Source organism: Streptomyces spinosisporus (genome assembly GCF_022698145.1).
GTDB lineage: Bacteria > Actinomycetota > Actinomycetes > Streptomycetales > Streptomycetaceae > Streptomyces > Streptomyces spinosisporus.
Window position 1 is genome coordinate 743,902 of sequence record NZ_JALDAX010000001.1, and the last position, 57,671, is coordinate 801,572.

Genomic DNA, 57,671 nt, shown 5'->3' on the forward strand with positions numbered 1-57,671 from the left:
CGCCGCGGCCACTCCGCGCCTGGAGATCTATCCGCGCGATCTGCCGTTGGTACGGGCGTTGCGGCTTACGCAGGCGGGGCTCGTGCGCCCGGTCCAGGGGATGCCGGAAGGCCTGCAGCCCGGCCTGACGGTCGAGACCGTGCACGAGCGGGTCCGCGCGCGCTTCCCGGAGATGGTCGTCCCCGACGGGCACGGCGGCACGAGCCACGAACTGCCGACCGGCGGCCCGCTCACCAAGGCGTTGCGCGACGCCGGCTTCGAGCTGTCGCTGAGCATGCACGAACGCGACGGCGTACTGCGCTACCTCTCGACGCGGGTCGACGATGCGTCCAGCTACCTCACCACGGGAGCGTGGCGGCAGTCGACGCGTACGGGGGCGGTGACGCGGTACGCGGACGACCCTCAACTCGCGGGCGCGGTACGGGCGGAGGAGCGGTTGCTCGCGTCGGCGCGTCGGGACGGCTACCGGGTGCTCACTGTCGGGCACCGCTCGGTGCGGCAAGCGGTGGCCGGGCTGGGCGCCGAACGGCTCGGCGCCCAGGCGGTGTCGGTGACGGAGCTGTTTTTGGAGGCCCTGCACGCGCAGGTCACCCCCGGCACCAAGCCCACCTGGGAGACCCTGCTCAAGGCGGACGCCGCCGAGCCGGGCTCGAAGGGTGCGGTGCGGTTCGCGGAGTACGTGCGGACCGCGTGGGGCGTCGTGGAGCCGAAGGTCGCGGAGCTGCTGCGCGACGGTGGCGGCGGGGCCGGTCCCGCCGGTCCTGTACTGCTGACGGAGGCCGGGGTGTTCGCGCGGTACGACGCGCTGGGCGTCCTGGACCGGCTGGCGTCGCTGGCGCGGCGGGGCGGGCGGGGCCTGTGGCTCCTGGTCCCGCAGAGCGACCCCACGCGCGAGCCCCGGCTCGGGCAGGTGGCGGTGCCGTACCAGGCCGGCCTGGGGGAATGGATTCAGCTTCCGGACACGTGGGTGGGCAACGCCCATCGGGGGTCCGGTGAGGTAGTGGCTAGCGCCAGTGGTGTCGAGGGAGACGTCAAGTGATCGACCGCAAGGCTCTGTTGGACGACCTGAAGCAACAGGTCAAGGCGGTTGAGGCGGACCTCGGGCGACAGGTCAAGGCGTTGCCGGACGTGGGTGCGCGGCTGCGCGCCGAGTACGACCAGGCGCGCAAGCTCGGGCGTACGGCGGCGACGTGGACGTCCTGGCTGGACGAGCGGGTCACGCAGGTCGCGGTCGCGTGGGTGCTGGGGACCGTGTTCGTACGGTTCTGCGAGGACAACCGGCTGATCCCGGAGCCGTACCTGACGGGCCCGGACGCCGACCGTCGGGAGCTGGCGGAGTCGCGGTACGAGGCGTACGTGGACTCGGACGAGGACCCGACGTATCGGGGCTGGCTGGAGAAGGCGTTCGAGGAGCTGGGGCAGGGGCAGGCGGGGCGGCTGCTCTTTGATAAGCGGCACAACCCGCTGTACCAGGTGCCGCTGTCGCATGACGGTGCGCGGGAACTGGTCGAGTTCTGGCGGGGGCGGGACGAGTCGGGTGTTCTCGTCCACGACTTCACCGACCCGCTGAACGAGGACGGTACGGAGGGGTGGGACACGCGGTTCCTGGGGGATCTGTACCAGGACTTGAGCGAGGCGGCGCGCAAGACGTATGCGCTGCTGCAGACCCCGGAGTTCGTGGAGGAGTTCATCCTCGACCGCACGATGAACCCGGCGGTGCGGGAGTTCGGCTACGAGGACCTGAAGATGATCGACCCTACATGTGGGTCGGGGCACTTTGTCCTGGGGGCGTTCCGGCGGCTCGTGCGGTTGTGGGCGGCAGGGCAGCCGGGGCGGGACGTGCACGAGCGGGTAAGGGCTGCGCTGGACTCTGTCCACGGGGTGGATATCAACCCGTTTGCGGTGGCTATTGCTCGGTTCCGGTTGTTGGTGGCGGCTATGGCGGCTAGTGGGGTGCGGACGCTGGGGGAGACGGCGAAGTTTGAGTGGCCGATCCACTTGGCAGTGGGGGACTCGCTCATCAAGGCTCGGCAATTGGAATTGGTGCTAGCGCTAGACGGTGAAGAAAAGGTAGCAAGTGACCCGCTGGCCTCCTTCGCATACCTCACGGAAGATGTGCAGGAAGAACCTCAAATCCTTGAGGAGGGTCGGTACCACCTCGTTGTGGGGAATCCCCCCTATGTCACGGTTAAGGATAAAAAGCTCAATGAGCTTTACCGTGAGCTGTACAGTGCTTGTTCAGGCACTTATGCGCTTTCCGTTCCGTTCGCCCAGCGATTCTTCGAGCTTGCTAAAAGAGGGGGAGCGGATGGGTTCGGTTATGGTTTTGTTGGGCAGATCACGGCAAGTTCCTTCATGAAGCGAGAATTCGGGACTAGGCTAATCGAAGAGTATTTTGCCCGTAACGTCGAGCTCACTGAGGTGATTGACACATCGGGTGCCTATATTCCCGGACACGGAACACCAACTGTGATTCTGGTTGGGAAGCGCCGGGCGGGTCGCATGCGTTCCGCAACTGTTCGGGCTGTCCGCGGGATTCAGGGAGAGCCCTCTGCCCCTCGGATCGGGCGAGAGGGTTTGGTCTGGAGTGCCATTGTCAGGCAGGTCGATCAGCCGGGCACGGTGAGCAGGTGGGTTGCTGTCGAGGACCTAGATCGTGAACACTATTTTGGTAAGCATCCGTGGGTTCTGTCAGATGGCGGAATCGAAGTCATGGGGCAAATGGCCAAGGCTGGCGACCGCTCACTTAAGTCCATTATTGAGCCGCCTATTGGGCGTGCTATTCGAGCTGGGGCGGACGAGGCGTACCTTCGCCCTTCCCGTAGAACTTATAGGACGGTTACTGGTCCAGAAGGCCTCCGACCTCTGATGGTTGGCGAAGTGGTGCGAGACTGGGACGCTAATCCGACCGAATCAATCTGGTACCCTTATGCTCCAAATATTGACACGCGGTCTCTAGAAGTAGATTTGTGGCCACTTCGACGAGTTCTAGAAGCCCGTCGTACCTTCCAAGGTGACATGGCTGCAGCTGGCCTGCGGTGGTGGGATTATATGCAGTACACGGCTTCTGCGTATCGTACTCCGCTTTCCATTTCGTTCTCCTTCGTTGCTACACATAATCACTTCGTGCTGGATCGGGGGGGCCGGGTATTTAATCGGTCTGCGCCAGTCATCAAGCTTGCTACCGACGCTACCGAGAAAGATTATCTGCGTGTTGTCGGAATCCTAAACTCATCTTCTGCGTGTTTTTGGCTAAAGCAAGTTAGTCATAATATGGGGAGTACGGTTGACTCTAAGGGGGCTCGCCAAAGCACCCTTCCATTCGAAGATTTTTTTCAGTTCAATGGGACACCAATGGCGGAATTTCCGGTCCCTGCCGAGTTGCCGAGCGGGTTGGCTGCCGCCATTGACACACTAGCTCAACGACTTACGTCAGTCGGTCCGAGTGTCATGCTGACTGAGCGCACTCCAACATCTGCGGAGCTCAGGGAATGTAGGAGTCGGTGGGAATCCGTTCGCGCCCAAATGATCACTCTCCAAGAGGAACTCGATTGGCAGGTCTACTCGCTCTACAATCTGCACTCCGAAGACCTCCGCGTATCCGAGGACCCCGACGACCCCAATATCCCCGAACTCGCCCTCGGTGAGCGTGCCTTCGAGATTGTGCTCGCGCGCCGCGTGGCCGCAGGCGAGGCCAGTGATGAGTGGTTCAAGCGGCATGGGTCCACGCCCATCACGGAGATCCCCGCTCACTGGCCCGCCCCCTACCGGGAGATCGTCCAGAAGCGGATTGACGCCATCGAGTCGAACCGGGCCATCGGCATGGTCGAGCGGCCCGAGTACAAGCGGCGTTGGGCAAGCGAGGGTTGGGACGCGCTGCAAGAGAAGGCCCTGCGGGCCTGGCTGCTTGACCGGATGGAGAACCGCGACCTCTGGTTCGACCAGAACGGGCAGCCCACCATCCTCACCCTGGCCCGCCTCACCGACGCGCTCTCCCGTGACGAAGACTTCGTGTCCGTCGCCAAGCTCTACGCGCCCCGCAAGGACTTTGCCAAGGTCGTCGCCGAGCTGATCACCGACGAGCACGTGCCCTTCCTCCCGGCCCTGCGCTACAAGCCCTCCGGGCTCAAAAAGCGTGCCGACTGGGAAGAGGTGTGGGACCTCCAGCGCGAGGAGGACGCCGCCCCCGATGAGCCAGCCAAGCGGAAGATTCGGGACTCCATCCCCGTGCCGCCGAAGTACACCTCGGCTGACTTCCTCCGCCCGTCCTATTGGCGAGCGCGCGGCAAGCTCGACGTGCCCAAGGAGCGGTTCATCTCCTACGGGCAGAGCAACGCCGCCACCCCCGAGTTGTACGGCTGGGCCGGCTGGGACCACCGGGAGCAGGCGCAGGCGCTCGCCACGTACTTCACCAACACCGCGCTATCCACCGAGGAGATCACGCCGTTCCTCGCTGGCCTGTTGGAACTCCAGCCGTGGCTGTACCAATGGCACAACGAGTTCGACATGCTCTACAGCGGCTCCCCGGCCGACTTCTTCGCCGGTTACCGCCAGCAGATGCAGGGCGAGCACGGGCTCACAGACGACGACCTCCGTGGCTGGCGTCCTCCGGCCGCGACGCGGGGTCGTCGCGCAGCAGTGAAGCAGTAGACAGGAGTAGGTCGACATCCGTCGGTGCGGGGGCCACCCGGGGCGTGTGCGGGTGGCTTTCGGTCGGCGCGCGCAGTTCGGCCCAGACGGTCTTGCCAGGGGCGGCCGGGCGAGGGGTGACGCCCCAGTCGTCCGCGAGCGCGTCTACGAGGAGCAGGCCGCGACCGGACTCGGATACCGAGTCGGGAGTTCGGGGAGTGCACGGAGGCCGCCTCTCGGCACGGGTGTCGGTCACCTCGATGCGGAACACGCCCTCAGTCAGAGTGAGTTGGATGTGGAAGTCCCGGCCGGGGACATGGCCGTGGCGTACCGCGTTGGCGGTAAGTTCTGCCGTGATGAGGGTGAGCGCTTCGTTCACGGGAGCCGCGTAGGGGTGACCCCAGTCGTTCAGGCGGTGCGAGACGAGCCGGCGGGCGAGGCGGGCGCCGCGGGGGGTCGAAGTGAAGCGCATGGCGAACGCGTGTTCAGGTGCGGGGCGCTGCGGCATATGCCCGTTCGGGGGAGTTGCTGACTTCATGCGGTCAACCGTCGCGGACTCTGCGTAGCGTTGAACAGGAGCAACGCGCTGACGGGCGTGGGCTGTACGCGGGCGCGGTGCGCTTGTACGCGGTATTGGGTGTGACCGGTTTCAGAGCGCCGCGTTGGGCGGGCTGAGACCGGTGGCTGTGAGGGTCGTACGGGAGGAGCTGCGGCGTGGACGACGAGGTTCAGCAGCCGGAGTGCGAGGCCGGGACGGGCATGTTGTGCGTCTTCGGGCGGCAGTTGAAGCTGTTCCGGGAGCGGGCAGGGATGGACCGTATGCGGTTCGGCTCGCTGACCGGGTACTCGGCCTCGACCATCGCGTCGTTCGAGCAGGGGAGGCGCATTCCTCCGCCGAAGTTCATCGACCAGGCGGATGAAGTGCTTGAAGCGGGTGGGGTGTTGGGCGCGAGTAAGGAGGAGGTAGCTCGGGCTCAGTATCCGGCGTTCTTTCGGGATGCGGCCAAGCTGGAGGCCGAGGCGGTCGAGCTTTATGTGTACGAAACCCATGTGGTCAACGGCCTCTTGCAGACAGAGGAGTACACGCGGGCTCTGCTAGGGATGCGGCGCCCACTGCTGGACGAGGTAACCATCGAGCAGCGGACTGCAGCGCGGCTCGCACGGCAGGAGATCTTCGACAGATGGCCCGCCCCCTTGCTTAGCTTCGTTATGGAGGAGTCGGTTGTACGGCGGCCGCTCGGCGGTCAGCAAGTGTGGCGCGGACAGCTTGAGCAGCTGTTGTTGCTCGGGCAGAAGCGGAACGTCGAACTTCAGGTGATGCCACTCGCCCGCGAAGACAATGCTGGCGTTGATGGCGCGTTCACCTTGCTGATGCCAAGGCAGGGACAGCAGGTCGGCTACATGGAGGCTCAAGGCCGGAGCACACTGGTCACCGAGCGGGAGGCAGTCCATGCGCTGTCCGCGCGCTATGGGATCATCCGAGCGCAGGCTCTCACTCCGAGTGAGTCCCTGGCCTTCATCGAGAAGCTGTTGGGAGAGAGATGAACGCTGAAGCAAAGCGCGGTCCGGCGCCTGCACTTGTCTGGGTGAAGAGCAGCTACAGCGGCGCTGAGGGTGGGCAGTGTGTTGAAGTGGCTGCCTGCCCCGACACCGTCCACGTCCGCGACTCCAAAGACACAACCCGTGCCGCCCTGGCCGTAGACCCCACGGCGTGGACCACGTTCGTAGAGTTCGCGGCACTCTGACAACGACAAGACGGAGGCCTCGGCACGCGTAGCGCTCGCGCTTGCCGGGGCCTCCGCATATGTGCTGCACCTGTGAGGTGACCTGCACTTAGTGGGCACAACATGCACGCAAGTGCGCGGAGTTACTGTAAGTTCCTGCTATGAACGAGGGCAAAGCGACCGAGAACCCCGAGTCCCGCTTCTCCGTGGCGTTGGTGAGCGCGGCAAGGCTTCCCGGCGTCCGTATCCACAGGGAGGCGTACCTCCGGAAGGCGCTGGCACGCTATTGCTCCGAGGATGAGATCCGCGTAGCGGTGGAACAGACTCCCGCGGCAGCGGGCATCTCGCTCGACGTGTTGGACAAGGTGGCCAACGACTCCATCCGCTACGAGACCGCGAAGGTCAGCGCGCTCTCGGCTGCCGCCGGACTACCGGGTTTCATGGCCCTCCCCGCGACCGTACCCGCCGACTTGGCGCAGTACTTCAGCCACATGCTGCGGATCGCGCAGAAACTCGCCTACCTCTACAGCTGGCCCGACCTGTTCTCCGACGACGGCGACAGCGTCGACGACGCGACGATGGGAGTGCTGACGCTGTTCTTCGGCGTGATGTTCGGTGCTCAGTCGGCGAACGCCGCCGTGGGGAAGGTCGCCGAGATGATGGCGAAGCAGGTCGCCAAGAAGCTGCCCCAGAAGGCGCTCACCAAGGGCGTCAGCTACCCCGTGGTGAAGAAGGTCGCGGCCTATATCGGTGCCGAGATGACGAAGCAGACCTTCGCGAAGAGCGTGTCGAAGGCCATCCCGGTCGTCGGGGCCGCCATCTCCGGCACGCTCACCTTCGCCACGTACCGGCCCATGGCGAAGCGCTTGAAGAAGCACCTCGCCGACTCGGAACTCGCGAGGCCGATGCCCCGGGTTGTGGTGGTGGAGGCCGAAGAGGTCTACGAGCCTTCCGTCGTCGCACCGGCGGAGAACCCCGCTCCGGACGAAACCGCCGTCGCGGCTGAGGGTTCTCCGTCCGCGTAGCTCACTCGCTGCAAGGCTGCACTGCTCTGGCCGCAGGCCCGTATGCCGTCAGTGCGGGGCGCGGGCCCGCACGATGAGCGTGCCCACGTTCTCGGGGTCCGGTGCCTCCAGCACCCGGGCGTCGATGTCCACGAATCCGTGTCGCTCAAGGATCTCGGTCCAGTCCTCCGGTGTGTAGGCCCAGCGGTAGATCCACAGCCGGCGGCCTTTGAAACCGGCCCCGTACATGCCCTGGACGCCGTAAGAGCCGGGTACTGCGGGGGCGTTGGAGAAGGCGAGCACTCCTCGGGGAGCGAGGCACTGGCGGACGAGCGGAAGCAGGCGTTCGGGGTCGGTGAACCACAGCGCGCCCCACACGCTGTAGATGGCATCGAACCGCTCTTCGTCGTCGGCGGCGGCCCCGAGGTACTGGCACACCTCACCTTGTTCGAAGCAGGCGCCGGAGATGTGCCCGTACCGCTCACGGGCCCGCTCGCACTGCACACCGGAGATGTCGACTCCGGTGGCCCGCACGCCCTTGCGGGCCAGGTATGCCACGTTACGGCCGCGCCCGAAGCCGAGTTCGAGGGTCGTGTCAGGCTGCTCCAACAGCTCCTCGCCGGGGCCGTGACCGTCGTACTGGGTCCAGCCGAACGTAAGCGGTTCGGCCGGTTCCTCGTCCTTCACCCCCTCCCCGTACCGGTTCCAGTAGGTCTCGAGGTCGTGGCTCATGGCGCGTTGGTCCCCATCTGGCAGCGGTACGACGGACGTCCCGGCTGGGATGGGGGTGACGGTAGTGGTCACGGCGGACGGATTTCTGCTGGATCTCCGGAGTTTCAGTCATACGGGAGGAGGCCGGCTCCGCGGTGCGGGGCCGGCCTCCTGTGATGTTCGGCTTACGGAGGTCCGTGGGTTCCCGGGTCAGTGGCAGTTGCTGCCGGGGGCGCAGGGCGAGCACTGGAGCGCGTCCTTCTCCCACAGAGGCCAGTCGATCGCGAAGCCGTTGCTCTCGATGACGTGGGCGGTGCGCATGACGGTGCCATCGTTCTTGCGCTCGATCTCAGGGACGTGGTGGAGGAACCAACCGTCGAAGTTCCTGGCGCAGAAGTCGGCGTAGTTGCGGGTGTCGAGGATGAAGGCGTGGACACCCATGTCCACCAGGTAGCCGCAGCCGATCTCCAGGCCCTGGCCCCACTTCTCCATGGCAGTGATGAGGTAGGCGATGGCCTGACCGAAGATGCGCTCCGCCGTCACGGTGTCGAACGGGTTGTCGCGGACCAGGAGCTTGATCTCCCGGTCCCACACCTCCGGGGAGACGAACGAACGCGGGTCCCGGACCTCGGTCCTGCGAGTGGTGGTGGTTGTCATGGTGGTGCTCCCTTCGTGGTGGGTGTGCCGTGGTCGGGTGTGCCTGTTCCGCTCCACCACGGAAGCCTCTGGCCGGAGCTCGGGGAAGCGGCCCGGCGCAGTGCGCACGTCTTGTGCGTGATGCGCAAGCGCTGTGCGTGCGCCCTGCCGGTGACAGGCCGTCAGAGCTACGGTGGGTGGCACCGCGGGGGGACCGGGGGAGAGCCGAATGGGCACTGGTGTGGGGACACGAATCGACACCGTGACCGCCGCCGCGGATCTCGGCGCGGTCATCCGCGCCGCGCGTGCCGCCGTACGGATGACTCAGGTCCAACTCGGGCGGCAGTGCGGGTATTCGGCGTCGGCGGTGAGCCGTATCGAGTCGAACAAGTTGGTGCCGCCGCGCGACACGCTGCTGCGCCTGGCCGCCGCGCTCGGTGTCGAGCCCGCAGCGCTGGGACTGGTGCCTCACCCGGGCGAGTTACGCGCGGGACATGATGCGTCGAGGGCGGCTCCCGCGGGAAGGGTGGCCGTTAGGGTGCTGGGAAACGCAGACCCTGACCGCCAGGAGGACGAGCCGGTGCGACGCAGGCAGTTACTCGCGGGAGCAGTCGGCCTAGGGGCCGCCGTGGCCACCGGGCAGGGGCGGGCCGTCGCGAGCAGCAGGGCGTCGGACCCCGCGGGTCTACTGGAAGCCGCTCTCTTCCAACCGCAGCCGGCGGAGCCTATGTCACCGGCCCGCTTGCAACGCTCTCTCAGCGGCGCCCGCCGGGATTTCAGGGCGGCCCGTTACGCGGTGCTGGGCGAGAAGCTGGGCCGGCTGATCGCCGTCGGCGAAGCCACGCGCGAAGTCACGACCGGCGCTGCTCGAGAGCAGACCCATACGGTGGTGGCGCGTTCGTACGTGCTGGCCAGTGAGTTGGCGGTCAAGGTGAACTCGGATGTCGCGTGGGCCAGCGCCGACCGCGCGTTGAACGCCGCGCGGGAGAGCGGCCGGCCCGCGCCGCTGGGTGAGGCCGTAAGGGTCCTGGCGATCGCGATGCGCCGGTCCGGTCGCGCCGGGTCGGCTGTGCATCTTCTCGCCCGCACGGCGGCCGAGCTGGGCGCTGAGAACTCCGTACAGGCCCACGCCGTACGCGCATCCCTGCTCTTGACCGGCGCCTACTCGGCCGCGCAGGCAGGTGACCGGGCCACGGCACTCGACCTGGCCGGAGAGGCCGAGGAGGCCGCCGCCCGACTCGGCGCCGACCCCCGTGCCGAGCTCTACACGGTGGAGGCCACCCCGGAGCAGGTGGCTCTCTACCGGATCGGCATCCACAACGTCCTGGGCACGCCGGACGAAGGCGTGGCCTACGCCCGGAGCATTTCGCCGACTGTGTTTCCCACCGCCGAGCGGCGGGCTCGGTATTGGACGGACGTCGCCCGCATGTGGGCACAGATCGGCGACCACCACCGCACCTACACGGCCTTGCGCGCGGTCGACCAGGCCGCGCCCGAGGAGGCTCGCCGACCCTCTGTACAGGCGCTCACCGCCGACCTTCTGTACACCTCCGCCAGTCTGCCCAAACTGCGGGAGTTCGCGGCCCGTACCGGCGCGCGGTGAACTCGCGGCATCCTCAGCGCGTACGGGCCGCAGCGTACGTACAAGGGAGGCTGCGGTGGGCAAGGTGATGTTCAGGTCGTAGCGGATTCCGACCGAGAGTGTCTTCGCGTCCTGATTCGCGCTCCAAGGGATGGCCGTCATTGGTTCTGCACCCACCAGACGATGGCCGCGACTCCGGCAGTCCCGAGCGCCGTGCACGCTCCCCGCACAAGACTGAAGAGCGCGGTCCGACCCAGGTGCCTCACTGTGTGAATCTGTCGTTCGGGCTTGCTCACGTCTGCCCCCTCAGGTCGCAGTGGGCCTTGTGCGCCGCTGCATGACCTCATTGACGGGGCTGAGGCCGTTCGGCGCCAGGGATCTCGGAGCACGTCAGACTTCCGGTGTGAGACGGTGGGTTCACGTCCGAGTCGGAAGTTCCGAGTCGGATACGACAGTGCGCCTGGGGGAGCCACGTGACATCGCCGATCTTGGACAAGTTTGCGGAGCTCTGGGAAACGACGCGCGTTCGTATGGCCGCCTCCGGCGACCGGCTGACCCTGGATCGCGTGCAAGCCGCAACGGGGGTGCCGAAGGCCACTCTGAGCGATTGGCGACGAGGGCATCACGCCCCGAGAGAGATGGACGATCTGATCAAGGTCGTTCGCGTGCTGAGTGGCTGGGCTGACCTGCCGGCTCCTGATTTCCGCGAATGGTCGCAACTTGTCGAGCAGTCTCGAATCCCCAAGGCAGTCCAGCAATCGCGCCAGGCTTACTTATCGGAACGCGAATCCTTCATGCTGCCTTCGATGGTAGCCATCATGGACCCTCTGGCATCCGCCTTCGAGGCGCAGGATGTTGAAATCGACGCCATCTGTGTGACGGGGCATGCGCTTGCGTTGGGTATCGCTCGACCTGTTCAGGATATTCATGCGGGAAGGCTGCGGCCGCGCCAGATCAAGGTTCGGATACTAACGGCAAATAGCGACGTAAGCCCTCAGCTTCCTGCCCCTCGCCATGAGGAGGATGCTGAGAGGGTTCGTCAACTGCGGCTACGCGACCGCAACGTCTACGTGAACACCCTGCATAGTACTCTTGCGTCGCTACGTGAAACGCACGGAATTGAAGTTCATTGGGAATTCCGGGGAGTTTCCTTCACTCCGCTGACGGAGCTGGTCCTGCTGAATGGTAGCGAGGCTCTCTTCTCGTACTGCCAGATTTCGCCTCGTACTCTCACTGATGTGAAGGGTGACCCTGTAGAAGTGTATGACGCTGTGGCCTCCCAGGGCTTGGTGAAGCGTTTCAACGTCGCAGGCCCATACCATGCGGGCAGAGATTTCGTCGAAGATTCTTACCGCTGGTTCAACTCGATCTGGGAAACGATCTCCACCGAGGGCTTCACGCCCTGACGGGTGCACGGGGGTATACAGCACAGGGTGGGGCGGAGTACCGATGTATGGTGCTATGCGCAGGCCACAGGGGTGATCGTTCAGTGCGAGGGGGACATGAAGTGCAAGCGCCGCGAGCCCGCCTCCCTTGACTTGGCCGATGCCGTGAACGTCGTTCTCGCCCGGCGTCCGTACTTCCGGGTCCTCTCCTATGACCCGGACCCGTGACCGGCTTCGGGCAGTGAGTGGCACACGCGCACCACATCAAGCACGAACCACAGCACCGAACACTGTCAGGGAGAGCGAGACCCGCAATGGCGCAGCCGCCCCTCCTCCGCGATGTCATCGACATCAAGGAGTCCATCTCCACCTCGGACTTCGTGCTGTCGCTCGCCGAGGCGACGACACCCGAGGGCGCCGAACACGCGCTCAAGGACTATGTCGTCACCGAGCGGCTGCTGGAGAACTTCGACGAGGCGCTGGCCCTCATCAAATCCGCGCTGGACGGACACCGTTCCAAGGCGGCGTATCTTCACGGCTCGTTCGGTTCCGGTAAGTCGCACTTCATGGCTGTGCTGTACGCGCTGCTCAGCGGCAACCCGGCCGCCCGCGCGCGTACCGAGTTCGACCCGGTGCTGACCAGGCACGAGTGGCTGACCACGGACGGCAAGAAATTCCTGCTCGTCCCGTACCACATGCTCGGCGCGAAGGCCCTGGAGCAGCGCGTGCTCGGCGGGTACGTCGCGCACGTCAAGAAGCTGCGGCCGGACGCCCCGACCCCGCAGGTCTACCGAACCGACTCGCTCTTCGCCGACATCCGCGCCATGCGCGCGGGCATGGGCGACGAGGCCGTCATCCGCGGGCTCGGCGGCAGCGACGCCGACGACGGAGAAGAGGACGAGTGGGGCGAGGGCTTCTCTTGGACCCCGCAGCTGCTCGACACCGCGCTCGCCGCCGAGGAGAACCACGAGGCCGGCACCCCGCTCGACCTCCGCAACCCCTCCACCCCGGCCGAACTGCGCGCCAAACTGGTCAACGACGCCAGCACCACCCTCCTGCCCGGCTTCGCCAAGAACGCCGCCGAGGACGAGCACGGCTTCATCTCCCTGGACGCCGGACTGTCCGTCATCGCCGAGCACGCAAAGTCGCTCGGCTACGACGGGCTGATCCTCTTCATGGACGAGCTGATCCTCTGGCTCGCCACCCTCATCCACGACCAGAAGTTCGTGGCCCGCGAGGCCAGCAAGATCACGAACTTCGTCGAGGGCGGCGACGCCCGCCGCGCCATCCCCATCGTGTCGTTCATCGCGCGCCAGCGCGACCTGCGCGAACTCGTCGGCGAGGAGGTCTCCGGCGCCGCCGAGTCCTCCATCCAGGACACCCTGAACCTCGCCTCCGGCCGGTTCGACAAGATCACCCTGGAGGACCGCAACCTCCCGCAGATCGCCCACGCCCGCCTCCTCAAGGCCAAGGACGCCGAGGCGGAGCGGCTCGTCGACGAGGCCTTCGAGCAGACCAAGCGGGTCGGCACCCAGGTGTGGGACACCCTGCTCGGCTCGGAGAAGGGCACGACCGGCGCGGACGCGGAGTCGTTCCGGCTGACGTACCCGTTCTCGCCGGCGTTCATGGACACCCTCGTCCACATCTCGTCCGCGCTGCAGCGCTCCCGTACCGGTCTGAAGCTGATGGGCCAGCTCCTCGCCGACCACCGGGGCGAGCTCCGGCTCGGCCAGCTCATCCCGGTCGGCGACCTCTACCCGGTGATCGCGGAGGGCGGAGACAAGCCGTTCACCGACAGCCTGAAAGTCGTCTTCGAAGCCGCCGACAAGCTCTACAAGACCAAGCTCCGGCCGTATCTGCTCAGTTCGCACGACGTCACCGAGGACGACGTCGAGCAGTACGTCAACCGGCCCGAGTCCATCACCGATCCACAGCGGGCCAACCGCTGCCGCGTGTTCGTCGGCGACAACCGGCTCGTGTGCACCCTGCTGCTGTCCGCGCTCGCGCCCAGCGTGCCCGCCCTCGCCGAGCTGACCATCCGGCGGCTCGGTGCGCTCAACCACGGGTCGGTCCTCGCACCGATCCCGGGCGCCGAGGTCGGCATCATCAAGAACAAGGTCGCCGAGTGGGCGGCCCGGTTCCCCGAGATCAAGGAGACCGGCACCGACGCCAACCCGGGCGTACGGCTCGAACTCTCCGGCGTCGACGTGGACTCCGTCATCGCCAACGCCCAGGTCAACGACAATCCCGGCAACCGGGCAGCGCTCGCACGCCGCCTGCTGTCGGAGGAACTGGGCGTCGAGCACGGCCAGTTGAGCGACCAGCTCGGCTTCACCTGGCGCGGCACCGCCCGCAGCGCCGAGATCGTCTTCGGCAACGTCGCCGACGAGGACGAACTGCCCGACCACGACCTGATGCCGCAGCAGGACGGCCACTGGCGCATCGCCATAGACCTTCCCTTCGACGAGGGCGAGTACGGGCCCCGCGAGGACGCCAACCGGATGCAGCGTCTGCGCGAGCGCCAGCAGGGCGAACGGTCCCGTACCGTCGCCTGGCTGCCCGCGCATCTGTCCGCACAGCGCTTCCAGGACTTCCGGCGCCTCGTCGTCATCGACAAGGCCCTCGCCGACGAGCACCGCTTCGACACCCAGTACGCCGGCCACCTCAACGCCGACAACCGCAGCCGCGCCAAGGGCCTCCTCGAAACCCAGCGCGAGGCCCTGCTCAAGCAGGTCAAGGGCGCCTTCAAGCAGGCGTACGGGCTCGCGCAGAAGCAGGTCGCCGATGTCGTACCCGACTTCGACGACCACCTCGTCGCCCTACCGGATGTCGACGGCCTCACCCTGTCCTTCGGGCAGAGCCTGTTCGACGGCATCCGGCATGTCGCGGGCAAGCTGCTCGCCCACCAGTACCCGGCACATCCCGACCTCGATCCCGACGCCACCGGCACGCCCGTCAAGTCCGCCGACACGAAGAGGGTGTTCACGCACGTCCGCGCCGCGGCCGAGGCACGAGACGGGCGGGTGGAGATCCCGGCCGCCGACCGCAAGCTCATGCAGCGGATCGCGGGACCCCTGCGCCTCGGTCAGCAGAAGGAGGCGTACTTCGAGCTGTCCCGCTACTGGGCCGACCACTTCCGCCAACTCGCCAGCGCCCAGGGCTTCACCGGAGACCTGTCCCTGATCACCCTGACCGACTGGACGGACAAGCCCCAACCGCGCGGCCTGCCCGACTTCCTCGCCCGGCTCGTCGTCGCCGCCTTCGCCGAGATGGACGACCGGGTGTGGGTGCGCGGCGGCACGGTACTGGACCCGGCACCCGAACTGTCCGCCATCAAGGACCATGACGCGCTGCGCAGCCAGCCGCTGCCCGCCGAGTCCGACTGGGACGTTGCGCGCGGGCGCTTCGAGACGATCTTCGGGCAGAAGGCGCCCGCTCTGCGGCGGGGCCGGATGGTCAACCAGTTCGCCCGCCAGATCATCGAGTCAGCGCGCACCCATCGGGACCACGCGGCGGACCTGGTGCACCAGTTGGAGACCCACGCCACCTTCCTCGGCCTCGACCAGACCGCCGACACAGGCCGGCTCGCTCTCGCCCGCCGTTCCCTGCAACTGCTGGACGCGCTCACGGCGGAGGCGGGCAAGGGCGCGGCCGGGGCGAAGAAGACTGTCGAGGCTTTGGCCTCCTTCGACCTGGGTGAGACCAGCGCCGACCGCTACGGCACCTCCATCAAGCAGGCGCGCAGCGTCGCGGAGGCCGTCGCCTCAGCGCCCTGGGACACTCTCGGACTCGCCGCCGGACTCGGCCCCGAGGGCGAGGCACTGCTCGATTCGCTGCGCAACGTGGCCCGCGACGACCAGCGCACCGCGGATCTCCGTGACGCGCTCACCCGCACTCAGCGCGAGGTCGTCGCCCTGGTGAGGCGCAGCCAGTCCGCCGCCACCCCGCCGCCTCCCGTCGCGCCCCGGCCCACGGCCGACGACCTGTCCCTGAACACGGCGACCAGCGACCCGCGCATCCCCTATGTGCCGCAGGAGACTCCCGAGGCGGTTTCCTCGGGCGGCGGCACCGGGCGGACGTCCGGCGGGCGCCGTACGACCGTGGCACGGGCCGCTGCCGACCTGCAGACGGAACTGTCAGAACTCGCCGCCCGCCATCCCGACGCGACCATCGAGATCACCTGGAAGGTCGTCGAATGACGGACACCGTCGCCGCCGCACCGGGAGCCGTACGGCTGAACACCGCGACCGTCACCCAGTACCTCTCCTCGCAGACCTCCCTCGCCGCCTCCCTGGCGGGGGAGGGCAGGCGCCGCGCCGTACTGCTGCGGTCCACGCCCCAGTGGGACGGACCGGCCGAATCCGCGTGGGGCGAGGGCCGCACGGCCAGTGTCGCGGCGGCTCCCTCACCGCTCGCCGTCCACGAACTCGTCCTCGACCATCTGGCGGGTCGGCGCCCCGGCCCCGCTGTTCTGGTCGTCCTCACCGATCGCGAACAGAACGAACTCGACCCGGCGATCCTCGCCCGCGTCCACAAGCTGCGCATCGACACGGTCGACAGCTGGAACGTCGTACGAGAAGCGTTCGGCGCCCGGGAGATCGACCCGCGCCTCAGGGACGTCAATTGGGCCGCCGAAGCCCTGCTCGACGCCACCCCGCCCGGCGGCTGGCCGCCGGTGCCCGGCGGCTGGCTGTCCCGTCAGTACGCCCTGACGGCGCTCGCCCAGCGTCGCCTGCGCCTCGGCCGCTACGACACCGAGGGCGGCACACAGCGCCCCGGCGACGACCGGCTCGACGCGCAGACCCTGCTGCATTGGACGACCAGGCCGGGCGCCCCCGAGCGCCTGTCGGGGCTGCGTGGTCCCGAGCGTGCCGGACTGTCCGCCTTCCTCGCCGAAGAGGACCAGGCCGGTCTCGCCGGACGTGCCGTGCTCGCTCTCGTCGACGCCGAGCGCGGCTCGGACGCCGCTGCCTTCGGCCTCGTCTGCGCTGCCCTCTGGCAGCACGCGGAGCCCGCCCCCGAGACGTATCAGGCGCGGGGCCGGGCCGAACGCTACTTCGGCGAGCAGCCTCCCGCCGCCGGCGAACAACTCGACGCCCTGGTCAGCGTGTTCGGCCGCTTGGCCGAGGAATACGTGACCGTGCTGCTGGCAGCCGGGCACCGCAACGGCGGCGCCGATGCCGACCAGGCCCGCGAGGCACGCCGCACCACCGGCATCGTGCTCGACCGGGCGGCCGTGCTGGGTCGCCAGTTCGGCGCGCAGGCAGCCGTCGCGGCGAGCCCCGTTCTGCGCGGCGGCCTGGAGGCCCGGTTCACCGCCGTCGGACAGGCTCTCGTGGCGGGCGCCACGCCCGCGGTCGCCGACGCCGTACGACGTCTGGCGGACCACCGGCTCGCCGGCGATCCCGAGGAGTCCGCCCGTATCGAACGCGCTCGCATGGGGCAGCGCCTCGCCCGTTGGCTGGCCACCGAGCCGCCCACCGATGCCGCCACCGTGGCCGAGGCCATCCAGCGGCATGTCTCCGAGACCGGCTGGGTCGATCTCGCCTTGGAGCACATCGAGGCCGGCGGCGACCCGGACCCCGTCCTCAAGGCCGCGTACGACACGCTCGGCGCGCGTGTCAGGGATCGGCGGCAGCGCATCGACGCGTCCTTCGGACGCGCACTCGCCGCCTGGACCGAAGCCGGCACGCAGCCTGGCGCCATGCTCACCGTCGAGACCTTCCTCAGCCGCGTCGTCGGACCGGTGGTGCGGCGCGGGGAGGAGCGGCGGATACTGCTGCTCGTGCTCGACGGGATGAGCGCGGCCATAGCGAACGAACTGGGCGAGGAACTGCGCCGTTCCTGGGCGGAGTTCGACCCCCTGCCGGAAGGCGGCCCCGTCCGCAGGGCGATGGCCGCGGCCCTGCCCACCGTGACGGCCGTGTCCCGCACCTCGCTGTTCGCGGGCACCCTGATGAAGGGCAGCCAAGCCGACGAGAAGCGGCTCTTTCCTGCGCTGAAGCTCTGGGGTGGTGCCGCGGCCGCCGTGTTCCACAAGGACGACCTGCGAACCGAGGCGGCGGGCGACACCTTCGGCTCCGCACTTACGGAAGCACTCAGCGACAGCAGAACCCATGTCGCCGTCGTCCTCAACGCCATCGATGACCGCCTCGCCAAGGAGCAGAAGCTCGGCGACGGAGCATGGCGGGTCGACGACGTGCCCGGCCTGCGCGACCTGCTGCGGGTGGCCGCGGCCCAGGGCATGGCCGTCGTCATCACCAGCGACCACGGTCACGTCGTCGACCGTCACGGCACAAAGGCCGACGCCGCCACCGAACCCGCGTCCGCGCGCCACCGCGCGCCCGGCGGCTTTTTGGGCGAACGGGAGATCGTGCTTTCTGGGCCGCGCGTGGTGTGGCCTGAACCCGGCGCGTCCGTCGTCGCGCTCTGGGACGCCGACTCCCGCTACACCGCACTCAAGGCCGGCTACCACGGCGGGGCGTCCCTCGCCGAGTTCACGATCCCGGTGCTGGCCTTCCTGCCGTTCGGGGCTGAACCGCCCAAGGGCTGGCGGGAGTTGGGGGACCAGCGGCCGGTCTGGTGGGCCCCGGAGGAGGCGGGGAGGCCCGTTCCGGACGAGCGCGTGGCTCAGACGGCCGACGCGGCCACGAGGAAGGCGCCCGCCAAATCCCGGAAGAAGCAACCTGATCCCGGGACGCTTCCTGAGGCACTCTTCGACGTGACGCTGACGGCCCAGGAAGACGACGCACTTCTCACCCCCACCGTCGTCTCGCGGGCCGAGACGCTCGTGACGGCGCTGCTCGCGTCGGACACGTACCAAGCGCAGCTCGACGGTCTGGCCCGCAAGCCGCAGCAGGAGCAGGTCCACAAGGCCCTCGCCGCCCTGCTCGACGCCGGCGGCACCCTGCCGGTGACGGCGCTCGCCCAGCGTGCGGGCATGCCCACCACACGCGGCGACGGCTTCGCGGCGGTACTGCGGCAGCTCCTCAACTACGACGGAGTACAGGTGCTGGAGACTCTGCCGGACGGGCGTACCCTGCGGCTCCACGAGGCCTTGCTGCGCGAGCAGTTCGCCCTGGGCACGGGCTGACGGCTTCCGGGGTGCCCTGGGCGTTCTGCCCATAGGCACCCCGGACGCCGCAATCTCAGGCCACGAACGCCCGCAGCAGCTTCGCGAAGGTCGTGAGCTCGTCGAGCATGTCCTGCGGGAGCGGCTTCTCGTCGAAGTGGGCGATCCGATTGCGGATGTCCTTGACTCGCTTCAGCCGGCCGATGAACTGTTCCCTGGGCATGTTCGGCCACTTCAGGGCTTGCCAGTTGGCGTCGGCCCGTTCGGCCAGCGAGGTTTTCGTCTGGTCGCCGTCCAGCAGCCTCAGATAGTCGCCGAACATCAGGTCCGACACCTGGCCGGTGCGGTGCTCCGGCTTCTTGTTCGTCTGGACCGCTTTGACGGTCTCCGTGTCCAGTGCCGCGCCCAGGCAGCGGCGCAGCAGCGACTCGATCTCGCCCACGATGAAGAACGGGCGCGCCGCCCCCTCGAAGCGTTCCGTGACGTCTGCGGCCGTGATGACGCCCGAGAGGCAGCCGTCGTCACCGCGGACGAGCAGGTAACCGTGTTCGCGGATGACCGGGAGGGCGGCGAAGAACTCCTGGCGGGCGTCGGCGACGGGCAGAGAGTCCTTCTCCATTGCGTTATCGAGGGTGGCCTCTTTGCCCGCCTCGTACATCTTGGCCACGGACCCCCAGGTGACGACTCCGTGAATCTGCGCCATGCCGGTGGTCACCGGCACTTGGGAGAGGTTCTTCGTGCGCATGAGGAAGGTCGTCTGAGACAGGGGCGTGCCAGGGCCCACGGACACCAGTCCGCGCCGGGCCGACGGCATGTCGCCGAGCAGCAGACGCTGTGGCAGGGCGTGCGAGGGCAGCGCCTCGTCCGCCTCATCAGCCTCACCCTCCGGTTCGGCGGGCGTGCGTTGTGCGGGAACGGCCGCCAGCGGCACGACGTCGACGGTGCTGCGCAGACCGCAGACGGCGAAGTCGGGCAGCGTGGTCAGCCCGGCATCCGTCAGGACCTGCGAGATCTGGTGCACCGTGCGGTGGTCGCGGACCCTGACCTGGAAAAGGTCGAGGATCTCCTGCACTGACACGGTCCTGCCCTTGAGCGAAGCCACGTCCCGCTCGTGTGGCCTGGTCGTCATCGCGCGTCGCCCTCCGGCAGGTCACGGAGCATCGTCCGCTTGCCCATGGCCGAATGCACCAGATCCTGCAACTGCTTGGAACGGTCGCGGTAGAAGCGCTCGTAGTCGTTCTCGCGCAACGCGTCAGGATCGATCAGATGGGTGGTCAGGACGTCGTCGAACCACTCGGGACGCATGTCGGACGCGGCGATCATCGTGGACAGGTACGACGACGGCGCCCCCGTCATGTCCATCGCGGCCCGGTAGGACAGGGGGGTCTTGTTCACGATCGAACTCGTGGGCAGACCGCCGCTGTTCCCTCGCCTGAACCAGGTCTTGGGGAAGATCTGCCGGATGTCCACGCCGTACTCGTCGAGCCGGCCGGGGTTGAGCGGCGCGCCCGTGTAATGCCAGTCGACCGCCCCTTGCTTGATCAGCAGGGCGTAAATGCCCTTGTAGGCGGCGCTGTTACGGGTGGTGAGGGTGTCGAGGCGGTCGGCGAAGAAGAACGCCTCCGTCACCGTCTCAGGCGCTTTTTCGTCCTGTGCGATCCAGGGGACCAACTGCTCCACATCCTTGGTGAAGCGCGTCTCCGTGGAGCCGCCGTACATCTCCCCGAGGACCCCGCACCAGTACCACTGCTCGATCCTCTCTTCCGCGCCCAGACCGTCCGTCCCCGTGTCGAGGATGGCGCGGACGGCGGCGAGCGGGACGAGCTGGGTTTTGTACGGCAGATCGGCCGGCCGGACGATGCACTGACGCTCCAGGAAATCTCCGACCCAGGCGAAGGCATCGGCGAGCTTGGGCGCGAGGCGCACGAAATCCGCCAGCGGGAGGTCGAGCAGGTCGCGGCGCTTGCAGGACACCGTGGCCCCGATGCCTTCCTGCTTGCGCTCCCAGGTGCGCACCAGCGCGATCGCCTGCAGGAAGTCGATGCTGCTCAGTCCGTTCTCGAGGCCGCTGTCGAGACGGCCGAAGACCGGATACTTGCTTGCCAACGCCTGCTTGATCTCCCGCCACACCTCGGGAAGCTGGTAGTAGTCCCCGGTGCGTTCGACGTAGTCGCGGTCCCCGGCGTAGGTCGCGGTGAGTAGTTCGAAGACGTTGAGGGGGACACCGCCCGTGTTGACGCGTTCGAACACCGCGCAGACGGCGTCCATGGAGGTGGAGGCGGCCAGCCGGATCATCGGGACCTGAAAGGCGCGGACCTGCTGGAGAACCGCCTCGTCGAACTGACCCCACAGGTCCCAGTTCCGGTCCTCGTCCGCCTTGATGTACGCCCTCTTCCAATCGTTCACGCGCTGGGCGTCGAAGACGAAGTGCAGAGGGAAGAGGCCGGCCGCGCACTCGGCCTCGGTCGTGCTCAGATCCAGCACCACGGTGCGGTTGAAGTCCGTCCGGAGCACCTTGTCGGCCGGCACGGACACGACGGCCTCGTCGCGGTCCGCGGACGGTCCCACGGCCTTCGCGATGTCGACGTAGTACCAGCGCTGGATGGCCTTGCCCCGGGCATCCGCCGTCTCCACCGGAGCGTCCAGCCATAAGGACTGGAAGAGCGATGTCAGGCGCTGCTGCCCGTCCAGCAGCAGAAGGTCGGCCTCCGGGTCCCCGTCCGGCCGTGCGCCGGTGAGGGTCCGGGAGCGGAACCGTGTGGCGCCGCCGGTCTGCAGCGTCATCACGACACCGAGCGGATAGTCCAGCGTGACCGTGGCGATGATCGCCCGGATCCGGTCGTCGTCCCACTTCCAGTTCCGCTGGAAGTCGGGCAACTGCAAGGAGCCCGATGCCACGTCTGCGAGTACGTCCCTCAGCTTCACATTGTCCAGTGCCGCCACGTTCGTCCCAACTTCCCACCCTGGCGTATGTACGGAGAGTGATTTCAGCAGCGTCTTCGGGTGACCGCAACCGATTCAACGAAGTCGGTGGGTCGTCGCAGCGACCCCGTCCACCACACACAGGTGGGCATCAGCTTCCGTCCCTGTACGGCGGTGCACGAGGAAATGGAAGACTGCCCCTCGTGAGCACTACCGGACCCCAGCGCACCACACAGGTGAGCGCCGCCCGCCGCCGTACCGTCATCGACGCGCTGCGGCGCGGTGCCGTACCCGACAGCGGGCTCGACCTGCTGGCCACCGGCCTCGACCGATTCGAAGCGGCCCTGGACGCGGAACTGGACTCCGTGGCTTCCGGCGGCTCCGTGTTCAAGGCCGTGCGCGGTGAGTACGGATCCGGCAAGACGTTCTTCACCCGCTGGCTGGGAGAGCGGGCCAAGCGCCGTAACTTCGCCGTCGCCGAGATCCAGATCTCGGAGAACGAAACGCCGTTGCACCGGCTGGAAACGGTCTACCGGCGGCTCACCGAACGGCTCACCACCTCAAGTTTCCCTCCCAGTGCGCTGCGGCCTGTGGTCGACGCCTGGTTCTACGCCCTCGAGGAGGATGCCCTCGCGGCCGGTGCGAGTGAGGAGGAGCTCTCGAACGAGGTGGAAAGACTGCTCGTCGCACGGCTCGCCGAGGTCTCCCGGCACGCCCCGTCCTTCGCCACCGCTCTGCGCGGTTACCGGACCGCCCTCGCAGACGGCGACGAGGCGACCGCTGCGGCCGTCCTGGCGTGGCTCGGTGGCCAGCCGCACGTCGCAGCCTCCGCCCGTCGGTCCGCCGGGGTACGCGGCGACCTCGACCACTTCGGAGCACTCGGGTTTTTGCAGGGACTCCTCACGGTGCTGCGCGACTCCGGGCACAACGGGTTGTTCGTCGTCCTCGACGAGGTCGAGACACTGCAGCGAGTCCGGTCGGACGCCCGGGACAAGGCGCTCAACGCGCTGCGGCAGCTCATCGACGAGGTGCACTCCGGCCGCTTCCCCGGTCTCTACCTGGTCATCACCGGCACCCCAGCCTTCTACGACGGTCAGCAGGGCGTGCAGCGCCTGGCGCCGCTGGCTCAGCGTCTGGCCACCGATTTCACCACGGACCCGCGCTTTGACAATCCGCGCGCCGTGCAGATCAGGTTGCCCGGCTTCGACCAGGAGTCGCTGGTCGGCCTCGGCGCCACCATCAGAGACTTGTACGCGGAGGCCGCGACTTCACCCGAACGTGTGCGGACAGTCGTCGACGACGCCTACGTCGCGGACCTAGCCCAGGCCGTCGGCGGGGCACTGGGCGGAAAAGTCGGGGTGGCTCCCCGCCTGTTCCTGAAGAAGCTCGTCGGCGATGTGCTCGACCGGGTGGACCAGTTCGACGACTTCGACCCCAGGCAGCACTACCGGCTGACGGTCGCGAGCAGTGAACTCACCGATGTGGAACGCAACCTCGCCGCCTCGGTGTCCGGCGGCCCCGCGACGGCCGACGACATCGACGTGGAGCTGTGATGCGGGATGTCGGGACCCCTGCGGGGAAGGGCACGGGCGGCGAGCGGGTCGATGTCCTCGACCGGCTCGACCCCGTCGTCCTGCACCACATCGTCAACACCCTCGGCTGGGCCGACCTGCGCCCCCTCCAGCGGGCAGCCATCGTCCCGCTCATGGACGGCCAGGACGCGGTGCTGCTCGCGCCCACGGCAGGTGGGAAAACCGAGGCGGCCTGCTTTCCCCTGCTCTCGGCGATGACCGAGCAGAAGTGGATCGGCACATCGGTGCTGTACCTGTGCCCGCTCAAGGCCCTCCTCAACAACCTGATCACGCGCGTCGATTCCTACGCCCAGTGGCTCGGGCGGCGTGCGGCGCTCTGGCACGGCGACACCAAGGAGTCGCAGCGGCAGCGCATCCGTTCCGAGGGGCCCGACATCCTGCTGACCACGCCCGAGTCGCTCGAAGCGATGCTGATCGGCGTCAAGACCGACCATGCACACCTGCTGGGCAGCGTCAGGGCCGTGGTGGTCGACGAGGTGCACGCCTTCGCCGGCGACGACCGTGGATGGCATCTGCTCGCCGTGCTCGAACGGCTGGAACGGGTCACCGGCAGACCGATCCAGCGCATCGGCCTCTCGGCGACCGTCGGCAACCCCGCGCAACTGCTGCGGTGGCTGCAGGGCGCGGGCGCCGGTAGTCGTGACGGGCAGGTTGTTGCCCCAGGAGTGCAACTGCCGCCCGTTTCGGACGAACCCCGCCACGCCGAAAAGGCCGTAAACGCCCCACCCAGCAGGCCCGCGGGGGAAGTTGAACTCGACTACGTGGGCTCTCTGGAAAACGCCGCCAAACTCATCGCGGCCCTGCACCGTGGAGAGAAGCGGCTCGTCTTCTGCGACTCGCGTCGCCAGGTCGAGGAACTCGGCGCCGCACTCCGCGAACGCGAGGTGACCGTCTTCCTGTCACACGCCTCCCTCTCGGTCGACGAACGCGTCCGCTCCGAGCAAGCCTTCGCCGAGGCCCGCGACTGCGTCATCGTCTCCACATCCACTCTCGAACTCGGTATCGACGTCGGCGATCTGGACCGTGTCATCCAGATCGACTCACCGGCTTCCGTAGCATCGTTCCTGCAGCGCATCGGCCGCACGGGCCGCCGTTCCGGAACCGTGCGCAACTGCCTGTTCCTCACCACTCACAAGGACACCCTGCTGCAGGCGGCAGGCCTTCTGTTGCTGTGGTCGCGGGGCTGGGTCGAACCGGTCGTTCCCCCGCCGGAGCCGCGTCACCTGGTCGCCCAGCAACTGCTCGCCGTCACGCTGCAACAGCACAGACTCGGCGACCAGTTGTGGGATCGGCAGTGGAACGGCCTCGCACCCTTCGACCGATCGGCCGCCCCGATCCTCCGCTTCCTGACCGAGGAGGGATACCTCGACACCGATGGAGGCATGCTGTTCGTCGGACCCGAGGCCGAACGCCGTTTCGGCAAGCGGCACTTCATCGAACTGACCGCGTCCTTCACCGCGCCGCCGCAGTTCACCGTCCTGTCCGGACGCACGGAGATCGGCCGCACCGATCCGAGTGTGCTCACCGAGGAACGCCCGGGACCCAGACGGCTGCTGCTCGGCGGACGCAGCTGGCAGGTCACCTACATCGACTGGCTCCGCAAACGTGTCTTCGTCGAGCCCGTTGACGGTGGGGGGATCGCCAAGTGGATGAACGGCGGCATCGCAGGACTTTCTTTCGCGCTGACGCGGGCCATGCGCGAGGTGCTGCTGGGCGAGGATCCGCCGGTCTCACTCACCAGGCGTGCGGTGACGTGCCTGGCCGAACAGCGTGAGTCGGACGCACCCGATACCGTGCACCCGGGCGGCACACTGGTGACGCGCACCGGCAGGGATGTGCGTTGGTGGACGTGGGCCGGTTACCGGGCCAATGCCACACTGGCCGCCACATTGCGGTCGGTCACCGATCCCCTGCAACGGCCCACCGACAGTTGGCTGCGTCTGCGAGAGGACCTCACCCCGGCCGACTGGCGCACGGCCCGCGCGAGCATCGGCGACAACCTCGTGCTGCCCGACGTGGACCACCGAGCCGTACGCGGCCTCAAGTTCTCCGCCGCCCTCCCGGAACGCCTCGCCATCGCCACGGTCGCGGCCCGCCTGGCCGACTTCGAGAGCGCCCGCGCGGTGCTGGGCGAATCCGTCCGTTTCCAGCACGCCGACTGAATGGACAACTTTGAGTGGGCGTACGGCTACGACTAGCGATTCTGGCTGGTGCACGTGGTGTCGGACCCAGGTCCGTCGACCGGCCTGACAACGACCTTACGATGATGGTGAGTTGATGCTGAAGACGAAGTACTGCAGAGGCCGTATGCAGGTGGGCGCCGACGAGTACGATCTCACCTCGGACTGGACCGATGCATCGCTCATCAACTCCCGGCTTCGGAGCGTGGGCCGAGCGACTGGCGTCAGGGGGAACCGTGGCGGATTGGATCTACATCCTCAACCCGCACCGGGACGTCCTCGACGAGGAGCCGTGCGACAAGGAGAAGATCCTCGGGCTGGCGCAGGAGGATCCGGAGGCTGAGTTCTGGCTCAGCCGACGCAATCGTATGAAGCGAGACGACCGCATCTGGTTCTATTTCACGAGCCCGGACGCTGCCGTCGCCGCCGTGGGTGAGGTCGATGAGGCGCCGTGGGTCGATCCCGACGATCCTGACGTCTCCTACCTGGTGGCCGTGAATCTGCTGCCGGAGGCGACGAAGGCCCTGTACCGCGACCCGGTGGGACGTGAGGAACTCGGCCTCGGCCAGGTCCGGTCCGTGCAGATGGTGAAACCGCACGCGCTGCCTTTGCTGCTGGAGCGGGCCGGACTCTGAGGGCGACGGTGGCGGTGCGGCGCGTGCTCGCTACGCTGCTGGCGTGTCCGACACGAAAGATCACCAGCGGGAGCTGGTCAGCAGGCAGTCCCGCGTACGCGGAATGATGCTCGGGCTCGCCCTCGGGGATACGGTCGGAGCCGCGCGCGGCGCCCTGCCCGCCTCGGGGCCGCTACGGGCGGGCGTCAGCACGCAGCTCGCCTGCTTCACGGTCGAGGGCATCATCCGTGCCCAGGTACGCGGCAACCACAAGGGCATCTGCTACGCGCCCGGGGTCGTCCTGCATGCCTACTCTCGGTGGGCGTTCCTGCAGGGCATCGAGACCGAGAAGATGCGCGACCGGTGGGCGTCCCACACCGCGTCCTGGCCCGACGGCTGGCTCGCCCGCGTGCCTGCGCTGGGTGAGCGGCGCGGCAGCGCGCCCGCGACGGTGGCGGCCCTGTCCCGGATCGACGCGGGGGAGGAGCAGATGGCCACCACGAGCCGGGGCCATCACGCACTGACCCGGGGGCTGCCGATCGCGGTCACCGGCCTGGGAGGCATCACGCAGGCCGACGCCGTCGCCGCGCTGACTCACGGCGACCCGGCCGGGCGTAGCGCCACGGTCCACGCCGCCGTACTGGCCCACTACTGTCTGACCGACTCCGACTCCGAGCCCGGTCGTTCCGTCCGGGACGCGCTGCAGGCCGGCATCACGGCCCTCGCACCGAGAGACGAGCGCGGCGGTCTCGTCGCGACTGACGAGGAGCACGGCCGCCTGGGCGCGACATTCCAACTCGCCGTGGACGAACCGGCGGACCCCTCACGCCTGGCGCAGCTCGCACCGGACCCCACGGCACCATCCGCACTGCTCGGCGGCCTGTACGTCGCCGCCTCCTTCCCGGACCGCACGGCGTTTCCCGCCGCACTGGACTTCGCGGCGAAGGCGCCGGACGGGGAGTCGGTGGCCTGCGTCGCCGGCGCGCTCCTCGGGGCCGTACACGGAGTGGAGGCCCTGCCCGTCGCCCTGGTCAGCCGTCACGAACTGGCCTGGGTGCTCGACACGTTGGCCAGGGACCTGGTGCTGGAGCTCGACGACTCACCGAGTGGCAGCGAGTACATCCAGGGGTGGGATGCGCATTGGTGGGAGCGGTATCCCGGGTGGTGAGGCCTGCGGCCGGGCCTCCCCGTAGGGTCCGGTCGGTCTCACTCGTGTGCCAACTCGGCAGGCCGGGCGAGCTGTTATTGGTGCAGACCTATTGACGCTGTATACCCGCGATGATTCACTCCGTGGCTGAGAGCGCTCTCTCGCGGTTGGGGACCAGCCGCGGTCCCGATTTGCTCATCATCTTCTGGGAGAGCCGTGTCCGTGATTCCCTCTCGCCGCAGCGTACTTCGTACAGCGGCGGTCGCAGCCGCAGCCGTGCCGCTGGCCGGCGCCACCGCAGGACCCGCCTTCGCGTCGTCCTCCGCGTCCGCCGCCGGCGCGGACGGCCATGGCAGGCCCGGTCATGGCGGGTTCGGCCATGGCACGACAGACCTGGGGCCGAACGTCCTGGTCTTCGACCCGTCGATGGGTGACGCGGCGATCCAGAAGCAGATCGACGCCGTGTTCGCCGTCCAGGAGTCCAACCAGTTCGGCACCGAGCGGTACGCCTTGGCGTTCAAGCCGGGCACGTACAACGTCGAGATCAACGTCGGCTTCTACACGCACGTACTGGGCCTCGGCGCGAGCCCCGAGGACGTCGTCATCAACGGCCATGTGACCGTCGACGCCCAGTGGTTCGACGGCAACGGCACCCAGGACTTCTGGCGGGCCGCCGAGAACCTGACCATCGTCCCGCCGGACGGGCTGGACCGCTGGGCCGTCGCCCAGGCCGCGCCCATGCGTCGGGTCCACGTCAAGGGCAACATGATCCTCATGCCGAGCCCGCCCGGCAACGGCTGGTCCAGCGGCGGCTTCCTGGTCGACAGCGTGGTGGACGGACAGATCGACTCCGGTTCACAGCAGCAGTGGCTGACCCGCAACGCCACCATCGGCAGCTGGAAGGGCGCCAACTGGAACATGGTCTTCGTCGGCGTCCAGGGCGCCCCGGCCACGTCCTTCCCGACCCCGCCCTACACGACCGTCGACCGCACCCCGATCGTCCGGGAGAAGCCGTTCCTCACGGTGGACCGCCGCGGGGCCTACGAGGTCTTCGTGCCCTCGCTGCGCCGCAACTCCACCGGCACCACCTGGGCCGGCGGCCGGACCGCAGGCCACAGCATCCCGCTGACCCGGTTCCACGTCGCCAAGCCCGGCGACTCCGCCGCGACCATCAACGCGGCGCTCGCGCACGGCAAGCACCTCCTGCTCACGCCGGGCATGTACCCGCTGTCCGAGCCGCTGAAGGTCTGCCGACCGGGCACCATCGTCCTCGGCCTCGGCCTGGCGACCCTCCAGGCCGTCGACGGCAACTCACTCATCGAGGTCGCCGACGTCGACGACGTGACCGTGGCCGGTGTGCTCCTCGAAGCGGCCTCCGCCCATTCCCCCGTACTGCTGCGCGTCGGCCACGGCCGCAACCGCAGGAGCCACGCGCACCGCCCCACCGCGCTGTTCGACATCTTCCCGCGCATCGGCGGCTCCGTCCCCGGCGGTACGGACGTCAGCATCCAGATCGACAGCAACGACGTGATCGTCGACCACGTCTGGGCCTGGCGCGCCGACCACGGCCTCGACGGCTCGGTCGGCTGGGCGGTCAACCCGGCGGGCGTCGGCTTCCTCGTCAACGGCGACCGGGTCACCACCTACGGCCTGTTCGTCGAGCACCACCAGAACTACGAGGTGCTCTGGAACGGCAACCACGGCCGCACCTACTTCTTCCAGAACGAGCACCCCTACGACGTCCCGACCCAGTCGGCCTGGAGACACGGCGACACCAAGGGCTACGCCGCCTACAAGGTCGGCGACCACGTCACCGACCACCACGCCTGGGGCCTGGGCAGCTACGCCTTCTTCAACCTCCATGCCGACATCTACACCGACCGCGCCTACGAGGTCCCCGACACCCCGGGCGTCACCTTCACCTCACTGATGACCGTCTGCCTCAACGACGCGGGCGGCGGCGGCATCCTGCACTGCATCAACAACACGGGCGACCCTGTGGTGAACGGCTTCGGAACCTACGACATGAAGTCGTACTCGAACGGCGTCGGCGTGGTCTGACCTGCGCCGCAGGCAGGGACGGTCACACCGCTCTCGGAGCCCGGTGCTGCGTCGCACCGGGCTCCGAGAGCGGCCGGTGGGGTCCGTTGCCGGCTGGACGTCAGCAGTCCCTGAACTCCGGTGACTGGTTCAGCACTTGCGACCGCACCGACGTGAAGCGGCCGTACGTCTGTCCGCCTCGCGCCCCGGGTCGGAAGGCCGCCACCCGGTGGCAGTTCTGGAAGGCCAGTTCGATGTCGAAGTGGCGTTCGAGGCTGGTGCGAATGGCGTCGCTGGCGAGGGCGCGCAGCAGCTGGCCGCGTTCCTGTTCCGAGGGCGGAGGGGTCTGGTTGTCGGCGAACTCGGCTGCTCCGCTGCGGAGTTCGGTGGTCAGGGAGGCGATGAGGTCGTAGGCGTAGGGGAGGGACGTACGGACCGTGTCCACGAAGTCCTCTTCGCGGATGTCGCCCTGCTCGGCTTCGGCGAGGAGCTTCGGGGAGACGTCGAGAGACATGGGGGAATTTCTCCTGTTGAGTTCGCGGGTTGAGTGCATGAATGGGTCAGTGCGCTGAATTCGGTGTCAGGTCAGTCCCGGGCAGTCGACCCGGGACGAAGTCCGGGTCCACCTGCTTCGCCAGATCCTGGCCGGTCGCCTTGTCCGCCCATGCGCGGGCGTTGCGCAGGTGGAACTCGACGGCATGGCGGTGGAGCGTGGGCCAGTCCCTGGGGCGGGAGTCGACCGTTTCGCGCAGGATGCTCAGGGCGTGGCGGTTGTGCGGTTCCAGTGAGTCGAGGGCGTCCGACTCGGCTTTCGTACGGCCCTGCTCCGCCGCCCGGACCCAGGGTGACTGGACCAGATGGGTCAACAGGTCGTCGCCCACCTGCTCCTTGAGGAACAGCAGGTCGTCCTCGCCGGTCACCTTGTTGCCGACGACGGCGAGACGGATGCCGAACTCCCGTGCGTGGTCGCGGTATTGGCGGTAGACCGAGACGCCCTTGCGGGTCGGCTCCGCCACCAGGAACGTGATGTCGAAGCGGGTGAACAGGCCCGACGCGAACGCGTCCGCGCCTGCCGTCATGTCGACGACGACGTACTCGCCGGGGCCGTCCACGAGGTGGTTCAGGTAGAGCTCCACCCCACCGAGCTTGGAGTGGTAGCAGGCCACGCCCAGATCGCTCTCGTCGAACGCGCCCGTCGCCATCAGCGGTACGTCGCCCACGCGGCGGACGTGCCGTGTGTGCAGTTCGTCGTCGCCGAGCAGCCGCAGGAGGCGTGAGCCGCGGCCGGGTGGCGTTGTCTTGATCATCGCCTCGGGCGAGGCGATGCGTGGGTTGGTGCCCCTCAGAAGGGTCTTGATCTCGGCGAGATGGGCTCCCAGGGGCGGTGCGTCCAAGGGGTCGTCGTCCGGGCCCAGTGCCTCGGCCAGGTGCTGGTTGATGTCGCCGTCGATGGCGAGGACCGGCGCGCCGGAGCGGGCCAGATGGCGGGAGAAGAGTGCCGACAGCGTGGTCTTGCCGCTGCCGCCCTTGCCGACGAACGCGACCCGCATCACCGGGTCCGGGTCGGGCTGGTTTTGAAAATGAATGTCATGTGGCTAAGTTCTAGACAGCCCCCGATGCTCTGTCAAATCAGCCTGGACCACGTCGATAGGGTCGCCGACATGAAGATCGAGATCGAGGTCGCGCGGCACGCGGGCCGGGAAGTCGTCGACGCCTTCGGGCGGTTGCTGCCGCAGTTGTCCACAACAGCGAAGCCGCTCGACGTCGAAGCGGTGCGGCGAATTCTGGCGTGCGACGCGAACACCGTGCTGCTCGCCCGGGCCGAGCGGGAAATCGTCGGGACGCTGACCCTTGTCATGGTCCCCGTGCCGTCCGGGCTGCGGGCCCGGATCGAGGACGTCGTGGTCGATGAGGGGGCGCGGGGGCATGGGATTGCCGGGCGGTTGATCGAGGAGGCCGTACGGGTTGCGCGGGAGGGCGGGGCCAGGACGGTGGACCTCACGTCCCGGCCGGACCGTCTGGCCGCCAACCGACTCTATGAGCGGCTCGGGTTCGCGGTGCGGGAGTCGACCGTGTATCGGATGACCGTGGAGGGCTGAACCGCGGCTGCACTGCCTGCCTGTCTCAGGACGCCACCCTCTGCGCCTCCACCGCCATCTCCAGCATCTCCTCCACCTCGCCGTCCTGGACGTGCGACGTCCGCCGCAGCCACAGGATGTCCCGGCCGAAGGACCAGATCAGGGAGCCGAGGGACACGGCGACGACGCCGAAGGACAGGGGGTGGGGCAGGTAGCCCGAGGCGGCCAGGAGCAGGCAGATGCCCTGCATCGCGGCGACCGTCTTGCGGGCCATGCTCGGGGGGAGCTCGGCGTTCAGCCACGGCCAGAGGCGGGCCGCGGCGACGAAGACGTAGCGCATGGCGCCGATGAGGAGGACCCAGGGGCCGAGCGACATCGACACGTAGACGCTGAGGACGAGGATCAGGAACGCGTCGACCTCCATGTCGAAGCGGGCGCCCAGGGGAGTCGACGTGCCGGTGGCGCGGGCCACCTTGCCGTCCACGCCGTCCAGGATCAGGGCGACCGCCGTCAGGCCCACGAAGAGGGTGACCGGCGGGGAGCTCTGGAAGGAGTCCGCCACGAGGGCCGTCACTCCGCCGACCAAAGTCGCCCGGCCGAGTGTCACCCGATTGGCGGGGCCGAAGGAGCGCAGCCGGGAGCGGTGCAATGCTCGGGAGAGCACCGCCCAGCTGGCCACGGCGAAGGCGAGGCCGGTCAGCCAGCCCGCCGGCCCCATGCCGATCGCCGTGCCGAGCAGGGCCAGCAACAGGATCTGAACGCCCGCTCCCACAGCGGTCTCCTGCTGGACCAGCCTTGCGTCGTAAGTGTTGTTCAGGGCCACCGCACACCCTCCGGCCGTATGACAGAGTCGATCAACGCCGCGTACTGTGCGCGGCCTGTGCACACCTCGGTACGTGAACTGCTTCCCGATCGTTCAGGAGGACGCCCGATGAACCGCATAGCAGGAGCGTTCTGGCTCAGTCGTCCCGGTCTGGGCGAGATCCGGACCGCCGACCTGCCGGAACCCGGTGACGGCGAGGTGCAGGTGCGGACCGTGTACTCGGGCATCAGCCGTGGCACGGAGACACTGGTGTTCCGCGGTGGCGTCCCGGAGAACCAGTACGCGGCCATGCGGGCGCCCTTTCAGGAGGGCGAGTTCCCGGCTCCCGTGAAGTACGGCTACCTCAATGTGGGGGTGGTGGAGGAGGGGGTGGAGGAGCTGGTGGGACGGACGGTTTTCTGTCTGTACCCGCATCAGACTCGGTACGTCGTCCCGGCCGCCGCCGTCACCGTCGTACCGGACACCGTGCCCGCCGAACGGGCCGTCCTCGCCGGCACCGTCGAGACCGCCGTGAACGCCCTGTGGGACGCCGCGCCGCTGATCGGCGACCGGATCAGCGTGGTCGGCGGCGGCATGGTCGGCTGCTCGGTCGCCGCCCTGCTGGCCCGCTTCCCCGGCGTACGTGTGCAGCTCGTCGACGCCGATCCGGGGCGCGCCAAGATCGCCCAGGCCCTCGGTGTCGACTTCGCGCTGCCCGCGGACGCGCTCGGCGAACGCGATCTCGTCGTGCACGCCAGCGCCACCGAACAGGGCCTGTCCCGCGCCCTGGAACTCCTGGCCGCAGAGGGAACCGTCGTCGAGCTGAGCTGGTACGGCGACCGCAGGGTCAGCCTCCCGCTCGGCGAGGCCTTCCACTCCCGGCGGCTGACCATCCGCAGCAGCCAGGTCGGCACCGTCTCCCCGGCCCGCGCGAGCCGCAGCTACGCCGACCGGCTCGCCCTCGCCCTCGACCTGCTCGCCGATCCGGCGCTCGACGCACTCATCACAGGGGAAAGCGCGTTCGACGAGCTGCCGGAGATCATGCCGAAACTGGCCTCGGGCGACATTCCCGCCCTGTGCCACCGTGTCAGGTACACCGAGAGGGCCTGACCTGAGAAAAGAGTGAGAGTGGACTGAACGCGGGAACGTGAAGAGCCGTATTAAGGGCATCCCCCGGCAGGGATCAGCCGAGGGACCAGACGCGCCGCACCTGGAGGGTCGTCCGTTGTTCAGTGTCACCGTCCGCGATCACATCATGATCGCCCACAGCTTCCGCGGCGAGGTCTTCGGGCCCGCGCAGCGCCTGCACGGAGCCACGTTCCTGGTGGACGCCACGTTCCGGCGCGAGCAGCTGGACGACGACAACATCGTCGTCGACATCGGCCTGGCCACGCAGGAGCTCGGCGCCGTGGTCAGCGAGCTGAACTACAGAAACCTCGACGACGAGCCGGACTTCGCCGGAATCAACACCTCCACGGAGTTCCTCGCGAAGGTCATCGCCGACCGGCTCGCCGAGCGGATCGAGAAGGGCGCGATGGGCGAGGGCGCCAAGGGCATCGCGCAACTCTCCGTGACCCTGCACGAGTCGCACGTCGCCTGGGCGAGTTACGAGCGTGCCCTGTGACCCACATGACCCTGGAAAAGACGCAGATGACGCAGATGACGGAGACGACGGTGAAGACGGAGCGGCCGGGGCTCGGCTATGTGCCCGTCCAGCACTCCGTCCCCGTCCTGAAGAACGCCGAGATCATCCCCATGTCCCTGCGCTCCGTGCACTTCGTCATGCCGGGCGGTGTCGACGACCCGGCAGCCCCGAGCGGCGGCAACGCCTACGACCGGCGCGTGAGCCTGGATCTGCCCGGCTTCGGCTGGCAGGTCCACAAGCACGCCGTGGCCGGCCGGTGGCCCCGGCCTACGGCCGCGGACCGGGCCGAACTCGCCCGTACGCTCCGTGAGTTGCCGGACGGCTCGGTCGTCCTGCTGGACGGCATCGTCGCCTGCGCCGTCCCCGAGGTCGTCGTACCGGAGACCGACCGGCTGCACCTCGCGGTCCTGGTGCACCTCCCGCTCGGCGACGAGACCGGCCTCGAACCCGCGCTCGCCGCCGAACTGGACGCCAAGGAACGCGACGTCCTGCGCGCCGTGCCCGCCGTGATCGCCACCAGCGACTGGGCCGTACGCCGCCTCGTCTCGCACCACGGCCTCGCCCCCGAGCGGGTCCATGTCGCCGCCCCCGGCGCCGACATCGCGCCGCTGGCCTCCGGCACCGACGGGGTCTCCCGGCTGCTCTGCGTCGCCGCGGTGACCCCGCGCAAGGGGCAGCACCGGCTGGTGCAGGCGCTGGCCGCGGCGGCCGACCTGCCGTGGAGCTGCGTCTGCGTCGGCGGACTCGGTCACGACCCGGAGTACGTCGCCCATCTGCGGCAGCTCATCAAGGAGCACGGTCTTCAGGACCGCATCGAACTGGCCGGCCCACGGTCCGGTGCCGAGCTCGACGCCAGCTACGCCACCGCCGACCTGATGGTCCTCACCTCGTACGCCGAGACCTACGGCATGGCGGTGACGGAGGCCCTCGCGCGCGGCATCCCGGTGCTGGCCACGGATGTCGGCGGTCTCCCCGAGGCGGTCGGACGCGCCCCCGACGGCGGCGTCCCCGGCATCCTCGTCCCGCCGGAGGACCCCGCCGCCCTCGCCGCCGAACTGCGCGGCTGGTTCGGCGAGGCCGATGTACGACGCCGGCTGAAGGCCGCCGCCCGGGGCCGACGGGCCGCCCTGGACGGGTGGGCGACCACGGCCCGCAGCCTTGCCGGAGTACTGGGCCGGCTGCCGAGCGAACCCAGGAGGGCGGCATGAACAAGGCGGCAGAGATCGGTGAGAAGATCCCGGCCCAACCCGGGCCCCGCGACGAGCGTGCAGCGGCAAACTCCATGACTCCGGACTCCGTGATTCCCGGCGCAGGGCCCAGTCCTCGCCGAGGCGAGACTTCCCGCCCGGACGCCCCGGCTTCCCGCCCCGGCGAGCGCGCCACCGTACGACTCCGGGACACCGGGGACGAGGAGCCGCCGCGCTACGCCCCCGAGTGGCTGGAGCTGCGCGAGCCCGCCGACGCCGGCGCGCGGGCGAACGATCTGCTCGACCCGCTGCGGATCCGGCTGGCCAACCTGCCCGGCAAGGGCGGGATCGTCATCCACGACCTGGGGTGCGGCACCGGCTCGATGGGCCGCTGGCTCGCGCCCCGGCTGGACGGCGCCCAGCACTGGGTCCTGCACGACCGCGACCCCTATCTGCTGCACTTCGCGGCCGTCGCCTCCCCGCGCTCCGCCGCCGACGGCAGCCGGGTCACCGTGGAGACCCGGCGGGGCGACGTCGCCCGGCTCACCCCGGACGCCCTGCGCGGCGCCGCGCTGGCGACCGCCTCCGCGCTCCTCGACGTCCTCACCCGCGAGGAGATCGAGACCCTCGCCGACGCCTGCACCGGAGCCGGTTGCCCCGCCCTGCTGACGCTGTCGGTGGCCGGGCGCGTCGAGTTCGGCCCGCCCCACCCGATGGACGAGGAGATCACCGAGGCGTTCAACGCCCACCAGCGCCGCGACGGACTGCTCGGCCCGGACTCGGTGACCGTGGCGTGCGAGGCGTTCTCGGAGCGTGGGGCGACGGTGCGGCTCAACCCGAGCCCCTGGCGGCTCGGTCCCGACCAGGCGGAGCTGACGGCGCAGTGGCTGCGCGGCTGGGTCGGCGCGGCCGTAGAGCAGGAACCCGGGCTGAAGGCTCGTGCAGAAAAGTATCTGCAGGAGCGGCTGGCCGCCTGCGAGGCGGGCGACCTGCACGTCACCGTCCACCACACCGACCTGCTCGCGCTCTCCCGGCCGACGGGCGGCGCCTCATGAGCGTGGACACGGTGGGCGCCCGGGTGAGCCCCCGGCTGGTGCCGTTCGAGACATGCGGCGAGCCGCATGCGCACGTCGACACGTGGACGGGGCCCGCCCCTGTCTCCACCCCCGCCCCCGCTACGGCGGTTCCTGGGATCGTCCCCTCCGCCCGGCCCGAGCAGCCCGCGCCCTGGTGGCGTAGGTGCCTGGCGCGGCTCAACTCCCCTGCTGTACGCACCCACTTCGGCACCGGCGCCGGTGTCGTCATCGTCGGAGCGCTGCTGTGGCGGCTCGGTACCGGCGTCCTGCTCGATGGTCTGCGCCGCATCGACACGGCGACGCTGCTGGCGGCGCTCGCCATCGGCCTGGTCACCACCGTGCTCAGCGCCTGGCGCTGGGTCCTGGTCGCCCGGGGCCTGAAGCTCCGGCTGCCGCTGGGAGCGGCGGTCGCGGACTACTACCGCTCGCTGTTCCTGAACGCGGCCCTGCCCGGCGGGGTCCTCGGTGATGTGCACCGGGCGGTGCGGTCGGGGCAGGACGCGGGCGACCTCGGCCGCGGGGTGCGCTCGGTGGTGCTCGAACGGGTCGCCGGACAGGTCGCGTTGACGGTCGTGGGAGCGGCGATGCTGCTGACGCTGCCGTCGCCGGTGCAGGACGAGGCGCGGCACTTCGCCCCGCTGGTCGGGCTCGCCGCGGTCGGCGCCCTCGCCGTCGTCGTCGCGCTGCGCATGAACAAGGCGCCGTCCCGCCGCGGCCGGGCCCTGCGCGCGACGCTGAGCGAGGCGCGCGAGGGACTGCTCTCCCGCCGCAACTGGCCCGGCGTCAGCGTCTCGTCGCTGGTCATCCTGGCCGGACACCTCGGGATGTTCGTGCTCGCCGCCCGCATCGCCGGCTCGGACGCCTCCGTCGCCGCGCTGCTGCCGCTGGCCGTGCTCGCGCTCGTCGCCATGGGACTGCCGCTGAACGTCGGCGGCTTCGGGCCCCGCGAGGGCGCCACCGCCTGGGCGTTCGGCGCCGCGGGCCTCGGTGCGAGCACCGGTGTGGCGACCGCCGTCGTCTACGGCGTGCTCAGCTTCGTGGCCGCCCTGCCCGGCGCCGGCGTCCTCGTCGCCCGCTGGTACACGGGCCTGCGTCCGGCGGAATCCGGGACGGGAGAGGCAGCCCCGGAATACGGTGCCGACTACGCCCGTCCGTCCGCCGAGGTGAGGAGCGAGAAATACGCGCCGAAGGAATCCGCGAGGCTCGCCAGCAGTTCCTTCCCCTTTTCCGCCGAACCCAGCGAAGGACGTCCGATGACCCCCGAATCGGTATAGCCGGACATACCGAGAGTCAGCAGATGGCGCCGGTCGTCAGCGACGAAATCGGAGGTCTCGTAACCGGGTCGAAGAAATTCCGGGTGAGCATGCAGAAGGATGGAGGTCTCGATTTCTCCCGCGTGCATGTCGGTCAGCAGCGAGGTGGTCACTCCCGCCCGCTGCCGCGCCGTTTCCCAGTCCTCCGCGGCCGGGAACAGCGCCATCCGCTCGCCGCGGGCGGAGGATTCCTGAACGACGTTGCCCAGTACGTAGTTTCCGCCGTGGCCGTTGACCACCACCAGGGCGTCGACGCCGGAGCGGCGGAGGGACTGTGCAATGTCACATACCACCGAGTGAAGGGTCACCGAGGAGATGCTGACGGTCCCGGGCCAGGCCGCATGCTCGTGCGAGCAGGAGATCGTCACCGGGGGAAGGAGGTGCACCGGGTACGCCGCGGCGATCTCCCGGGCGACAGCACAGGCAACCAGCGTGTCCGTGGCCAGCGGGAGGAACGGGCCGTGCTGTTCGAAGCTGCCGACGGGAAGGACGGCGACCTGCGTTGAGACACCCTCGGCCCTGGTCCGTACCTCTTCCGTAGTGTCCGCCGGCACCAGCCCGTTCGCCGCCGTACGCGCGCCCGAAACACTCATTTCTTCACGGCCTTTCGTCTCTGCTTAGGAATCAGATCATGACAGAAAAAATCGGCGTACTCGGCAAGGGGTCTCCACAGCGCACGCAGCGCACGGGTGTGGAACGGATCGTGAATGCACCACTGCCCACGGTGTACGGGAAATTCCGCGCCGTCGGCTACATGGATCACGATCGTGGTGACGAACAAGTGGCCCTGGTGCACGGCGACATAGGCACCGAGGGCGTCCTCACCCGGCTGCATTCCGAGTGCCTGACCGGTGACGCGTTCGGCTCCCAGCACTGCGAGTGCGGCGATCAACTGGCCGGGGCGCTCAAGGCCGTTGTCGCCGAGGGCAGCGGAATCGTCGTCTATCTGCGCGGTCACGAGGGCCGCGGCATCGGACTGCTCGCCAAGCTGCGGGCGATGGCGCTGCAGGCGGAGGGGCTGGACACCGTCGAGGCGAACCTCGCGCTCGGACTGCCGGTGGACGCCCGGGACTACGGCGTGGCGGCGAGAATCCTGCAGGACCTGGGCGTGAACTCGGTGCGGCTGCTGTCCAACAACCCGCGCAAGCGGGAGGCGTTGGTGGAGCATGGCATCGAAGTGGCCGAGACCGTACCGCTGTTGATCCCGCCGTGCGAGAGCAACATCACCTATCTGCGCACCAAGCGGGAGCGGCTCGACCACGTGCTGCCGCACCTGGACGCGGTCGCGCATCTGTCCTGATCACGCCCGCCCGCCTCGCCGCCGGTGTCTGCAGGGGACTCACCGTCGGCGAGGTGGGCGGTGCCTCGTGGGCGGTGCCTCAGTTCGTCACGACGTCGTGGACCAGGCGCCGGAGTTCGGGGATGACCCTCAGCGACGACTTCGGGCGGACCTGGGTCATGAACTGCACCGTCAGATCGCGGGCGGGGTCGACCCAGAAGGTCGTCGTGGCGGCGCCGCTCCAGCCGTAGGTGCCGGGGCTGGTCGGGGACACGGTGCGCTCCGGGTCGATGACGACCGAGACGCCGAGGCCGAAACCGACGCCGTCGTTGTTCGGCTCGTCATGGGCCGGACGGCTGCCGAAGGCGCGCAGATCGGCGCCGCCGGGCAGGTGGTTGCGGGTCATCAGGTCCACCGTCTCGGGAGCGAGCAGCCGGACCCCGTCGAGTTCGCCGCGGCGGCGCAGCAGCTCCATCAGCCGGTGGAAGTCGTGGGCGGACGCCACCATGCCGCCACTGCCGGACAGCAGCCGGGGCCGCCCGCCGCGCAGCGGCAGCCCCGGCACCGGCTTGATGCCGCCGTCGTCGCTCTCGCCGTACAACTCGGCAAGTCTCGGGGCCTGTTCGTCGGTGACGCAGAAGCCGGCGTCGGTCATGCCGAGCGGGCCGAAGATCCGCTCGGCGAGGAACACGTCGAGACTCTGCCCGGACACCACCTCGATCACCCGGCCGAGCACATTGGTGGAGACCGAGTAGTTCCACTGTGTGCCCGGCTCGAACTGCAGGGGCTGAGCCGCGTACACGTCCACGGTCTCCGCGAGATCCGTGCCCGGCACCACCGACGACTCCAGGCCGGCCGCGCGGTAGAGCGCGTCGACGGGATGGCTGTGGTAGAAGGCGAAGGTCAGCCCCGAGGTGTGGGTCAGCAGATGGCGGATCCGTATCGGCCCGTCGGCCGGGCGGGTGTGTACGTCGGCGCCCTCGCCGCTCTCGTACACCCGCGGGTTCGCGAAGGCCGGCAGATACCGGTCGAGCGGGTCGTCCAGCGCGAGCCGGCCCTCCTCCACCAGCATCAGCGCGGCGACCGAGGTGACCGGCTTGGTCATGGAGTAGATCCGCCACAGCGTGTCCGCCTCCACGGGCAGACCCGCCGCCACGTCGCGCAGCCCGTGGGTCGTGACATGGGCGACGCGTCCCCCGCGAGCCAGGGCCACCAGAAAGCCGGGCAGCCGCCCCTCCTCGACATACCGGGCGCATGTCTCGTCGAGGCGGTCCAGCGCCTTCACGTCCAGCCCGACCTCGTCCGGGTCGACCTCTTGCCGCAGCTGCCCCATCGCTCTCCTCCGAATGCGCTCACCGAGACCCGGTCCGGCGCTACCCCGTCCGAACGGCCTCGCACTCATCCTCGCGCAGGAAGCCGGGCCCGGTCCCCCTGTCGGACGTGATTGATCGTTACGACGGAACGTTCCGGCAGAACCCGCCCCGCGACCGCTCCGACCGCGGCGACGAGGGCAAGGACGTAGAGCGGCAGCGCATACCCGTGCCCCAGTCCCCCGAGCGTCGCCGCCACGGCCACGCCCAGCACCGGACCGACGTTCATCGCGGTCTGCTGCAGACCCCCCGCGACACCGGCCGAGCCGGCCGCGGACTGCCGTACGACGACATGCGTCGCCGTCACCATCACCGTGCCGAACCCGGCTCCGAGCAGCCCGAATCCGGTGCACAGCGAGACCGCGCCCCCCGAGAGCGCGCCCAGCACGACGATCCCCGCGGCCAGGACGGCCGTCGCCGCCACGGTCGTACGACGAGGGCCCACCCGGCGCAGCAGGACCGCGGCGCTCGGCGCGGCGAGGATCATGAGTGCGGCGAGCGGCAGGCTGAGCAGCGCCATGTGCAGCGGGTCGTAGCCGAGGTCGTCCTGCAGGACGAAGGTCGCGACGAAGAGCGTGCCGTGCAGCGCGGCCGACGCGATGACGAGGACGGTGAGCGCGCCGGTGACGGCGGCCGACCCGACGACATCCGGCGGTACCAGTGGGCTCGCGGTCCGCCGCTCGTGCCGCACGAAGGCGGCGCCCGTCACCACGACCAGTACCAGGAAGACCCCGCCCCCCAACGTCCAGCCGCTGTGCGGCAGTTGGACGAGGACGTGCACCAGACAGGCCAGGGTCGCGGCGAGCAGGACGGCGCCGGGTATGTCCAGGCGGGCGGGGGAGGGCCGGGAACGCGCGGCGGGCAGCGTGAGCGCGAGCAGGCCGAAGACGAGTGCCGGTACGACATTGAGGAAGAACACCGCCCGCCAGCCCGGCCCCGAGACCAGAACTCCGCCCAGCACGGGGCCCGCCGCGGCCGCCAGGCCGATCGCCCCGGTGCGCACCGCGATCGGCGTCCGCAGCCGGTCCGGCGGGTACGCGGCCCGCAGCATGCCGAGCGTGGCGGGCTGCAGCAGCGCCCCGAACACCCCCTGGACGACCCGCAGTCCGATCACCCAGCCGACGCCGGGCGCGAGACCGATGCCCGCCGACGCCGCCCCGAAGCCCAGCATGCCGAGCGCGAAGACGCGGTGGTGGCCGTAGCGGTCGCCGAGCCGTCCGGAGAACACCAACAGGCTCGCCACCGCGACGAGATAACCGGTGCTGGTCCACTGGACCTGCGCGAACGACGCCGAGAGGTCGCGTTGCAGTGCGGGCTGGGCGACGGTGAGGACCGTGCCGTCCAGGGCGACGATCACGGCTCCGGCGACGCTGCTCGTGAGCGTCGCTGCGCGGTGGAGGTTCAAGAGCCGGCTCCGAGGTGCGCGTCCAGGGCCGAGCTCAGCAGGGGCGTGAAGTCGTCGGCGCCCGTGGCGAGTTGGAGGCTGCCCCAGCCCCACAGCTGGGCGATGCCGTGCAGGTTCGCCCACAGGGCGCCCGCGACGATCCGGGCGTCGGCGCCGGGCCGGGCCCGTCCCACCAGCTCCACCAGGCCGTCGAACAACGGCAGGCTGGTGCCGCGCAGGCCCAGATGGCCGCTCTCCAACAGATCGTGACGGAACATCAGCTCGTACATTCCACGGTGGTCCAGCGCGAAGCGCAGATAGCAGCGCCCCAGGGCGGTGAGCTGCTCGCGCGGGGGCGCCGTGCCGTCCCCGGTCGCCGTGGCCACCTGCGCGGCCAGCTCGGCGAAGCCGCGCCGGGCGATGGCCGACAGCAGCTCCAGGTGGGTGGGGAAATAGCGCCGGGGTGCGCCGTGGGAGACACCCGCCCGGCGCGCGATCTCCCGCAGGGTCAGTGCCTGCGCGCCCTCCAGGGCGACCAGCTCCACCCCGACGTCGACCAGTCGGGCGCGCAGCCCCGTGTCGGAAGCATCCATAGACACTGTCTACCAGCCAGGCGTAGACAGTGTCTACTCGATGGATGGCGGGAATGCGGAGATCCGTCGTGCGAGTTGATCCAGGTATGACTCAGGACGCGTTGTTCGAGCTGCTCTCCCAGGGCCACGGTGGGGTGCTGGTCACGCTCAAGCGTGATGGGCGGCCTCAGTTGTCGAACGTCAGCCATCACTTCTACCGGGAGGAGCGGATGGTGCGGATCTCGGTCACCGACGACCGGGCCAAGACGCGTAATCTGCGGCGTGATCCGCGGGCCTCCTACCACGTGTCCACGCCTGACCGCCGGGCCTACGCGGTGGCCGAGGGGACCGTCGAGCTCTCGCCCGTCGCCGAGGATCCGTACGACGAGACGGTCGAGGAGCTGATCCGGCTCTACCGTGACGTGGTGGGTGAGCATCCCGACTGGGACGACTACCGGGCCGCGATGGTGCGTGACCGGCGGCTGGTGGTGCGGCTGAAGGTGGAGCGGACGTACGGAATCCCCGAGGGTGCCAACAGGGGCTGAACCGGCCGGCGCCCTCGGCCCCGTGTGCTCCGGCCGCCCCTGAAACCGGCCGGAGCACACGGTGATCCCTCATGATTACCGCAGCGCGCGCAATGCCTCAACGGCGCCTTTGGCGTGGAGGTTCACAAACGCCGGGGTGACACCGAGCGGAGCGGCGTACGCCTTGAGGGTGGTGGGGCCCTTGATCGTCGTGTGGCGGTTGACGTCGTACCACCGGCCGGGCGGCAGATGGATGTCCCGCGTGTCCGCCGACGTCAGGTTCGGCGCCGAGAGCACCGCGGGGCCGAGCATCCACTCGTCGCCGACCGTGTAACCCGCCTTGTCCTGGGGGAAGTCGAAGAACAGCGGCCGGACGATCGGGTCACCGGTCCTCAGCGAGTTCTGCACCTGGTCCCAGATGTAGGGCGCGAGCCGCTCGTGGCGGGCGATCGCCTCGCGGTAGAGGTCGACGGTCTGCTGGTCGTAGTCCACCTTCTGGCCGGTCGTCGCGTCGATCGTGTCCACCGGGGACGTGGAGGCGTACATCAGCGGCATGTACGACGCCGTCTGCGCCCAGCGGACCAGGACCTCCTTCGTCGGCGCGGGCTGCCCGCTGGAGCCGCCGATCATGTCGGTCTCCACGAACGGGTAGCCGATCGTGGACAGGGCCAGGTTCTGCGAGACGGCCGCCCGCAGCGAGTCCCAGCCGGTGCCCTTGTCGATCTGCCGGATGACGAAGCCCGCCTGGTGCGCCGCGCTGCCCCAGTGCACGCGGATGCCGGCGCCCTGGAGGTCGTAGGAGTCGGCGAGTTCGGAGCCCAGGCGCTGGTAGTCGGTGCGGGTGTTGCCGTCGCGGCCGGTGCAGTGGTCGTCGAAGAAGCGGGTGTCGAACTTCAGGCCGTCGACGTCGTAGGTGTCCATCAGTTTCTGCAGATTGCCCTGGTACCAGGCCTTCGCCTCGGGGTTGGCCAGGTCGACGATGCCGGCGGTGCCGTTCCACCAGGTCACCGTGCAGGGCTTGGTGGGGTCGGCGGCGTCGTGCAGCAGATAGTCGTGGTCGGCCGCGTACTGGTAGTTGGCGGAGTCCAGGTTGATCCACAGGGTGACCCAGAGGCCGAAGTCGTAGCCCATGGCGTGGATCTGGTCCGACATCGCCTTCGGGTCGGGATAGGCCTTCGGGTCGAAGGTCATGTTCCCGTAGTTCGACTCCCACTTGTCGTCGAGCTGGATGGTGTGACCGTCAACTCCGTTGGCGTGCAGGTCGGTTGCGTACTCGAGGAGCTTCTCCTGGTTGACGTTGGTGTAGAACTGCGCCCAGGAGTTCCACAGCGGCTTCGCGTACTGCTCGTACGTCGCGTCGCTCTGGCGCGGCTTGCCGACGATGCCGATGTAGTCGCGGTAGACGTCGCGCGGCGTCGACTCGACGAAGACGGTCGCCTTGTACGTGCTGCCGGACTCCACCGTGAAGCGGCCCAGGCCGTCGCCGCCGCTGTTGAGGGCGACGTCCATGGTGTCGCCGGTGTCGACGTACAGCCCGGCCGAACTCTGCGTGTACCAGAAGGGATCGACCATCTGGTACGAGGCCGCGCTGAAGTCGTCCTGCTCGACCTGCCCGGCGTCCAGCGGCCAGGGCTGGTCGGTGTACGGGCCGCCCGAGGGGGTGGTCGTCTCGCCGTGGCCGTACCAGTGCCCGGCGCTGTTCAGGCCGTAGGTGAGGCCGAGTCGGGTGGCCCCCGCGCCCTTGACGTCCCAGTCGAGACGGTAGCGGTCGGCGGTGGGGGTCACGCGGGCCTCGACGGTGGTTCCGGCGAGGGTCGTGTCCGCCGTGAGGGTGAGCACGCCGTCGCGCCAGCGCCAGCCGGTCAGCGTGGTGGCGTGCTGCCAGGTGTTATCGCCGGACGTGAAGCGCAGGGCGTCCGGGCCCGTCGCGAGAACGGTGTGGCCGGATCTTCTGGTGGTCAGGGCGAGTTGGCCGGACTTCGGGACGGAGAGCGAGTAGCCGGGGGAGTCGTGCGTGGCCGGCACGTCAAGCGTGACCGCGCCCGCGGACTGCGAGACGCGCGGTCCGTGAGCGCCGGAGGCCTGGGCCGGGGAGCCGTTCGCCGTGGACGGCAGGAAGGCCACCGTCAGGGCGGCCGCGAGGAGACAGCCGGACGTGCGGGAGAACTTGCGGGAAAGGATGCGCACCACTCATGTCCTTCTGCGGGAGAGGGGGAGTCATGGGGTTGCCGTGCCGCAGTGCTGTTCATTTGTGCTCGTTCCGGCCGATGTTCTTGCTGAAAACGTCATCTGTCAACGGGGGTGGGGCGCTTCGCGGGGACCTAGGGCTCGGGGTGCAGGGCGGATGACCGATGGTCCGGGGATCATCCGCTGCCTAGGCTGCGAGGGACGAAGCCGCAGTTCAGAGTCGCCGTTTGGAGAGAGGTCACCATGCCTGTCAACGGTCGTAGCCACATCCGCGTCGCCCGCCCGTCGCGGGACCTCGCGGCGGCCGAGCGGTTCTGGGTGGAGGGGCTCGGGCTGAGCGTGGTGTGGCGGACCGAGGGCGGCACCGAACCCGGGGAGCACGAGCTGCTGATGGTCGGCTGGCCGGACGCCGGCTGGCACCTGGAACTCGTCCATGAGCCCGGCCGGCCCGTCGAGCCCCGGCCCACCGAGGAGGACCTCCTCGTCCTCTACGTCGACGGGGCGGTGCCGGAGGAACTGGTCGCCCGTCTGGAGCAGTACGGCGGCAAGCGGGTGGCCTCGCCGAATCCGTACTGGAACCGGTGGGGGGTGACCGTCGAGGACCCGGACGGCTATCGGCTGGTACTGTGCGAGCGGGGCTGGTCCAACGCGTGACCCCGCAGTGCTTGCCGCGGCCCCGGCCCGCGCATACGCTCCGCGCGTGATCAATGGGGCCCATGTCGTGATCCACAGCAATGACGCCGAGGCGGACCGGGCGTTCTTCCGGGACGTGCTCGGCTGGGAGCATGTCGACGCCGGTCACGGATGGCTGATCTTCAAGGCACCGCCCACCGAGGTGGCCTGTCATCCGGCCGACGGCGAACCGTCGCACGAACTGCTGCTGATGTGCGACGACCTCGACGCGACCACGGCCGAACTCACCGACAGGGGCGTGGAGTTCACACGTCCCCTGCAGGAGGCACGCTGGGGGCGGCTGACCGGGTTCCGGCTGCCCGGCGGGGGTGAAGTCGGCCTTTACGAGCCGCGGCATCCTCGGCCGTAACCGGCCTCCTTCAAGCCGTCACCTTCTCCGGCTGTGAGGCATGGTGGGTGGTTCGGTCGCCCAAGTGTTCAGTCGGGATCGTGTGGGTCTCGCGGGCCGAGAGGGCGGTGATCATCGGGGGGATGCAGAGGGCTGCGGTGAACAGGGCCACCGAGGACCAGTCGGTGCCGTCGGGGCCCGCGATCTGGGCGGCGAAGGTGACCGCGAAGCCTGCTACGGCGAAGCCGATCTGGGTGCCGATGGCCATGCCGGACAGGCGGACGCGGGTGGAGAACATCTCGCCGTAGAACGAGGGCCACACGCCGTTCGCGGCGCTGTAGACGACGCCGAAGGTGACGATGCCGAGGAGCAGGGTCAGCGGGTAGTTGCCGGTGGAGATCGCCCACAGGTACAGGAACATCGTGATCGCGCTGCCGACCGAGCCGATCAGGAACACGGGACGGCGCCCGATGCGGTCCGACAGCGAGGCCCACAGGGGGATCGCCGCGAGCGCCACGACGTTGGCGAGTGCGCCCACCCACAGCATCGAGGACCGGGACATGCCGACGGAGTCGCTGGTGGCGTAGGCGAGGGCCCAGACCGTGAAGATCGTGGAGACCGAGGCGATGAGCGCACCGCCGATCACCCGCAGCACGTCCGCCCAGTGCTCGCGCAGCAGCACCGCGAGCGGCAGTTTGACGACGCCCTCGGTGGCCGCCTGCCTGGCGAAGGCCGGCGTCTCCTCCAGCCTGCGGCGGATGACGTAGCCGACGACGGCGACCACGACGCTCGCCCAGAACGGGATCCGCCAGCCCCAAGACAGCAGCTGGTTCTCGGGGAGCGCGGCGATCGGGATGAAGACCAGCGTGGCGATGAGCTGGCCGCCCTGTGTGCCGCCGAGGGTGAAGCTGGTGAAGAAGCCGCGCCGGTTCGACGGCGCGTGTTCGAGCGTCATGGAGTTCGCGCTGGCCTGTTCGCCCGCGGCCGAGACGCCCTGGAGGATGCGGCACAGCACCAGCAGCACCGGCGCCAGGGAGCCGACCTGGGCGCGGGTGGGCAGACAGCCGATCAGGAAGGTCGACAGGCCCATCAGCAGCAGCGTGAAGACCATGATCTTCTTACGGCCCACCCGGTCGCCGAAGTGCCCGAGGAAGAGCGCGCCGACGGGCCGGGCCGCGTAGGCGACACCGAACGTGGCCAGCGAGAGCAGGGTCGCGGTGGCGGGGTCGGACTCGTCGAAGAAGACCTTGGGGAAGATCAGCGCGGCCGCGCTGCCGTAGATGAAGAAGTCGTAGTACTCCAGAGCGCTGCCGATCCAGGCGGCGGCTGCCGCCTTCTTCGGCTGCCCGGCGGCTTCGGCGGGGACGGACACGGCGTGCTCCTTCGAGGAAGCTCCAACGTAGGCGGAGGGAGGGGGAAGGGGAAGCGGAGAGCGGTGAGCGGTGAGCGGAAGGTGTAGAGCGAAGAGCGGGGCAGGGGGTCGTTGGAAGAGCCGGGTCCCGGCTAATTAACCCACTGGGTAGTTAGTCCCGATGGGTAGGGATGGTGCGTCGCCGTTTCCCACGTGTCAAGGGGCGCTGCCGAACGTCCTCAGTCGGCGGCGCGCTCCGCCGTCAGATACGCGATCACCATGTCGCCGAGCATGGCGCGGTAGTGCTCGCGCTGGGCCGGGTCCACCAGGTCACGGCCGAACAGGGCCCCGAAGGTGTGCCGGTTGGCGACCCGGAAGAAGCAGAACGAGCTGATCATCGCGTGCAGATCGACCGCGTCGACATCGGCCGTGAACAGGCCGGACTCCTGCCCGGTGGCCAGGATGCGGCGGATCACGTCGAGCGCGGGGGAGCCGATCTTGCCGAGCTTCTCGGAGCCGGCGATGTGCGCGGCCCCGTGGATGTTCTCGATGCTGACGAGGCGGATGAAGTCCGGGTGCTGCTCGTGGTGGTCGAAGGTCAGCTCCGCCAGCCGCCTGATCGCCGCGACCGGGTCCAGATGCTCTACGTCCAGCTCCTGCTCGGCCTCGCGGATCACGCCGTACGCCCGCTCCAGTACGGCCGTGAAGAGCTGCTCCTTGCCGCCGAAGTAGTAGTAGATCATCCGCTTCGTGGTGCGGGTGCGGGCGGCGATCTCGTCGACCCGGGCGCCGTCGTAGCCGGCCCGCGCGAACTCCTGTGTCGCCACGTCCAGGATCTCCGCCTGGGTGCGGGCGGCGTCGCGGATCCGTCCGTTGGGTCGTGCCGGTTCGTCGACGCTGGTCATCGAGTTCCTTCGGGAGTACGGCCAGTGCCGCAGATTGTAGAAGGCGGGGTGGGGGTTCCCAGCGGGAAGTGTGGCTGATATAGCTAACGTACTGGTTCGTACATTAGCGTCGGTTCCCTCGTGCACTGGCGTCAGCTCAGGAGGTCCGTGTGGCCAAGGACTCGTTTCTCGTCGGACTGATCGGCTCCGGCATCGGCCCGTCGCTCAGCCCGGCGCTGCACGAGCGGGAGGCGGACCGGCAGGGTCTGCGCTACGTGTACCGGCTCATCGACATCGACGTCCTCGGCCGGCCCCCGCAAGCGGTCGGCGACCTGGTGCGGGCCGCCCGCGACCTGGGCTTCGACGGGCTGAACATCACCCACCCCTGCAAGCAGCTCGTCATCGAGCACCTGGACGCGCTCGCCCCGCAGGCCGAGGCACTGGGTGCGGTGAACACCGTCGTCTTCGAGAACGGGCGCGCGGTCGGGCACAACACGGACGTCACCGGGTTCGCGGCGTCGTTCGCGCGTGGACTGCCGGACGCCTCGCTGGAGCGGGTGGTGCAGGTGGGGGCCGGTGGTGCGGGGGCCGCTGTCGCTCACGCGACGCTCAATCTCGGGGCGGGGGTGGTGACTGTCGTCGATGCGGTGGTGGAGCGGGCGGTGTCGCTGGTCGGCCAGTTGAACCGGCACTTCGGCCAGGGGCGTGCTGCCGCGGGTTCGTTGGACGAGCTGGCGGGGTTGGTGGCGTCCGCCGATGGGGTGGTGCATGCGACGCCCACGGGGATGGCGGCGCATCCCGGGGTGCCGTTTCCCGCGGGGCTCTTGCGGGGCGGGTTGTGGGTTGCCGAGGTGGTGTACCGGCCGTTGGAGACGGAGTTGGTGCGGGCCGCTCGGGGGTGTGGGTGTGCTGTGTTGGACGGGGGTGGGATGGCTGTGTTTCAGGCTGCTGATGCGTTTCGGTTGTTCACGGGGTGTGAGCCGGATGCTTCGCGGATGTTGGGGGATATCGGGGAGTTGGCTGGGGCGGCGGAGAGCTCGGTTCAGTAGGTCGTGGGCGGCTGCGGGTTGATTGTGGTTGATCGCGCCCACGCGGCGGTAGCCGCACATCAGATGCAGCCCCGCGCCCCTGAGGGTGTTGCAGATAGGCAGTTGGAAGGTGTTGGCATGCGTACGGCTATCGCTACCGTTTCGCTCAGTGGGACTCTCACCGAGAAGCTGACCGCTGCCTCGCGGGCCGGGTTCGACGGGGTCGAGATCTTCGAGAACGATCTGCTGGCAAGTCGGCTGGCTCCCGAGGAGGTTCGGGAGCGGTGTGCGGATCTCGGGCTGAGTATTGATCTGTATCAGCCGATGCGGGACATGGAGGCCGTGCCCGAGGAGGAGTTCTCGCGGAATCTACGGCGGGCCCGGCGCAAGTTCGAGGTGATGCGGCGGCTGGGGGCCGACACCGTTCTCGTCTGTTCCAGCGTGCATGCGGCGGCCGTCGACGACGATGAGCTCGCCGCCCGGCAGTTGAGTCAACTGGCCGATCTGGCCCAGGAGTTCGGGATTCGGGTCGCCTACGAGGCGCTCGCCTGGGGACGGCACGTCAGTACGTACGACCATGCCTGGCGGATCGTGGAGGCGGCGGACCATCCCGCGCTGGGCACGTGTCTCGACAGCTTCCACATTCTGTCCCGGGGGTCCGATCCCAAGGCCATCGCGGACATCCCGGGCGAGAAGATCTTCTTTCTGCAGCTCGCGGACGCCCCGCTGCTCGCCATGGACGTCCTGCAGTGGAGCTGGCACTACCGCTGCTTCCCCGGGCAGGGCGGGTTCGACGTCGCCGGGCTCGTACGGCATGTGCTGCGGGCGGGGTACGACGGGCCGTTGTCGCTGGAGGTGTTCAACGACGTCTTCCGGCAGGCGGAGGCCGGTCCGGCGGCCGTGGACGCGCACCGGTCGCTGCTGGTGCTCCAGGAGTCGCTGGGGTCGGTCGAACTGCCCGGCCCCGTCGTCCCCACCGGCGTGGCCTTCGCCGAACTGGTGACGCCCGATGCCGAGCCGGTCTCCGAGGTGCTCGGTGCGCTGGGCTTCGCCCGCACGGCGCGCCATCGCAGCAAGCCGGTCGATCTGTGGGAGCAGGGCGAGGCGCGCGTCCTCGTCAACACCGGACCGGCCGTCCGCCGCGAGGGCACCGGGCTCGCCGCGATCGGCCTGGAGTCACCGGACCCGGCCGGCGCCGCCCGCCGCGCCGAGGCCCTCCTGTCCCCGGTACTGCCCCGCCGCCGCGCAACGACCGACGCACCACTGGACGCAGTGGCGGCCCCCGACGGCACGGAGCTGTTCTTCTGCGCCACCGGGCGCCCTGAACTCCCGGACTGGCGGGGGGACTTCGAGGACGTTGTGCATACCGCCACGACGCCCGGCGTGCACGCCGCCTCGGGTTATGGTGCGCATCCCGCTACGGCGCCCGGTGCGCACGTCGCCACGGGGTCTGGTGTGCCTGCTGCCACAGGGCGCGGTGCGCGCGACGTCACAGGGCTCGGCACGCAAGACGCCCCAGGGCTTGGCGCGTATACCGCCACGGAACCTGGTGCCTGCGCCCCCAAGCAACCTGGTGCCCACGCCCGCACAACGCCCGGTGGGCAGGCCGCCTCGGAGCCCGACGCGCAAGACACCCCGGCGCCCGACGCGCACACCGCCACGACCCCCGGTGTGCATACCGCCACAGAGCCTGGTGCGCCCGCCGCCACGAGGCCCCGCGCGCACACCGCCCCGAAGCCCGACGCGCAAGACACCACTGCGCCTGGCGCGCAAAACACCACGGCGCCCGACGCACACACCGCCCCGACCCCCCATGTGACCCGCATCGACCACCTCGCCCTCGTCCAACCCTGGCACCAGTTCGACGAGGCCGCCCTCTTTCACCGCAGCGTTCTCGGGTTGTCCGCGCAGGAGAGTGTGGATGTTGCCGATCCGTATGGGCTGCTACGCAGCAGGGCGGTTGCCAATGGCGACGGGAGTGTGCGGATCGTGCTGTCCGTGGGGGCGGCGCCGAGGGATGACACGGTGCATGCTCAGCACATCGCCCTCGCCACGGACGACGTGGTGGCCGCGGCCCGGCGCTTCCTGGCCGCGGGCGGGCGGCTGCTGCCGATCCCCGCGAACTACTACGACGACCTGGCCGCCCGGTTCGAGTTCGCGGACGGGGAGCTGGAGACGTATCGCGAACTCGGCATCCTCTACGACCGCGACGCGCACGGGGAGTTCAGGCACTGCTACACCCGCACCGTCGGACGGGTCTTCTTCGAGCTGGTCCAGCGCGACGGCGGCCACCGCGGCTACGGCGCGCAGAACGCGCCCGTGCGGCTGGCCGCCCAGCACCTCACTGGCGGCTGACGGTCCGGGTGACGCCGGTGACGACCGTCGTGGCGAGAATCCAGCCGGTGATGATCAGCGTGTAGGAGAGGTACTGGTACCAGCCGTCCGGTGCGAACGCGCCCTCCTGGCCGAAGGAGATCACCGGCAGCAGCAGGTCGAGGGTGTAGAAGACCGGGTTGAAGTCCGGGGCCTCGGACGCCTTCAGCGCGTGGGGGTGGTGCAGCGCGTAGGCGATCGAGCCCACGGCCAGCAGCGACAGCAGCCAGACGGCGGCGCGCAGCGGGCGGAAGCCGTAACCGACGGTGGCGTCCTGGACGTAGCCCCAGATGCGGCCGTACCAGGAGCGGGTGGTGCGCAGGCGGCGCTGCTTGGCGAGTTGGACGAGGCGGGCGGCGTGGTCGTCGCCGATGCGGCGGTAGGAGGTGGCCAACTGCTCGTAGGCGTGGGGGACATAGCCGTCGCCGTCCCGTTCCAGCATGGGCAGGCGGCGGTCGGCGGGCACGTGCGGGGTGAGCGAGGTGTAGACGAGGTCGGTCAGCAGCACCTCGGTGGGCAGTACCTCCGGCTCCAGGAACAGGACCTCGATCTGGGCGCGGCGCAGGTTCAGGACCCCTTGTATGGGAGGGCTCTTGCGCAGCCAGAGCTCCCCCAGGGTGCAGCTGCTCGCTCGCAGCGCCGTGTCCCCGGGGTTCGACAGATGCGCGTGGGAGAGTTCGAGACGGCCCTCGACACGGGCGCCCCGCAGGCCGATCCAGCCGTGGCAGCGCAGGTTCCGCATGAGGACGTCACCGTGCACCGTCAGGGTCTCCGCGTCGAGGGCGGGGCCACCCGGACTGCTGAGACGTGCGTCGTTGAGCCGGATCGAGCCCGCGACCTCGGCACTGTTCAGGCGCACCTCGCCGTCCGCCTGCAGTCCGGGTGCCCACAGATCGTCGCCGATGCTCACATGGTTGAGATGGAGCGCGCCGTCCGCCGCCCCGTCCGGGCCGTCGCCGGCCGAGAACCGGGCCCCGTCCAGGAACAGCGCCCCCGAGATGTGCGCCCCGCCCAGCCGCGCCGTGCCCTCGAAGCGGCAGCCCGTGAACCGTAGGACACCGTCCACGTGCACGGTGGCCGCGAACAGCCCCGGCAGCACCGAGTCGCTCAGGTTGAGCTGCCGGAACCGGGCGCCGTACAGAAGGGGCACCTCGTCGAAGTGACAGTGACTCAGCCGCACGGCGAACTCGGTCGTCCCGTACCGCAGATCGAGTACGCCGGTGATGCGCGCCCCGGACAGCTTGAGCGCGGCTATCTCGCCCGGTTCCTGCGGCCCGTTCAGCAGCAGGGCGCGCACCACCGTTGCCCGGACCGTGCGTTCGGGCCCCCAGTGCGCGCCCTGCGCGGCGTCCTCGTCGTCCCCGGCGCGGAATTCGACCGCCGCCCCCGTCGCGAACGCCCGCCGCACCTGCTGCTCGGCCGCCGTCAGATCGTTGATCTCCACAACCCGGGAACTCTAGTGCCACAACTCCGCGTGCCGCCGGTGCGATTGCGTGAGGCCGTTCACGAAGAACCGGTCGTAGTACTCGCGTTCCACGTGGTGCGCCTGCAGCCAGACCCCGGGCACGTGGATCGCGTCCGTGTGGGCCGGGAAGCGGCGGTGGGTGCGGATGATGTACTCGCAGATGTCGCGGGCGCAGTCGATCACCCGCTCCTCGTACGCGCCGGCCTCCGCGAGATACCGCTGCCCGTAGTCCTCCTTGTAGATACGGGTGAAGACGTCCTTGTCGGTGTAGATCCCGCCGCTGCCGAACTTCGCGTCGATCACCGCGTCGACCGCGTCCGACATGGACTTGTGCGCGGGTGGACAGGCGGCGGCGATGAGGGGTTCGCCCTCCTTGGAGGTGAGCCCGACCGGGTGGGAGCGCAGGCTCGCGTACCTGGGCAGTGGGACGTGCCAGCGCCAGATGTCCGCGACCCGCCAACGCGGGGTGACGAAGGTGAAGCCGAGCATCCTGCCGTACGTCCGCGAGAACTTCGGGTCGCCCAGGGCGATCTGCGGGTTGACCGACGCGTGGATCCAGGCGCCGAGCCCCATGGCCTCCGCCGTCAGCATCAGGTTCTGCAGCAGCAGATCCGCCTCGATCTGGGTGCGCATCGGGCCGAGGGCGCCGAGGGGCAGCTTCAGATCGCCGTTCAGAAAGCCGCTGTCGACCCACTTCTTCACGCCCGCCGGCCGGTAGAAGTTGCGGTCGTCCACCAGGGTCGGGCGGGCTCCGTCCGGCTGGGTCAGCAGATACATCAGGGCGTTGATGTACTGGTGCGACAGATCCACCACCGGGAAGAACACCGTCGTGCCGGGGAGGTTGGACAGGAAGCGGTTCGAGTCGAGGTAGGCCGGGAAGTCCCGCTGGTTCCGCGGTACGTCGAGCCGGTCGTCGAGGACCTTCACCTTGGAGCGGGCCGCCCGTGCCACCAACGTCTCGGCGTCGAAGGGGTCCTGGGGAGCGGGCGGCAGCTTGCGCAGAAAGTAGGTCCCCGCGTCGTTGATCATGAAGAAGTGGGTGCCCTGTGCGTTGTCCGGGCTGCCCGCCGTGCGGCCCGCCATGGTGAGGTTGGGCTTGGCCATGATGGGGGTGCCGTCGCGCGGATCCTCGAAGGGGCGGTCCGGCATGGTCAGGCCGGTGCAGCCGGTGATCGCGATCAGCAGCGCCTCCTCCAGTTCCGACAGCGGCTGCGGGGTGTGCGTGGAGCGGTGGCTCATCGACCCGGCGGGCACGGAGGCCCCCTGGCTGACCCGGTGGGTGCGCCGGTGCCAGACCGTGTCCAGCAGGGGCCGGCCGAGCAGGTCGGCCAGCCCCGGGTGTGCGTCGGCGCCGTTCATTCACTGCCTCCGTCGACGCCCTCGTCGCCCGTCGGGCGCACGGTCCGCCACGGCGCGAACGCGCTCGCCCCGCGCGGCAGCAGCGCCGCCAGCTCCGGGCAGTGCCGTGTGATCACGGAGTTCATGCCGCCCCGCTCCACCCAGTCGAGGCCCAGCGGCGTGTACACCTCGGGCCGGTAGTCGACGTTGAGGAACCGGTCGGACTGCAGACGCCGGCTCGCCATCAGGATGAAGACGCGGAACGCCGTGTCGCTGAAGCCGAACCCGGTGGGCGGGTTCTCCCCGAACAGGCCGACGACGGTGTCGATCTCGTCGACCGAGCGGTAGACGTCCTTGAGCCGGGCCAGCGTCTCCGCGTTCTCGGTCAGCTCCTCGAAGGAGCGGATGCGCTGCTTGTGCAGGCCCTCGCGGAAGTCGTTGTAGCGCGGCACACCGCGCCGCCGGGTCCGTACGAGGTCCACCACCGACAGATCGATGACCTCCCCGTCCCGCTCGAAGTGCTGCAGTGCGCGCGGGTAGTTGTGCAGGGTGATCGCGCCGGGGTGGGCGACGCCGAACGAGTACAGGGTGTTCGCCAGACCCGTCTTGCGGATCTGCGTCTCCGCGGCCCCGCCCTGGATGTCGACGAAGCCCACCGTCTCCAGGCGCTGCCCGAAGTGGTGCTCGCGCAGCTCGAAGTCGTCCGGGATCAGCGGGTGCATGCGGTAGACGGTGACGAAGTCCTCGGTCAGCGAGTACGGCGCCGCGTGGTGGTCCGGCAGGGTCTTCGGGATGCCCTTCAAGGAGTGCGACTCGAACAGCCACAGGCCCAGCTGGTTGAGCCAACTGCGCGGCGGACCCTGCCAGTTGGTCTTCAGGGCGATGTCGATCGCCTCGGTGGCGAGGATCGCCGGGGTCCACTCCACCGTGTGGATCTTCGCGATCAGCGCCGAGACGACGAGCCGGGCGGTCTGGTAGATCCGCTCCTCGCCCATCGAGGGGTACTCGGCGCGCAGCGCCGCGCACACCGCGTTGTGCTCACGGGCGAACAGCGTGTGCATGGCGCTCAGGCCCATCCACCAGTTGTCGTTGAAGCCGGTGAGCGGCACGCTGCCGTTGCCGCCGGCGGGCAGATGGCCGTCCTCCAGGCGGAGTTCGGCACGCCCCTCCGGCTCGCGCAGGAAGCGGGCGGTCCGCTCGTCCTCGCCGTACACCTCGGAACCGTCCCACCAGTGCGAGGCGGTGTTGCCGAACAGGATCGGCGGGCGGCCCGGCACCTCGATGCCCTCGTTCTCGGCGAACCGCATCACGTTCTCCTCGGGCCCGCCGGGAGTGTTGTGCCACGGCCCGCTGCCGGGCGGCATCGGCACCTCGACGCTGCGCTCGCCGGGCTTGAGGCGCCGGTGGTTGACCCAGTCGTGCACCTGGAACTGGATCCAGGCCGCGGCCAGCACATTGAGCGAGGTCGCGGGCACGAAGTTCTCGCGGTACAGCAACTGGCGGCTGACCGTGACCGGGTTGGGCGTGTCGAAGAGGTCGGGCCGGTAGTCCGGCTTGAGGTTGCGGCCGAAGGTGGCGCCCACCGAACCCATCCTGGGCGCCGACAGATCGTTGTACGTCCCGTCGTAGGACCGCTCGCCACGCAGCCGCTCGGGGATCGGTGCCGGCACTCGCTGGGCCTTCGGCGGCGCCTCGCGCGGCTCGGTGTCGATGAGGTTGAGCCTGCGCAGCACCCTGCGCAGGAACACCAGGTTCAGCAGGCTCAGCTGCAACGGCAGCCGGTGCCAGGGGACATACCGGTTCAGCAGGGCGAAGCCGGCCTCCATCGGGCGGGCGAGGACCCGGTTGCGCAGCGGCTCCTCGGTGACGAACCTCAGCCCGAGCCGGTGCGCGCTCGCCGCCTGGTACGCGGCCTTGCGGGCCCGGTTGATGTTGCCGAGCGGACGGAAGTCGTCCGTCGTGTACCAGGGGTTGAAGGCGAGGTCCTCGATCCGGCGCGCGGCCGCGCGGGCCTCGGCGGTGGTCAGGTCCTGGGCGGGAAGGGTGAGCCGGGCGACGGCGACCGCGGGCGCCACCGCGTCCTTCCACTCCACGGAGGCGTCCTCGACGGGAGTGCGCCGCTCGTCGACGAACCGCTGCACGCACAGGTCGTAGCTGACGTCCGCCTGCGCCAGCCGGCGCGTGAACTCGCGCTTCAGGGCGTCCGCGTCACGGCGGTCCGGGGCCGGAGCCGACGGGGTGCCGGGCGCGGGACGGAACAGGAACCGCACCGGTCCCGCCTCGCCCCACAGGATGGCGCCGCGGCTCCAGAAGGTCTCGTTGGCCAAGGAGTTGACGGTGTGCCGGGTGGCCGCCTGCACATTGCGGCGCATCCGGTTCGCGGTGCCGAGGCCTACGGCCAGCGGCAGCCTCACCAGCAGCCCGAACGCCTTCTGTGCCGGGGTGCGGGCCCCCGCCATGGCCTTGGCGAAGGCCACGAACTCCCGTGCGTCACGGGCGTGCGAGACGGGGTAGCCGGTCGCCAGCAGGTCGTGGCTCTCCTCCTGCGAGACCTGCACCCGCACGGCCGCCCCGCGCAGGTCGGGCGAGCCGTCGCCCTGCCGGATCCCGGAGGCGTTGGACAGCCGTACCAGCGCCGGATACTCGGCGCCCGGCTGCGCGAAGCCGGTGCGCAGCGCCGCGGGGAGGTCGTCGTGGAAGCGCAGCCGGGCGTTCTCCACGGCCACCGGCGCCTTGGCATGGAAGGTCCGGGCGATCCCGCCGCCCCCGGCCCGGGCGTTCTTGACCTGCACCTTCATCAACTCGGCGGCCAGCCGCTCGAAGACCAGCCGCTCCGCTTCGGGACTGCCGCCTTCGTACCGTTCGTACTGCGGTTGTTGCTGCCCGGTCTCGGCCATGGGTCAATTCCTCACGTACGGCTACGTACGGGACAGGGCCCTGCACGCTACCGGCGGCTCCGGGCGCCCGACAGCGGTGGTTCGCGCCGATGTGCGCCATCTTGCGCACCATGCGAACACGACCCCGCAGGGCGGCATGTGGGCCGGTCAGCCGGGCGGGCGGGCGAGCCGTGACGTCCCGTGTCCGTACCGTGCGCGCCGGTGCTCCCCAGCAACCCCATCCGGCGCCCCCGCCATGGCCGGGGAACGACTCCCGCTCGGTTGACGGCGCACAGGGCCGGTGGTGTGCTCACGACTCGCCGAAACCCGGGGGAGGTCCCAGATGCGGGACACATTCGTCAAAGGGCCCGGCTACACCGCGCTGCGCCCGTGCAAACCGACAACCGATCCGAGCAGTTTCCCGGTCTACCCCGACCTGGTGGAACGGCTCGTCGAGGACAAACAGCAGCCCGACCGGGACGGCATCGTGCCGCACGTCCTGGCGACCTGCGCCGCCTACGCGTACGCCGGGTTCGAGCAGCGCAGCGACCCGGAGACCCTCTCCATGATCATGACGCGGCTCGGCCTGGAGGAGAACGAGTGCCGGGTCTTCGAGCAGCGCGTAAACGCCATGTACATCGCCTCCGCCGCCTATCTGATCCAGGACAAGGACCGCAGGG

Annotated in this window: 43 protein-coding genes and 2 pseudogenes (2 of these 45 only partly in view); 27 read left to right on the plus strand and 18 right to left on the minus strand. The window is 69.3% G+C overall.

Annotated elements, in window-relative coordinates; translation table 11 throughout:
* Both pglW and pglX read left to right on the plus strand, forming a co-directional pair.
* Positions 1–1,039: the final stretch of a BREX system serine/threonine kinase PglW gene (pglW, locus tag MQN93_RS03190; RefSeq protein ID WP_242708176.1), read on the plus strand. Its footprint begins 3,665 nt before the window's first position; the window shows 1,039 of its 4,704 coding nt (coding positions 3,666–4,704); the start codon falls outside the window, past its left edge; the stop codon is at positions 1,037–1,039.
* Positions 1,036–4,650, plus strand: coding sequence for a BREX-2 system adenine-specific DNA-methyltransferase PglX (gene pglX / locus MQN93_RS03195; protein WP_242708177.1), 3,615 nt, complete (start codon positions 1,036–1,038; stop codon positions 4,648–4,650). The genes pglW and pglX overlap by 4 nt, the downstream gene beginning before the upstream one ends.
* On the opposite strand, the gene MQN93_RS03200 is transcribed toward pglX, so the two are convergent.
* The gene (locus MQN93_RS03200) at positions 4,577–5,167 is read right to left on the minus strand and encodes an ATP-binding protein (protein WP_242708178.1); all 591 of its coding nucleotides are present in this window, start codon (positions 5,165–5,167) and stop codon (positions 4,577–4,579) included. The genes pglX and MQN93_RS03200 overlap by 74 nt on opposite strands.
* Positions 5,168–5,343: 176 nt before the next feature.
* Here MQN93_RS03200 and MQN93_RS03205 point away from each other — a divergent pair, with 176 nt between their 5' ends.
* From MQN93_RS03205 to MQN93_RS03215, 3 genes are all read left to right on the plus strand, one after another.
* Complete coding sequence (locus MQN93_RS03205; RefSeq protein ID WP_242708179.1) at positions 5,344–6,174, plus strand: helix-turn-helix domain-containing protein; 831 nt, start codon at positions 5,344–5,346, stop codon at positions 6,172–6,174.
* Positions 6,171–6,374, plus strand: a complete 204-nt coding sequence (locus MQN93_RS03210) for a DUF397 domain-containing protein (RefSeq protein ID WP_242708180.1) — start codon at positions 6,171–6,173, stop codon at positions 6,372–6,374. The genes MQN93_RS03205 and MQN93_RS03210 overlap by 4 nt, the downstream gene beginning before the upstream one ends.
* A 140-nt stretch (positions 6,375–6,514) precedes the next feature.
* The gene (locus tag MQN93_RS03215; protein ID WP_242708181.1) at positions 6,515–7,378 is read left to right on the plus strand and encodes a hypothetical protein; all 864 of its coding nucleotides are present in this window, start codon (positions 6,515–6,517) and stop codon (positions 7,376–7,378) included.
* A gap of 48 nt (positions 7,379–7,426) precedes the next feature.
* Here the strand turns inward: MQN93_RS03215 and MQN93_RS03220 are convergent, their stop codons facing one another.
* Together MQN93_RS03220 and MQN93_RS03225 are read right to left on the minus strand one after the other, a co-directional pair.
* Positions 7,427–8,089 carry a class I SAM-dependent methyltransferase gene (locus MQN93_RS03220; RefSeq protein WP_242708182.1) on the minus strand — a complete coding sequence of 221 codons (663 nt, stop codon included), beginning with the start codon at positions 8,087–8,089 and terminating at the stop codon, positions 7,427–7,429.
* A 189-nt stretch (positions 8,090–8,278) separates the two neighbouring features.
* Positions 8,279–8,725 carry a glycine-rich domain-containing protein gene (locus tag MQN93_RS03225; RefSeq protein ID WP_016431600.1) on the minus strand — a complete coding sequence of 149 codons (447 nt, stop codon included), beginning with the start codon at positions 8,723–8,725 and terminating at the stop codon, positions 8,279–8,281.
* Positions 8,726–8,933: 208 nt separating this feature from the next.
* Between MQN93_RS03225 and MQN93_RS03230 the strand changes: the two genes are divergently transcribed.
* From MQN93_RS03230 to pglZ, 4 genes are all read left to right on the plus strand, one after another.
* Entirely contained in the window at positions 8,934–10,307 is a 1,374-nt protein-coding gene (locus MQN93_RS03230; RefSeq protein ID WP_242708183.1) for a helix-turn-helix domain-containing protein, read from the plus strand.
* 452 nt (positions 10,308–10,759) lie between these two features.
* Positions 10,760–11,692: a hypothetical protein gene (locus MQN93_RS03235; protein ID WP_242708184.1), complete on the plus strand. Its 933-nt coding sequence runs from the start codon at positions 10,760–10,762 to the stop codon at positions 11,690–11,692.
* A gap of 293 nt (positions 11,693–11,985) precedes the next feature.
* Entirely contained in the window at positions 11,986–15,870 is a 3,885-nt protein-coding gene (gene pglY, locus MQN93_RS03240) for a BREX-2 system ATPase PglY (protein ID WP_242708185.1), read from the plus strand.
* Positions 15,867–18,764, plus strand: coding sequence for a BREX-2 system phosphatase PglZ (pglZ, locus tag MQN93_RS03245; protein WP_242708186.1), 2,898 nt, complete (start codon positions 15,867–15,869; stop codon positions 18,762–18,764). The genes pglY and pglZ overlap by 4 nt, the downstream gene beginning before the upstream one ends.
* Positions 18,765–18,819: 55 nt before the next feature.
* On the opposite strand, the gene MQN93_RS03250 is transcribed toward pglZ, so the two are convergent.
* The gene (locus tag MQN93_RS03250; protein ID WP_242708187.1) at positions 18,820–19,872 is read right to left on the minus strand and encodes a CBS domain-containing protein; all 1,053 of its coding nucleotides are present in this window, start codon (positions 19,870–19,872) and stop codon (positions 18,820–18,822) included.
* Positions 19,869–21,686 carry a DUF262 domain-containing protein gene (locus MQN93_RS03255; protein WP_016431593.1) on the minus strand — a complete coding sequence of 606 codons (1,818 nt, stop codon included), beginning with the start codon at positions 21,684–21,686 and terminating at the stop codon, positions 19,869–19,871. The genes MQN93_RS03250 and MQN93_RS03255 overlap by 4 nt, the downstream gene beginning before the upstream one ends.
* A 182-nt stretch (positions 21,687–21,868) precedes the next feature.
* On the opposite strand from MQN93_RS03255, the gene brxD reads away from it, so the two are divergent.
* The 5 genes from brxD (at position 21,869) to MQN93_RS03280 (ending at position 29,259) form a co-directional block, all read left to right on the plus strand.
* On the plus strand, positions 21,869–23,218 hold the full coding sequence (brxD, locus tag MQN93_RS03260) for a BREX system ATP-binding protein BrxD (protein ID WP_242708188.1): 1,350 nt from the start codon (positions 21,869–21,871) through the stop codon (positions 23,216–23,218).
* Entirely contained in the window at positions 23,218–25,419 is a 2,202-nt protein-coding gene (locus MQN93_RS03265) for a DEAD/DEAH box helicase (RefSeq protein ID WP_242708189.1), read from the plus strand. The genes brxD and MQN93_RS03265 overlap by 1 nt, the downstream gene beginning before the upstream one ends.
* A 254-nt stretch (positions 25,420–25,673) precedes the next feature.
* Positions 25,674–26,072 carry a hypothetical protein gene (locus tag MQN93_RS03270; RefSeq protein WP_242708190.1) on the plus strand — a complete coding sequence of 133 codons (399 nt, stop codon included), beginning with the start codon at positions 25,674–25,676 and terminating at the stop codon, positions 26,070–26,072.
* 43 nt (positions 26,073–26,115) lie between these two features.
* Positions 26,116–27,219: an ADP-ribosylglycohydrolase family protein gene (locus MQN93_RS03275; protein ID WP_242708191.1), complete on the plus strand. Its 1,104-nt coding sequence runs from the start codon at positions 26,116–26,118 to the stop codon at positions 27,217–27,219.
* 201 nt (positions 27,220–27,420) lie between these two features.
* A complete protein-coding gene (locus MQN93_RS03280) occupies positions 27,421–29,259 on the plus strand; it encodes a pectate lyase-like domain-containing protein (RefSeq protein WP_242708192.1) in 1,839 nt (612 codons plus the stop codon).
* 100 nt (positions 29,260–29,359) lie between these two features.
* Here the strand turns inward: MQN93_RS03280 and MQN93_RS03285 are convergent, their stop codons facing one another.
* Positions 29,360–29,752, minus strand: a complete 393-nt coding sequence (locus tag MQN93_RS03285; RefSeq protein ID WP_242708193.1) for an SCO5389 family protein — start codon at positions 29,750–29,752, stop codon at positions 29,360–29,362.
* A 46-nt stretch (positions 29,753–29,798) separates the two neighbouring features.
* On the minus strand, positions 29,799–30,788 hold the full coding sequence (locus tag MQN93_RS03290) for an ATP-binding protein (RefSeq protein ID WP_242708194.1): 990 nt from the start codon (positions 30,786–30,788) through the stop codon (positions 29,799–29,801).
* A 111-nt stretch (positions 30,789–30,899) separates the two neighbouring features.
* Here MQN93_RS03290 and MQN93_RS03295 point away from each other — a divergent pair, with 111 nt between their 5' ends.
* Positions 30,900–31,337, plus strand: coding sequence for a GNAT family N-acetyltransferase (locus MQN93_RS03295; RefSeq protein WP_242708195.1), 438 nt, complete (start codon positions 30,900–30,902; stop codon positions 31,335–31,337).
* A gap of 25 nt (positions 31,338–31,362) precedes the next feature.
* Here the strand turns inward: MQN93_RS03295 and MQN93_RS03300 are convergent, their stop codons facing one another.
* Positions 31,363–32,139, minus strand: a complete 777-nt coding sequence (locus MQN93_RS03300) for a CDP-alcohol phosphatidyltransferase family protein (protein ID WP_242708196.1) — start codon at positions 32,137–32,139, stop codon at positions 31,363–31,365.
* Between the two features lie 108 nt (positions 32,140–32,247).
* Here MQN93_RS03300 and MQN93_RS03305 point away from each other — a divergent pair, with 108 nt between their 5' ends.
* The 5 genes and pseudogenes from MQN93_RS03305 to MQN93_RS03325 all read left to right on the plus strand — a co-directional run.
* Positions 32,248–33,228, plus strand: a complete 981-nt coding sequence (locus MQN93_RS03305; protein ID WP_242708197.1) for a zinc-dependent alcohol dehydrogenase — start codon at positions 32,248–32,250, stop codon at positions 33,226–33,228.
* Between the two features lie 115 nt (positions 33,229–33,343).
* Entirely contained in the window at positions 33,344–33,742 is a 399-nt protein-coding gene (locus MQN93_RS03310) for a 6-pyruvoyl trahydropterin synthase family protein (protein WP_242708198.1), read from the plus strand.
* A gap of 26 nt (positions 33,743–33,768) precedes the next feature.
* Positions 33,769–34,971 (plus strand): glycosyltransferase family 4 protein, encoded by a 1,203-nt coding sequence (locus tag MQN93_RS03315; RefSeq protein ID WP_372504273.1) that lies wholly within the window; start codon positions 33,769–33,771, stop codon positions 34,969–34,971.
* Positions 34,968–36,005, plus strand: a complete 1,038-nt coding sequence (locus MQN93_RS03320; protein WP_016431581.1) for a class I SAM-dependent methyltransferase — start codon at positions 34,968–34,970, stop codon at positions 36,003–36,005. Before MQN93_RS03315 ends, MQN93_RS03320 begins: the two co-directional genes overlap by 4 nt.
* Positions 36,002–37,066, plus strand: a pseudogene (locus tag MQN93_RS03325) (lysylphosphatidylglycerol synthase transmembrane domain-containing protein); the annotation flags it as partial. The gene MQN93_RS03320 and the pseudogene MQN93_RS03325, both read left to right, overlap by 4 nt.
* Before the next feature lie 101 nt (positions 37,067–37,167).
* On the opposite strand, the gene MQN93_RS03330 reads toward MQN93_RS03325, so the two are convergent.
* Positions 37,168–37,932: a creatininase family protein gene (locus MQN93_RS03330; RefSeq protein ID WP_016431579.1), complete on the minus strand. Its 765-nt coding sequence runs from the start codon at positions 37,930–37,932 to the stop codon at positions 37,168–37,170.
* A 38-nt stretch (positions 37,933–37,970) separates the two neighbouring features.
* Here MQN93_RS03330 and ribA point away from each other — a divergent pair, with 38 nt between their 5' ends.
* On the plus strand, positions 37,971–38,639 hold the full coding sequence (gene ribA / locus MQN93_RS03335) for a GTP cyclohydrolase II (RefSeq protein ID WP_016431578.1): 669 nt from the start codon (positions 37,971–37,973) through the stop codon (positions 38,637–38,639).
* Positions 38,640–38,718: 79 nt separating this feature from the next.
* Here the strand turns inward: ribA and MQN93_RS03340 are convergent, their stop codons facing one another.
* The 3 genes from MQN93_RS03340 to MQN93_RS03350 form a co-directional block, all read right to left on the minus strand.
* On the minus strand, positions 38,719–39,951 hold the full coding sequence (locus MQN93_RS03340) for a serine hydrolase domain-containing protein (protein WP_242708200.1): 1,233 nt from the start codon (positions 39,949–39,951) through the stop codon (positions 38,719–38,721).
* Positions 39,952–40,016: 65 nt separating this feature from the next.
* Positions 40,017–41,393 carry an MFS transporter gene (locus tag MQN93_RS03345; protein WP_242708201.1) on the minus strand — a complete coding sequence of 459 codons (1,377 nt, stop codon included), beginning with the start codon at positions 41,391–41,393 and terminating at the stop codon, positions 40,017–40,019.
* Entirely contained in the window at positions 41,390–41,965 is a 576-nt protein-coding gene (locus MQN93_RS03350) for a TetR/AcrR family transcriptional regulator (RefSeq protein WP_242708202.1), read from the minus strand. Before MQN93_RS03350 ends, MQN93_RS03345 begins: the two co-directional genes overlap by 4 nt.
* Positions 41,966–42,051: 86 nt before the next feature.
* Between MQN93_RS03350 and MQN93_RS03355 the strand changes: the two genes are divergently transcribed.
* Entirely contained in the window at positions 42,052–42,489 is a 438-nt protein-coding gene (locus MQN93_RS03355) for a PPOX class F420-dependent oxidoreductase (protein ID WP_242708203.1), read from the plus strand.
* Positions 42,490–42,564: 75 nt separating this feature from the next.
* Here MQN93_RS03355 and MQN93_RS03360 read toward each other — a convergent pair whose 3' ends face one another.
* Positions 42,565–44,655, minus strand: a complete 2,091-nt coding sequence (locus MQN93_RS03360) for a glycoside hydrolase family 31 protein (protein ID WP_242708204.1) — start codon at positions 44,653–44,655, stop codon at positions 42,565–42,567.
* A 243-nt stretch (positions 44,656–44,898) separates the two neighbouring features.
* Between MQN93_RS03360 and MQN93_RS03365 the strand changes: the two genes are divergently transcribed.
* Positions 44,899–45,309, plus strand: coding sequence for a VOC family protein (locus tag MQN93_RS03365; RefSeq protein WP_242708205.1), 411 nt, complete (start codon positions 44,899–44,901; stop codon positions 45,307–45,309).
* Positions 45,310–45,355: 46 nt separating this feature from the next.
* Positions 45,356–45,697 carry a VOC family protein gene (locus MQN93_RS03370; RefSeq protein ID WP_242708206.1) on the plus strand — a complete coding sequence of 114 codons (342 nt, stop codon included), beginning with the start codon at positions 45,356–45,358 and terminating at the stop codon, positions 45,695–45,697.
* A gap of 10 nt (positions 45,698–45,707) precedes the next feature.
* On the opposite strand, the gene MQN93_RS03375 is transcribed toward MQN93_RS03370, so the two are convergent.
* Positions 45,708–47,048, minus strand: coding sequence for an MFS transporter (locus tag MQN93_RS03375; protein ID WP_242708207.1), 1,341 nt, complete (start codon positions 47,046–47,048; stop codon positions 45,708–45,710).
* Between the two features lie 218 nt (positions 47,049–47,266).
* Positions 47,267–47,932, minus strand: coding sequence for a TetR/AcrR family transcriptional regulator (locus MQN93_RS03380; protein WP_016431569.1), 666 nt, complete (start codon positions 47,930–47,932; stop codon positions 47,267–47,269).
* Between the two features lie 149 nt (positions 47,933–48,081).
* Here MQN93_RS03380 and MQN93_RS03385 point away from each other — a divergent pair, with 149 nt between their 5' ends.
* Positions 48,082–48,960: a shikimate dehydrogenase gene (locus MQN93_RS03385; RefSeq protein WP_242708208.1), complete on the plus strand. Its 879-nt coding sequence runs from the start codon at positions 48,082–48,084 to the stop codon at positions 48,958–48,960.
* A gap of 117 nt (positions 48,961–49,077) precedes the next feature.
* Positions 49,078–51,294 carry a sugar phosphate isomerase/epimerase and 4-hydroxyphenylpyruvate domain-containing protein gene (locus MQN93_RS03390; protein WP_242708209.1) on the plus strand — a complete coding sequence of 739 codons (2,217 nt, stop codon included), beginning with the start codon at positions 49,078–49,080 and terminating at the stop codon, positions 51,292–51,294.
* Here the strand turns inward: MQN93_RS03390 and MQN93_RS03395 are convergent.
* From MQN93_RS03395 to MQN93_RS03405, 3 genes are read right to left on the minus strand one after another with little or no spacing between them, the layout of a single operon-like run.
* Positions 51,281–52,756 (minus strand): membrane-associated oxidoreductase, encoded by a 1,476-nt coding sequence (locus tag MQN93_RS03395; protein ID WP_242708210.1) that lies wholly within the window; start codon positions 52,754–52,756, stop codon positions 51,281–51,283. The two genes, MQN93_RS03390 and MQN93_RS03395, sit on opposite strands and share 14 nt — an antisense overlap.
* Before the next feature lie 12 nt (positions 52,757–52,768).
* Positions 52,769–54,136 (minus strand): hypothetical protein, encoded by a 1,368-nt coding sequence (locus MQN93_RS03400; RefSeq protein ID WP_242708211.1) that lies wholly within the window; start codon positions 54,134–54,136, stop codon positions 52,769–52,771.
* Positions 54,133–57,012 carry a peroxidase family protein gene (locus tag MQN93_RS03405; protein WP_242708212.1) on the minus strand — a complete coding sequence of 960 codons (2,880 nt, stop codon included), beginning with the start codon at positions 57,010–57,012 and terminating at the stop codon, positions 54,133–54,135. The genes MQN93_RS03400 and MQN93_RS03405 overlap by 4 nt, the downstream gene beginning before the upstream one ends.
* Positions 57,013–57,622: 610 nt before the next feature.
* Between MQN93_RS03405 and MQN93_RS03410 the strand changes: the two are divergent.
* Positions 57,623–57,671, plus strand: a pseudogene (locus MQN93_RS03410) (lipase family protein); its annotated part runs 485 nt beyond the window's last position; the annotation flags it as partial.

Bases quoted from the DNA above. Each gene is read 5' to 3' on its own strand.
- MQN93_RS03400 (WP_242708211.1), bottom strand. From the start codon at position 54,136: ATGAACGGCGCCGACGCACACCCGGGGCTGGCCGACCTGCTCGGCCGG.
- pglY (WP_242708185.1), top strand. From the start codon at position 11,986: ATGGCGCAGCCGCCCCTCCTCCGCGATGTCATCGACATCAAGGAGTCC.
- MQN93_RS03315 (WP_372504273.1), top strand. From the start codon at position 33,769: ATGACGCAGATGACGGAGACGACGGTGAAGACGGAGCGGCCGGGGCTC.
- MQN93_RS03225 (WP_016431600.1), bottom strand. From the start codon at position 8,725: ATGACAACCACCACCACTCGCAGGACCGAGGTCCGGGACCCGCGTTCG.
- MQN93_RS03320 (WP_016431581.1), top strand. From the start codon at position 34,968: ATGAACAAGGCGGCAGAGATCGGTGAGAAGATCCCGGCCCAACCCGGG.
- MQN93_RS03210 (WP_242708180.1), top strand. From the start codon at position 6,171: ATGAACGCTGAAGCAAAGCGCGGTCCGGCGCCTGCACTTGTCTGGGTG.
- MQN93_RS03200 (WP_242708178.1), bottom strand. From the start codon at position 5,167: ATGAAGTCAGCAACTCCCCCGAACGGGCATATGCCGCAGCGCCCCGCA.
- MQN93_RS03230 (WP_242708183.1), top strand. From the start codon at position 8,934: ATGGGCACTGGTGTGGGGACACGAATCGACACCGTGACCGCCGCCGCG.
- MQN93_RS03380 (WP_016431569.1), bottom strand. From the start codon at position 47,932: ATGACCAGCGTCGACGAACCGGCACGACCCAACGGACGGATCCGCGAC.
- MQN93_RS03405 (WP_242708212.1), bottom strand. From the start codon at position 57,012: ATGGCCGAGACCGGGCAGCAACAACCGCAGTACGAACGGTACGAAGGC.
- MQN93_RS03250 (WP_242708187.1), bottom strand. From the start codon at position 19,872: ATGACGACCAGGCCACACGAGCGGGACGTGGCTTCGCTCAAGGGCAGG.
- MQN93_RS03355 (WP_242708203.1), top strand. From the start codon at position 42,052: ATGACTCAGGACGCGTTGTTCGAGCTGCTCTCCCAGGGCCACGGTGGG.
- MQN93_RS03265 (WP_242708189.1), top strand. From the start codon at position 23,218: ATGCGGGATGTCGGGACCCCTGCGGGGAAGGGCACGGGCGGCGAGCGG.
- ribA (WP_016431578.1), top strand. From the start codon at position 37,971: ATGACAGAAAAAATCGGCGTACTCGGCAAGGGGTCTCCACAGCGCACG.
- MQN93_RS03365 (WP_242708205.1), top strand. From the start codon at position 44,899: ATGCCTGTCAACGGTCGTAGCCACATCCGCGTCGCCCGCCCGTCGCGG.
- MQN93_RS03305 (WP_242708197.1), top strand. From the start codon at position 32,248: ATGAACCGCATAGCAGGAGCGTTCTGGCTCAGTCGTCCCGGTCTGGGC.
- MQN93_RS03285 (WP_242708193.1), bottom strand. From the start codon at position 29,752: ATGTCTCTCGACGTCTCCCCGAAGCTCCTCGCCGAAGCCGAGCAGGGC.
- MQN93_RS03290 (WP_242708194.1), bottom strand. From the start codon at position 30,788: ATGCGGGTCGCGTTCGTCGGCAAGGGCGGCAGCGGCAAGACCACGCTG.
- MQN93_RS03220 (WP_242708182.1), bottom strand. From the start codon at position 8,089: ATGAGCCACGACCTCGAGACCTACTGGAACCGGTACGGGGAGGGGGTG.
- MQN93_RS03390 (WP_242708209.1), top strand. From the start codon at position 49,078: ATGCGTACGGCTATCGCTACCGTTTCGCTCAGTGGGACTCTCACCGAG.
- MQN93_RS03330 (WP_016431579.1), bottom strand. From the start codon at position 37,932: ATGAGTGTTTCGGGCGCGCGTACGGCGGCGAACGGGCTGGTGCCGGCG.
- MQN93_RS03215 (WP_242708181.1), top strand. From the start codon at position 6,515: ATGAACGAGGGCAAAGCGACCGAGAACCCCGAGTCCCGCTTCTCCGTG.
- MQN93_RS03350 (WP_242708202.1), bottom strand. From the start codon at position 41,965: ATGGATGCTTCCGACACGGGGCTGCGCGCCCGACTGGTCGACGTCGGG.
- MQN93_RS03340 (WP_242708200.1), bottom strand. From the start codon at position 39,951: ATGGGGCAGCTGCGGCAAGAGGTCGACCCGGACGAGGTCGGGCTGGAC.
- MQN93_RS03295 (WP_242708195.1), top strand. From the start codon at position 30,900: ATGAAGATCGAGATCGAGGTCGCGCGGCACGCGGGCCGGGAAGTCGTC.
- pglZ (WP_242708186.1), top strand. From the start codon at position 15,867: ATGACGGACACCGTCGCCGCCGCACCGGGAGCCGTACGGCTGAACACC.